The 57,671-nt window shown below is 56.4% G+C and carries 45 protein-coding genes, 3 tRNA genes and 1 pseudogene (1 of these 49 running past the window's edge); 20 read left to right on the forward strand and 29 right to left on the reverse strand.

The genetic code is table 11. The features are described from left to right. Both Tam1G_RS11870 and Tam1G_RS02715 read right to left on the reverse strand, forming a co-directional pair. Positions 1-185, reverse strand: a 185-nt coding sequence (locus Tam1G_RS11870; RefSeq protein ID WP_423734937.1) for a transposase-like zinc-binding domain-containing protein, incomplete at its 3' end; no start/stop codon positions are given. Between the two features lie 920 nt (positions 186-1,105). Next, on the reverse strand, positions 1,106-1,879 hold the full coding sequence (locus Tam1G_RS02715) for a hypothetical protein (protein ID WP_101625377.1): 774 nt from the start codon (positions 1,877-1,879) through the stop codon (positions 1,106-1,108). Positions 1,880-1,929: 50 nt separating this feature from the next. On the opposite strand from Tam1G_RS02715, the gene rpmB reads away from it, so the two are divergent. The 10 genes and pseudogenes from rpmB to Tam1G_RS02760 all read left to right on the forward strand — a co-directional run bounded on the left by rpmB (position 1,930) and on the right by Tam1G_RS02760 (position 7,376). Next, positions 1,930-2,166, forward strand: coding sequence for a 50S ribosomal protein L28 (gene rpmB / locus Tam1G_RS02720; protein WP_101625378.1), 237 nt, complete (start codon positions 1,930-1,932; stop codon positions 2,164-2,166). A gap of 57 nt (positions 2,167-2,223) precedes the next feature. Continuing rightward, on the forward strand, positions 2,224-2,394 hold the full coding sequence (rpmG, locus tag Tam1G_RS02725; RefSeq protein ID WP_101625379.1) for a 50S ribosomal protein L33: 171 nt from the start codon (positions 2,224-2,226) through the stop codon (positions 2,392-2,394). A gap of 13 nt (positions 2,395-2,407) precedes the next feature. Continuing rightward, complete coding sequence (rpsN, locus tag Tam1G_RS02730) at positions 2,408-2,713, forward strand: 30S ribosomal protein S14 (RefSeq protein WP_101625380.1); 306 nt, start codon at positions 2,408-2,410, stop codon at positions 2,711-2,713. A 57-nt stretch (positions 2,714-2,770) separates the two neighbouring features. Further along, positions 2,771-3,028 carry a type B 50S ribosomal protein L31 gene (locus tag Tam1G_RS02735; protein ID WP_101625381.1) on the forward strand — a complete coding sequence of 86 codons (258 nt, stop codon included), beginning with the start codon at positions 2,771-2,773 and terminating at the stop codon, positions 3,026-3,028. A gap of 38 nt (positions 3,029-3,066) precedes the next feature. Continuing rightward, positions 3,067-3,189: a 50S ribosomal protein L36 gene (gene rpmJ, locus Tam1G_RS02740; protein ID WP_012578244.1), complete on the forward strand. Its 123-nt coding sequence runs from the start codon at positions 3,067-3,069 to the stop codon at positions 3,187-3,189. After that, the gene (rpmF, locus tag Tam1G_RS02745) at positions 3,189-3,356 is read left to right on the forward strand and encodes a 50S ribosomal protein L32 (RefSeq protein WP_101625382.1); all 168 of its coding nucleotides are present in this window, start codon (positions 3,189-3,191) and stop codon (positions 3,354-3,356) included. The genes rpmJ and rpmF overlap by 1 nt, the downstream gene beginning before the upstream one ends. 207 nt (positions 3,357-3,563) lie before the next feature. Next, positions 3,564-5,261, forward strand: a complete 1,698-nt coding sequence (locus Tam1G_RS02750; protein WP_101625383.1) for a metal ABC transporter substrate-binding protein — start codon at positions 3,564-3,566, stop codon at positions 5,259-5,261. A gap of 224 nt (positions 5,262-5,485) precedes the next feature. Beyond that, positions 5,486-5,617 (forward strand): annotated as a pseudogene (locus Tam1G_RS11610) (IS3-like element ISBlo9 family transposase); the annotation flags it as partial. 520 nt (positions 5,618-6,137) lie between these two features. Then, a tRNA-Thr gene (locus Tam1G_RS02755) sits at positions 6,138-6,209 on the forward strand. A gap of 345 nt (positions 6,210-6,554) precedes the next feature. Then, entirely contained in the window at positions 6,555-7,376 is an 822-nt protein-coding gene (locus tag Tam1G_RS02760; protein ID WP_165781881.1) for a YoaK family protein, read from the forward strand. A 96-nt stretch (positions 7,377-7,472) separates the two neighbouring features. Here the strand turns inward: Tam1G_RS02760 and Tam1G_RS02765 are convergent, their stop codons facing one another. From Tam1G_RS02765 to Tam1G_RS02785, 4 genes are all read right to left on the reverse strand, one after another. Next, positions 7,473-13,373 carry an endo-alpha-N-acetylgalactosaminidase family protein gene (locus Tam1G_RS02765; RefSeq protein ID WP_101625385.1) on the reverse strand — a complete coding sequence of 1,967 codons (5,901 nt, stop codon included), beginning with the start codon at positions 13,371-13,373 and terminating at the stop codon, positions 7,473-7,475. Positions 13,374-13,769: 396 nt separating this feature from the next. Further along, complete coding sequence (locus tag Tam1G_RS02775) at positions 13,770-14,255, reverse strand: hypothetical protein (RefSeq protein ID WP_101625387.1); 486 nt, start codon at positions 14,253-14,255, stop codon at positions 13,770-13,772. A 91-nt stretch (positions 14,256-14,346) separates the two neighbouring features. Continuing rightward, a tRNA-Gln gene (locus Tam1G_RS02780) sits at positions 14,347-14,421 on the reverse strand. Positions 14,422-14,460: 39 nt separating this feature from the next. Beyond that, positions 14,461-14,533 (reverse strand) — tRNA-Glu (locus Tam1G_RS02785). A 422-nt stretch (positions 14,534-14,955) separates the two neighbouring features. Here Tam1G_RS02785 and Tam1G_RS02790 point away from each other — a divergent pair. Continuing rightward, a complete protein-coding gene (locus tag Tam1G_RS02790; RefSeq protein ID WP_101625388.1) occupies positions 14,956-16,122 on the forward strand; it encodes an ATP-binding protein in 1,167 nt (388 codons plus the stop codon). 263 nt (positions 16,123-16,385) lie between these two features. Here the strand turns inward: Tam1G_RS02790 and gltX are convergent, their stop codons facing one another. Next, the gene (gene gltX, locus Tam1G_RS02795) at positions 16,386-17,906 is read right to left on the reverse strand and encodes a glutamate--tRNA ligase (RefSeq protein ID WP_101625389.1); all 1,521 of its coding nucleotides are present in this window, start codon (positions 17,904-17,906) and stop codon (positions 16,386-16,388) included. Positions 17,907-18,350: 444 nt separating this feature from the next. Between gltX and Tam1G_RS02800 the strand changes: the two genes are divergently transcribed. Next, positions 18,351-19,733 (forward strand): DUF805 domain-containing protein, encoded by a 1,383-nt coding sequence (locus Tam1G_RS02800; protein ID WP_165781882.1) that lies wholly within the window; start codon positions 18,351-18,353, stop codon positions 19,731-19,733. Between the two features lie 131 nt (positions 19,734-19,864). Here the strand turns inward: Tam1G_RS02800 and Tam1G_RS02805 are convergent, their stop codons facing one another. The 9 genes from Tam1G_RS02805 to Tam1G_RS02845 form a co-directional block, all read right to left on the reverse strand. Next, on the reverse strand, positions 19,865-21,577 hold the full coding sequence (locus Tam1G_RS02805; RefSeq protein WP_101625391.1) for a DUF4091 domain-containing protein: 1,713 nt from the start codon (positions 21,575-21,577) through the stop codon (positions 19,865-19,867). Positions 21,578-21,665: 88 nt separating this feature from the next. Continuing rightward, complete coding sequence (locus Tam1G_RS02810) at positions 21,666-22,790, reverse strand: acyltransferase domain-containing protein (protein ID WP_101625392.1); 1,125 nt, start codon at positions 22,788-22,790, stop codon at positions 21,666-21,668. A gap of 66 nt (positions 22,791-22,856) precedes the next feature. Continuing rightward, positions 22,857-23,732, reverse strand: coding sequence for a carbohydrate ABC transporter permease (locus Tam1G_RS02815; RefSeq protein ID WP_101625393.1), 876 nt, complete (start codon positions 23,730-23,732; stop codon positions 22,857-22,859). Then, entirely contained in the window at positions 23,729-24,649 is a 921-nt protein-coding gene (locus tag Tam1G_RS02820) for a carbohydrate ABC transporter permease (protein WP_101625394.1), read from the reverse strand. Before Tam1G_RS02820 ends, Tam1G_RS02815 begins: the two co-directional genes overlap by 4 nt. Beyond that, complete coding sequence (locus tag Tam1G_RS02825; protein WP_101625395.1) at positions 24,646-25,926, reverse strand: ABC transporter substrate-binding protein; 1,281 nt, start codon at positions 25,924-25,926, stop codon at positions 24,646-24,648. The genes Tam1G_RS02820 and Tam1G_RS02825 overlap by 4 nt, the downstream gene beginning before the upstream one ends. A gap of 282 nt (positions 25,927-26,208) precedes the next feature. Next, on the reverse strand, positions 26,209-27,231 hold the full coding sequence (locus Tam1G_RS02830; protein WP_101625396.1) for a LacI family DNA-binding transcriptional regulator: 1,023 nt from the start codon (positions 27,229-27,231) through the stop codon (positions 26,209-26,211). 190 nt (positions 27,232-27,421) lie between these two features. Then, positions 27,422-28,297, reverse strand: coding sequence for a D-hexose-6-phosphate mutarotase (locus Tam1G_RS02835; protein ID WP_101625397.1), 876 nt, complete (start codon positions 28,295-28,297; stop codon positions 27,422-27,424). Between the two features lie 99 nt (positions 28,298-28,396). Further along, a complete protein-coding gene (locus tag Tam1G_RS02840; protein WP_101625398.1) occupies positions 28,397-29,920 on the reverse strand; it encodes a UDP-glucose--hexose-1-phosphate uridylyltransferase in 1,524 nt (507 codons plus the stop codon). After that, entirely contained in the window at positions 29,920-31,002 is a 1,083-nt protein-coding gene (locus Tam1G_RS02845; RefSeq protein WP_101625399.1) for a phosphotransferase enzyme family protein, read from the reverse strand. The genes Tam1G_RS02840 and Tam1G_RS02845 overlap by 1 nt, the downstream gene beginning before the upstream one ends. 319 nt (positions 31,003-31,321) lie before the next feature. Between Tam1G_RS02845 and Tam1G_RS02850 the strand changes: the two genes are divergently transcribed. Then, complete coding sequence (locus tag Tam1G_RS02850; RefSeq protein WP_101625400.1) at positions 31,322-32,194, forward strand: AraC family transcriptional regulator; 873 nt, start codon at positions 31,322-31,324, stop codon at positions 32,192-32,194. Positions 32,195-32,227: 33 nt separating this feature from the next. On the opposite strand, the gene Tam1G_RS02855 is transcribed toward Tam1G_RS02850, so the two are convergent. The 3 genes from Tam1G_RS02855 to Tam1G_RS02865 form a co-directional block, all read right to left on the reverse strand. Next, complete coding sequence (locus Tam1G_RS02855) at positions 32,228-33,598, reverse strand: ATP-binding protein (RefSeq protein ID WP_101625401.1); 1,371 nt, start codon at positions 33,596-33,598, stop codon at positions 32,228-32,230. Positions 33,599-33,754: 156 nt separating this feature from the next. Next, the gene (locus Tam1G_RS02860; protein ID WP_101625402.1) at positions 33,755-34,684 is read right to left on the reverse strand and encodes a hypothetical protein; all 930 of its coding nucleotides are present in this window, start codon (positions 34,682-34,684) and stop codon (positions 33,755-33,757) included. A 157-nt stretch (positions 34,685-34,841) separates the two neighbouring features. Then, positions 34,842-35,501 carry a histidine phosphatase family protein gene (locus Tam1G_RS02865; protein ID WP_101625403.1) on the reverse strand — a complete coding sequence of 220 codons (660 nt, stop codon included), beginning with the start codon at positions 35,499-35,501 and terminating at the stop codon, positions 34,842-34,844. 346 nt (positions 35,502-35,847) lie between these two features. Between Tam1G_RS02865 and Tam1G_RS02870 the strand changes: the two genes are divergently transcribed. Next, complete coding sequence (locus tag Tam1G_RS02870) at positions 35,848-37,281, forward strand: MFS transporter (protein ID WP_101625404.1); 1,434 nt, start codon at positions 35,848-35,850, stop codon at positions 37,279-37,281. 129 nt (positions 37,282-37,410) lie between these two features. On the opposite strand, the gene Tam1G_RS02875 is transcribed toward Tam1G_RS02870, so the two are convergent. Continuing rightward, complete coding sequence (locus Tam1G_RS02875; protein ID WP_101625405.1) at positions 37,411-38,850, reverse strand: RNA-binding domain-containing protein; 1,440 nt, start codon at positions 38,848-38,850, stop codon at positions 37,411-37,413. Positions 38,851-38,978: 128 nt separating this feature from the next. Beyond that, the gene (locus Tam1G_RS02880; RefSeq protein ID WP_165781883.1) at positions 38,979-41,048 is read right to left on the reverse strand and encodes an acyltransferase family protein; all 2,070 of its coding nucleotides are present in this window, start codon (positions 41,046-41,048) and stop codon (positions 38,979-38,981) included. A gap of 289 nt (positions 41,049-41,337) precedes the next feature. Between Tam1G_RS02880 and Tam1G_RS02885 the strand changes: the two genes are divergently transcribed. The 5 genes from Tam1G_RS02885 to Tam1G_RS02905 all read left to right on the forward strand — a co-directional run bounded on the left by Tam1G_RS02885 (position 41,338) and on the right by Tam1G_RS02905 (position 45,773). Next, positions 41,338-41,892: a carboxymuconolactone decarboxylase family protein gene (locus Tam1G_RS02885; protein ID WP_033890717.1), complete on the forward strand. Its 555-nt coding sequence runs from the start codon at positions 41,338-41,340 to the stop codon at positions 41,890-41,892. After that, a complete protein-coding gene (locus Tam1G_RS02890) occupies positions 41,889-43,055 on the forward strand; it encodes an iron-containing alcohol dehydrogenase (RefSeq protein ID WP_101625407.1) in 1,167 nt (388 codons plus the stop codon). Before Tam1G_RS02885 ends, Tam1G_RS02890 begins: the two co-directional genes overlap by 4 nt. A 63-nt stretch (positions 43,056-43,118) precedes the next feature. Further along, entirely contained in the window at positions 43,119-44,174 is a 1,056-nt protein-coding gene (locus tag Tam1G_RS02895; RefSeq protein ID WP_101625408.1) for a methionine ABC transporter ATP-binding protein, read from the forward strand. Beyond that, positions 44,171-44,851: a methionine ABC transporter permease gene (locus Tam1G_RS02900; protein ID WP_033890720.1), complete on the forward strand. Its 681-nt coding sequence runs from the start codon at positions 44,171-44,173 to the stop codon at positions 44,849-44,851. The genes Tam1G_RS02895 and Tam1G_RS02900 overlap by 4 nt, the downstream gene beginning before the upstream one ends. 52 nt (positions 44,852-44,903) lie before the next feature. After that, a complete protein-coding gene (locus tag Tam1G_RS02905) occupies positions 44,904-45,773 on the forward strand; it encodes a MetQ/NlpA family ABC transporter substrate-binding protein (protein WP_101625409.1) in 870 nt (289 codons plus the stop codon). Between the two features lie 85 nt (positions 45,774-45,858). On the opposite strand, the gene Tam1G_RS02910 is transcribed toward Tam1G_RS02905, so the two are convergent. Further along, positions 45,859-46,395 (reverse strand): GtrA family protein, encoded by a 537-nt coding sequence (locus Tam1G_RS02910; protein ID WP_033890722.1) that lies wholly within the window; start codon positions 46,393-46,395, stop codon positions 45,859-45,861. A gap of 164 nt (positions 46,396-46,559) precedes the next feature. On the opposite strand from Tam1G_RS02910, the gene Tam1G_RS02915 reads away from it, so the two are divergent. Next, positions 46,560-46,907 (forward strand): phenylpyruvate tautomerase MIF-related protein, encoded by a 348-nt coding sequence (locus tag Tam1G_RS02915; protein WP_033890723.1) that lies wholly within the window; start codon positions 46,560-46,562, stop codon positions 46,905-46,907. A 50-nt stretch (positions 46,908-46,957) separates the two neighbouring features. On the opposite strand, the gene Tam1G_RS02920 is transcribed toward Tam1G_RS02915, so the two are convergent. The 7 genes from Tam1G_RS02920 to topA form a co-directional block, all read right to left on the reverse strand. Next, positions 46,958-48,475, reverse strand: a complete 1,518-nt coding sequence (locus tag Tam1G_RS02920) for a formate--tetrahydrofolate ligase (protein ID WP_101625410.1) — start codon at positions 48,473-48,475, stop codon at positions 46,958-46,960. A 31-nt stretch (positions 48,476-48,506) separates the two neighbouring features. Beyond that, complete coding sequence (locus Tam1G_RS02925; protein ID WP_101625411.1) at positions 48,507-50,108, reverse strand: C69 family dipeptidase; 1,602 nt, start codon at positions 50,106-50,108, stop codon at positions 48,507-48,509. A gap of 152 nt (positions 50,109-50,260) precedes the next feature. Continuing rightward, a complete protein-coding gene (locus Tam1G_RS02930) occupies positions 50,261-50,815 on the reverse strand; it encodes a YbhB/YbcL family Raf kinase inhibitor-like protein (protein ID WP_033890810.1) in 555 nt (184 codons plus the stop codon). Positions 50,816-50,945: 130 nt separating this feature from the next. Then, positions 50,946-52,799: a hypothetical protein gene (locus Tam1G_RS02935; RefSeq protein ID WP_101625412.1), complete on the reverse strand. Its 1,854-nt coding sequence runs from the start codon at positions 52,797-52,799 to the stop codon at positions 50,946-50,948. 117 nt (positions 52,800-52,916) lie between these two features. Further along, positions 52,917-54,068: a DNA polymerase III subunit delta' gene (locus Tam1G_RS02940; RefSeq protein ID WP_101625413.1), complete on the reverse strand. Its 1,152-nt coding sequence runs from the start codon at positions 54,066-54,068 to the stop codon at positions 52,917-52,919. Beyond that, the gene (gene tmk, locus Tam1G_RS02945; RefSeq protein ID WP_101625414.1) at positions 54,065-54,709 is read right to left on the reverse strand and encodes a dTMP kinase; all 645 of its coding nucleotides are present in this window, start codon (positions 54,707-54,709) and stop codon (positions 54,065-54,067) included. Before tmk ends, Tam1G_RS02940 begins: the two co-directional genes overlap by 4 nt. Positions 54,710-54,779: 70 nt before the next feature. Continuing rightward, on the reverse strand, positions 54,780-57,671 hold the 3' portion of the coding sequence (gene topA, locus Tam1G_RS02950) for a type I DNA topoisomerase (RefSeq protein WP_101625415.1). Its footprint extends 117 nt past the window's final position; 2,892 of the gene's 3,009 nt are visible here — the last part of the coding sequence; the start codon falls outside the window, past its right edge; it ends in the stop codon at positions 54,780-54,782.

The following is a 57,671-nucleotide window of genomic DNA, read 5'->3' on the forward strand; positions in this document are numbered from 1 at the left end:
GCCTGGGATCGCTTCGAAAACAACCAATCCAATCCGCAGCGCAGGCCACGGGCCTTCACGTCATAGACGCGCGACGTCGATGAACCACATCCCGGGTCCTTGCACCTCCAGCGGGTTCGCCCCGCCGAGGTGGTGCCGTTCCTTTTCATCTCGCCGCCGCAGGCCGCGCATCCGGGTGTCCTCATGCACCCAGTCAAACAGAAGACATTCAAACACCCGCCAGGCCTTGCGGTGCAAGGCCTGACAGCCTATTCCGGACACACATTCTGGCCGGCCCTGAAAGTCCCGGCAACCACATTCAAACCAACGAAACACCAATCATTCCAAGGCCTCACAAGCCAAAACAGACACACATTTTGGCCTATAACCCCGTTCTGGGAGCGCCGTAGTCCGTCACCATGTCATGCTCCCTCTGCACGGCTCACTCACCGAGCCGGTCATCCCCTTGCTGGGTTATTCCGCAGGGGCACCGCAGCGCCCCAAGACCCTCAACCGCAAACGACAATCAAACCGGGCGCATCTCCCGAAGAACCTACGGAGCAATCACAAATAGCCTCACCGCAGGAAACCACTCCGAATTGTCGATTTTTGGTGAATTGTCCACAGCCTGAACGCCTCGGGACAGCCATAACGGCACAGTTATCCACGGAAATGCGACACATCGTCGCATTCGATTAACGGAAAAGCGGTTTCCCGTAGCCGATTACCTCCTGCCAAGCAGGGCCCCTCTACATCCGTACATCCATCCGTGACAGGTTGGAGTCCGCAGGCCAATGCTCAACCCCAACGCCGACGACCACATTCAACCACTTGCAACCGGCGTCCAGCAGTTGCTCGCCGTCAACCGGAATACATCGAGCCCCACCTCCCGCACAACCTTGGGATTTTATGATTATGTGCGATTCTTTACTGTTCTCTGACTCCCTTCCAGAGTAATGCAGAGGGTGCCTCGGCATGAACCGAAGCACCCTTGAATACCAGGAGCCTTCCCCGATAGCGCGAGTCCACTCCCCTTGGCACAATGTCGCGCCGCACCATCCGAACAGCCTATCCGATTGCGCACCATCGCGCGCTGCCGCACAGTGCCGTTTCCTGACACGTCACTTCACAGCAGCGGCGAAACAACGCCGGACGGCTCCCTCACCACATCAGCAAGCCCCACGGTGTGGGCATCCTCACAAATCAGCGCATCGGCCGAGGCGATCGCCCGGATGATGTCGCGGCATTTGCATTCGCCGTCCGCGTCCAGATGGCGAGCCAGGCAACCGGCACCGACCACCGGCAATTCGAGCACGCACGAGGCCTCACGAATCAAACGGGAAACCACCGCGCCGGTGGATCGCTCGTCATAGACGCCATCCGCCTCGCCCATGCCGTAGAGGCACAGCCGGTCGTCGTCAAAGAAGCGCTCCTCGAATTCGTCAAGACCCACGGCATTGGCGATGGCACCCACGAACATCGACTCGCCCCACTCATTGATGCGGAAGGAATCGGCCAGGTACTGCGCGATCGGCGCCGCTTCAAGACCCACCGGCAACGAGACCAGGAATACGCCCGCCTGCCCGCACAGCGACTCCAGCACTCGCTCGAGATCATGCTTGACGGTGCAGCTCAGGCAACACTCCTCAAGCCCGAATGAGTCGGACTCGCCGAACGCCACCCCGCCCGCCTGCGGACGCACGATGTTGCGGATGATGTCGAGCCCCGACTCCACGGCACCATTCGGACGCACGTCATAGGAAATCGAACACACAGATGGGCATGAGTCGACAAGCGAGAACGCCACCGAGTCGGCGCTGAGCCGATCGGCGCCAGTAAGCAGCACCACGGGAGTGCTCCCCTCCGCGTTTCCCTGTGATTGCAATGCCGGATGAATCATGACAGCCTTTCTGATTTGATAATGATTATCATTATGCTATAGTCGCAGGCATGTCCAAAACATGTCAAATTCTGGGAACGCGCGCCGGGGTCGGCAACAGCGTCTCCCACTCGCACAGGAAAACACGCCGAACGTTCGCCCCGAACCTGCAATCCAAGCGGTATTGGGTGCCGTCCCTGCAGCGCCACGTCACCCTTACCGTGAGCGCCCGGGGCATAAAGACCATCGACCGCATCGGCATCGAGGCGGCCCTCGCGCGCATTCAGCGCAATCAGGAACTCAACTGACGCACGCAAGATGCGATCCGCACTCCATACCCTGACACCCGATAGAAAGCACCAATCATGGCAAGCAAATCCGCCGCAGTGCGTCCGGTCATCACTTTGCGATCCACCGCAGGCACCGGCTTCACCTACACCACCACCAAGAATCGCCGCAACACACCGGATCGCCTCGAACTCATCAAGTTCGACCCGGTGGTCCGCAAACGGGTGCCGTTCCGGGAAACCCGCTGAGAAGGAGCCAGACATGGCCAAAACCAGTAAGATCAACCGGCAATTGCAGCGCGAACGCATGGTCGCCAAATACGCTGAACGCCGCGCCGAGTACAAGCGCGACAGCGTCAACCCGCATCTGAGTGCCGAAGAACGCGCCGAGGCGATGCGCAAACTGCAGGCACTCCCCCGCGACGCCAGTCCCACCCGCCTGCGCAACCGCGATTCCATCGACGGCCGCCCGCGTGCCTACAACCGCAAGTTTGGACTCTCGCGCATCAACCTGCGTGAGAAGGCGCACAAGGGCGAGCTGCCCGGCGTGGTGAAGTCCAGCTGGTGATTTCACCGGCGCGGCCGCAATCCAATAACCATCAATCACAACCAAAGGTCCATAACCATGCAAGAAGGCATCCACCCCGAATACGGCCCCGTGGTCTTCTATGACCGCTCCGCCGACAAGTACTTCCTGACCAAATCCACACTGGTTTCCAAGACCAACAGTCTGCCGACCATCGACTGGGAGGACGGCAACACCTACCCGCTCGTCAACGTGGAGGTGTCCAGTTACAGCCACCCGTTCTATACCGGCAAGAACGTGGTGCTCGACACCGCCGGCCAGGTGCAGAAGTTCAACGCCCGATACGGCAGGAAGTAGTCCGAACCCACCCCATCCGCAACAAGAAAGGAACGGATATGAAAGTCAAAGCATCAGTCCGCTCACTGGCTCGCAAAGACGGTTCCTATGTTGTCCGTCGGCGCGGCCACCTGTACGTGATCAACAAGAAGAATCCCCACTGGAAGGCAAGGCAAGGCTAATGGCACTGCCCAAATACAAGACGTCCCGAGCCAACACGCATTCTCGCCGAGCCAATTGGAAGGCCAAAGTACCCCAGTTGGCCACGGTCAGAACGCCCGAAGGCGAAGTGGCTCAGGTTCCGCAGAATCTGGCCGCCGCCGTACGAAAGGGGTATATGAAACCATAACCACCATCGATGGATTCCACATCCATCAAGTCTCGCAACAACATGACAGCGGCGGTTCCGCCCCGAATAGTCACGGCACGTGTTCTTCTCCTATTTCCTCCACATGCCGCCGTTCATGGGCACGAACCGCCGCTACCATATCGACCGACCATCCGCATATATCCACACGTATTTTCGAGAGAAAAACATTAGGTAGAAAGTCAGAGCATGACTGATCCAAATACCAGCCAGCCCTCAACCAACCACTCCAAGAACCATCAGACCGACAGTCCGATTGGCGGCAGTGCATCCGATAGCACCGCGCGCAGCAGCAATGCATCCGCTGTCATAACCACCGTCTCCAAACGCAACACCATCATCGGCATTGTCGTCGCTTTCGTTATCGGCGCCGTACTAGGCGTCTTGATTCTCGGCGCATTCACCTCCCTCAAGCCAAACGGCTCGACTTCATCAACCGTAGGCAACACCGCGAGCCCAGCCGCAGACGCCACCAATGACTCCTGCGACACCACCTTCACCGTGGTCGCCTCAGTCAACCAATGGGGATCCTTGGCCCAGCAGCTCGGCGGCTCCTGCGCCACAGTGACTTCGCTCATCAACTCGACCTCCGCCGACCCACACGATTACGAGGCCACCGCATCCGACCTGGCCAAACTCGCCAAGGCGGACATCGTGGTGCTCAACGGCGCAGGCTATGACAGCTGGGCTGAGAAAGCACAGCTTGATACCAAGCGACAGGCCGTTGTGAACGTGGGCGATCTCATGGGCATCACCGCCACTGAGGAGCACGAGCATGATCACGACCACGCCGACGGCGAGGAAGGACATCATCATCACCACGGTTCCACGAACCCGCACCTGTGGTTCAGCCCCGAAGCCGTGCTGAAAGCCGCCGAGGCCATCAACGCCGCCTATACGGACAAGGCCGGCGCGAGTTCCGCCACCGCCGCCACCGCTCAGCGTCACTTCAACGAGTGGAATGGCGAGTACGCCGACTTCGTGACCCTAGTGAACAAGGCCCGCTCCACCGACGTGCAGCGCCGCTATGTGGCCACCGAATCCATCATCAGCTATCTGCTGGAATACATCGGTGCAATCGACAAGACTCCCGCAACTTACACGAACGCGATGAACAGCGAAGCCGAGCCCTCCGCGGCGGACCTCAAGAACGCCATGAACATCGTCTCCGGCAATGACATGGACCTGCTCGTCGTCAATCCGCAGGAAATGAACGGCTTCGCCAAGAAACTCAACGAGGCCGCGCAATCCAGCAACAAGACGATCATCTCCGTAACCGAACAGCTGCCGGAGAACCAGAAGACGCTGCTTGGCTGGCTCACGCTGATCGCCAACCAGGCTCTGGCTGCCGACACCACCAACGGTTACTTCCTGACCCAGGACGTCAAGGACCGCAGCCTGTCCGACTACGAGGGCGAGTGGCAGTCCGTCTACCCGCTGCTCCAGGACGGCACACTCGACAAGGTGATGGAGGCCAAGGCCAAGAAGGGCGACATGACCGCAGCCGAATACACGAAGTACTACGACGTCGGCTATAAGACCGATGTGGAGAGAATCGCCATCAAGGGCGATCAGATGAGCTTCACCCGAGGCGGCAAGACGGCCACCGCCACCTATGAGTACAGCGGCTTCAAAATCCTCGACTACGCCAAGGGCAATCGCGGCGTGCGCTATCTGTTCACCGCCACCGGCGACGCGCCCGAAGGTGCACCGAAGATCGTGCAGTTCTCGGATCACGGCATCGCGCCAACCAAGGCCGCGCACTTCCACATCTTCATGGGCAATGATTCCCAAGAAGAGACCTTGAAGGAAATGGACAACTGGCCCACGTATTACCCGGCGTCCATGAGCAAGGAGGAAGTAGCCACCGAGATGCTGGCTCACTGATTCCTTCCCTGACCCGCGATGCCACCTTCTGCCCCGGCAGATACCGGTATCGCACCATGCAATACGGGGATACTTGCGTATGCGCAGGTATCCCCGTTGCCATATTCATCCCGCCTCCAGCATTGGACCCTCAAAGTACATGCTCACACGAAGTACCAGATTGGATTGGCTACAAGGTATTGGACGGTTTTGTGAGGGACCGGGCAACGAAGGAGTTGATGGTCATGGCCGATCCGAGGCATCCGCGCAGGTTCACGGAGGAGTTCAAGAGACAGATAGTGCAGTTGTGCGAGAACGGCAAACCTCCTGTGGAGATCGAGCGTACCGGTTCGGACACGCGGCACATGGCACATTCTCACCCCATCGCAACCACCCCGTGAATGACGTGAGGGCCCGTCACGACGCGCCGCGGACGCGGTAACAGAGGTGGTACGGCGAGCGCGCGAATCCCCCAAACCCCAAGCAGCAGTAAGGCTGAGCCGACCTGAAGGTCGGTGTCTCGTATCCTCCGCCATCAGGGTTTTGGCTTTCACCAAAACCTTTTTTGTTATCCGCGCCCACATGCATATACGCAACGGTTCAAATATGTGCACAATCGTGCACATTCACTGTTTTTGCAGTGGCGTGGCATGACACATATTCCGAGATGACCGAATTCCCACAATTTTCGTGCCACAACAGCGCATAAAAACACGAAAATGCGATTACGTGGCACATCCGAATGCCACATGAGCGCAAAATAGCCAATATTGCGCTCATGTGTACAACTTAGAGCACCCGAATACTTCCTCGCACACCCGTCGATTTGCGTAATACGCGATTGCGTGTATTGTTGTGCAAGTTGCCTGATGGCCTTCAAGCCGTGCGCACATTATCGCCCCGATAGCTCAGTGGTAGAGCACTTCCTTGGTAAGGAAGAGGTCGTGAGTCCAATTCTCACTCGGGGCTCTCAATCACCACTCGATGCCGTACTCGGCATACATGTACACATCGTATTGGTAGTCGTTGCCGTGGCTCATATCGTTGTGATGCGATTCATGATGGTTGTTGTCAGACTGCATAATCATTCCTTTTCCTAGCCTCATCGGTATTACGACCAGATATAGCGAAATCGCGTTACCGAACTATGCGCGTTCAGCGAATCGCAAGTGAACTCATAGCAAACTGTTGCACACACTCCGCATGCGGGCGCAGACTCATTGACATATACCGTCCGGCACACACTTCATAATGTGCAAGGCCGCGCGCCAGCTATTGAATACCACCAAACAGCGAAGGAAAGCCTCTCACACCATGACCTCACACCTTGCCGAAGCAGGACGCACACTGATTCCCCGCAAGGATGATCGCTATGGTCTGCTTTCACCTGCGTTGGTCATCCTCACGTTTGTCGCCGGACTGGTGGATGCGTTAAGTTACTTGGCACTCGGTCATGTATTTGTGGCCAATGTGACCGGCAACATTGTGTTCCTTGGTTTTGCATTTGCCCACGCGCAGGGCTTCGTCTGGTGGACTTCGGCGCTGACGTTGGCCACGTTCATGATTGGTGCGTTCATCGGCGGGCGCATTATTCATTACTTTGGAGCCAATCGTGCACGTCATCTGCTGGTGTCCACATCGATCCAGCTGGCTTTTGTGGCAGCCGCGCTCGTAGGCATTTATCTGCTCAATCAGTTTGCGCCTGAACCCTCGATGGGTGGCACTGATGCTTCAGCCATCGCCCGCGCGGCACAGCCCAGTCTGAACTTCCCTACTGCTCGGCATATTGATTTGCATATTATTCTGCTGATTGTGCTGCTCGCTCCCGCTATGGGCATTCAGAATTCCACTGCTCGTAAGCTTTCGGTGCCGGATTTGCCCACGACTGTGTTGACGATGACGTTAACTGGGATTATCGCTGACACTTCGGCGCATGGTCATGAGCAGTCCAAACTTGGCCGGCGCGCGATTGTGATGCTGGCTTTGGCGCTTGGCGCTTTGACTGGAGCCACGCTGCAGACGCGCGGTCATGAAGACGTTATTTTGATGGTGATGATTGTTTGTCTGATTGCGGTCATTGTGATGATGATTCCGCATGTGCATTCCGATGCCCGCTGGGTGACCGGAAAACACTGATTTATATACAAATCGGCCGGCGCTGGGCATTGCTGCCCGGCACCGGCCGAGATAAGGAGTGCTCCTTATGTGGTCGCGAACCTTACGGTTTCACGATCACATCTCCTCGCGATTGCGGCGGTAGGCGATTGCGGCGCCGGCACCAGCCAGCAGCAATCCAGCCACAGCAATCGTGGCGACATTGGCACCCGTGTTGGAGACGACATTGCCATCACCCTTGGCAGCGGTACGCTTCACCAAGCCGGCAATTGCCTTCTCGAGAGCCTCGCGAGCCGCGTCGACCTGCTTCTGCGTGGCGTTGCTGTTGTCGGAGACCTCACGGGCCTTCTTCAGCGCAGCGCGCAGAGCGTTGGCGGAGTCATCGGTGTAGAGACCCAGGTTGATGGCGGCGGCCTTGTTGATGGTCGCGTTCAGAGCAGCCTTGTCAACCACACCCGGTTCCGGATCCGGCTTCGGCTCGGTGGCGGCTTCCAGCTTGGAGATGGCGTCCTGAAGAGCGCTCAGGGCGGTATCCACATCCTGCTGGGTGGCGTCATCGTTGTCGAGCACCTGCTGTGCAGCCTTCAGTGCCTTGGCGAAAGCTTCCCACGAGTTGGTCGTGTAATCGGCCTTCTCAAGCTTGCTTGCCTTGTTCACTGCAGCCTGCAGGTCGGTCTTGTTCACCTCAACCGGGCCAGGGCCAGGCTCCTCACCGGTCTTCTCGAGACCAGCGATAGCGGATTCGAGGTTCGTCAGAGCCAGAGCCACATCGTAAGCGGCGGCCTTATCGTTATCCGCCACGGTTTGTGCGGCTTCGCGGGCCTTGACCAGCGCAGTCCAGCTTTCGGCCGTGTAGTCGGATTCCTTAAGACCGTTAGCCTTGGCGATGGTGTCGTTGAGGTCGGTCTTGTCCGGAGCGACGGTCTCTTCCTTGACCTCGCGGTCGGTGGTGAGACGAAGTTCAGCCGCGGAGGCGAACTTGTTGGCCTGGGAGTCGCTCTGGCCTGCGGAAGACAGGACGGTCAGGCGCACGGCGGTCACGTTCTCGACGGCGTCGAAGCTGGCCTTCTGCCACATGGTGGTGGTGGAGAACTCAGCATCGGTGACGACATCCTTGGTGGTGCCATCCGCCAGGGTCAGCGTGATCTTGTAGCCCTTGATCTTGCCGTTGGCGTTCATGCCTCCGGAGCGCGGCAGGTAGCGCAGGCCGTTGATGGTGGTCGGTTTGTTGAGGTTGAACTGATACCACGCGGTGCCGTTGCCGACTGCGTTCTCGCTCCAGCTGGTGTGCCAGTGGGTGCTGTCGTTGCCATCCTGTGCCAGATCGGCCGGGCCTTCGCTCGGCAGGCCTGCGGTAGGCTCTTCGCTGCCCGTGGCCACGGTGTAGCCGCCCAGCTCGTCGGAGCCGTCAGCTGCCACGTCGTACTTGTCGCTGCTCTCGTTGCCGGGAGCAGTCTTCATGTACTCGTCGAGGGCCACGAGAATGTCGTACGCCTTGGTGAAGTCCTCAGCGGTTGCGCCATTCTTGTCGATGAGCACGCGAGCCTTGACCAAGGTGTCCTGGTACTGCTGCCATGCGGCATCGGAGAGCTCAGCACGCTTGGAATCGTACTTGCCGCGGATTTCCTTGACCTTGTCCTGCACTTCGGCCTTGGTGCGGGTCTGGGACTCGATGCGCTCGATCTTCAGGTTGTCGAGCACGAAGTCCTTGTATCCGCCGAAGTCCTGTGCATTGCCGGTGGAACCCTGCAGATCAGGTGCGGTTGCGGTCGAGTAGATGCCGAACCAGGAATCGCCGTTGACGCCACCGGTCAGCTCGAACTCGGCCTTGCCGGTCTTGCCCAGAGCCTGCTTCAGGTTGGTCAGCTTCACACTGCCGGCAGAGTATTCACCCTGACCCACAGCGATGGCGTAGATGTCATCGGAACCGGACTGGTAGTCGAAGCTCACCTTGTACTTGGCGCCCGCCTCGAACTTCACGTTCTGCGGGATCGTCTGGTAGACCAGCGTGCCCTTCTGGGTCAGGCCGTTAACCTTCACAGACCAAGTGCCATCGAGCACATCGTCCATCTTCTTGACATCCCAACCGGCCTGCGTGAACGGAGCATGCAGCTCGGAGAGGTGGATGCGGTTGTCCTCAACGCCTTCGGAACCGGAGACCACGAACGGCCAGATGCCCTGGGCGTTGTTTTCGAATCCGTTGGTGAGGGACTTCAGCGTGCCGTCCTTCTCATAGGTGATGCCGGAGTACTGGTTCTCCACGATGCGCACGTCGTCGAAGTAGGTGTGTGCTCCGTCAGTGCTCTTGTGAGACAGGGTTACCGTGGCATCGCCGTTCTCAGGCGCGGTGAAGAACACGTACATGTTCTGGAAGTAGCTGGAGCCATTTTCCGTATCGCTGTTCGTGTTGTGGCCGTATGCCTTGATGTAGTTCTTGGCGATGGACTTGCCGGTGGAGTTGGTGGCCAGCACCTTGCCGCCGCTGGTTACGGTGACGGATGCGTCACCGGTGCTGCGGTTGTCAACGCCGACATACAGTGCGTACTTCTGGCCAGCCTTGAGGTCGGTCAGGCGCTGGGAGACGTCAACCTTGCCGGTGAGGCGCAGCATGGCGTTGTTATCGCCTTCGACTTCAGCCTTGCCGGAGCCGCTAACGGTCCAGTTGTCGGTGAGGGTGTTGGAGCCGCCGTTGAAGCCAGCATCCACAACGTGCATGCCTTCGCTCCAGTTGACCTGAATCTGCTTGGCCTCGCCCTTGTACACCACGTACGGGGTTTCGGCATCAGCGGTGAGCGTCACCTTGCCGCCGGAGACGGCCACGGTCTGCTCGTTGGTCTTGCCCTGATCGGTGAGCTGGTACACCTTCACGCTGGAGAGGTTCTTCCAGCTGTCCGGCAGGGTCCAGGTGGTGGTGCCACCCTTGGTGTTCCAGTGGTAGAGCTTCTGCTCGGAATCCTTGACCAACTCGCCGGTGGAGGAATCCCACATCCACGGCAGCAGGTAGGACTCGTCGCCGGTAGCCTTACCGTCACCCCTAGAAACCTCGCCGGAGGCGACCGTCACACCATTGAAGGTGATGGTGCGCTGGCGGTAAGCCGCACTGGAGGAATCATTGGAACCACGGGAGAGCACCACAACGTTACCGTTGGAATCCTTCAGGGTAATCTGCTCGTTGCCGTTGTTCGTGTTCGGATCGGACACGGCAGTGGCATTGCCATTGTCGGCGGTCAGCAGCGGGTTGTTGACCCAGCGGGTCACCTTGAAGTGCTGAATGAACTTGGTGGATACATCATGGGTGTACAGGTTCTTGATGTAGGCGGCATAGTCGTTGCGGCCCTGCCAGCCTTCGAAGTCCTTCATGTTGTAGCCGCCGAGCAGCGGAGCGTTGGCAGCGCCACCGTATTGTGGGTAGTCGCCAACCCAGCTGTCCTTCTGGTGGTTACGCAGGAAGCGCATCACTTCGGAGTTCTCGCCCTTGGAGGTGTAGCCGCCGTAGGTCAGATCGGCTGCCCAGTGCTGGAAGGTGGAGTCGTACTCGTTGCCGGAACCCCATTCGGTGGTCATACGCCAGCCGTTGTCGTTGATCATCTTGCTCATCTTGCGGGTTTCCCAAGAATCTTCCGAACCGGAAGAAGTCAAGTTGCCCCACACATCGAGGTAGATGAAGTCCATATTGTCGCCGACTTCCTTGCTGAGGTCAGCGAAACGGCTTACGCGGGAGCCGGATGCCAGATCGTAGATGCCGTCGATACCGACACCCTGATCAAGCCAGTTCCAGCCGTAGCTCAGGCCACCTTTGGAGTTGCGGCGCACCATGTCCTCGCTGAAGGCCTTGGCTTCCGGATACATTTCGGAGGCGTTGACGTGCACACCGAAGCGAGCGCCATACTTGGAGCCCTCTTCCATCATGGTGTTCATGTCGTCGGCACCGCCGAGACGCTGGCCGATATCGCCGTAGTCCGGGTGGCCGGAGTCGTGGCCTTCATTGCCGTAGCCCTTGAGCAGCACGGACTGGCCGAGGCCATCGGTGTTCAAGGCCACCTTCTTGACGTTGTCAAGCGTGGTGAGGAACGGGTTCTGCGCCTGGGAGCCGAAGTTCATGGCGATACGCCATGCCACCAGTTCGGGCACTTCCTCGGACTTGTACGGGTTGTTCATGATGTCGCGGTAGGCGATTGCGCCATCCTGCCAATTGACGGCACCGTCTTCGTTCTCGTCACCGGCGATGGCCACGGCCATCTGCGGCAGAGCGGTTTCGGCCACGGTGTACTTCTTGCCCTTGGAATCGGTAACCGTGCGGTGGTAGTACCACGGAGCGCTGGCCAGGCCCAGAGAAGTGGCGTCACCAGTCTGCTGGGTGGTGGCGTAGACACGCGTGTTCTGGCTGCCGCCGCGCACAGGAGCCGCCACATAGGTGCCATCATGCTCGGAGTTGCTCCACAGGCCGGCACTCAGGCCAGCACCGGAGATGAAGCCGTAGGTGTAGTCACTATCAGTGACGTTAGTATCTTCGGTCACTGCGAAGTTGGTATCGCCAGGCTTCTGCGTGTTGGAAGACATACGAGCACCAGTGAACTGGGCATTTTCCTGGCTGGAGCGCACGGAAACGAGGCTCTGGTTCGGGAAGGACAGCGTCTGGATGGCGTTCTTCTCCACACCGTTGCCTTCAGGAATGCCTTCGGACAGGTTGTTTTTGATCTTGGTGACGTTGAGGTGCAGCTGGTTGGCCTTGACCGTGATCTGAACGGTGATCACCGCGTCGATCTTCTTGGCCTCGTCCTTGACCTTCAGCGTGTAGGTGGCTTCGGTATCGGATACCTTCTTGAAGGTCACGTCATCGTCGGTCAGTTCGATGTTGGTGCCGTTGATTTCAACAGTGCGCACATCCTTGGTCTGGCCGTACATCACCTTGCCGTTGGTCAGAGTGTACTGAAGCACGGAGGGGAAGCTCTTCTTGATCTGAACTTCCATCTTCTTGGTCTTCAGCGTTTCGGAGGCAACCGGAACGGTCTTGTTGAGGGTGATCGGATCAATGGCGAGATCGGCATCGCCCACGGTCACCTGCTGGGAGACGTCTTCATAGCCTTCCTTGGCAATCGACAGCGTGTATTCGCCGGCTTCGATATCGGCGAAGGAGAAGGTGCCATCAGCTGCGGTCTTGGCCTTGGTCTTGCCCAGGCGAACAGCAGCGCCTGCGATGGCGGCGCCTTCAGCATCAACAACCTTGCCGGAAACCGCGTGCTTGGCGACTTCGGTAACCTCCGGGAAGTCCTTGATGTAAACGTCGGTGACCTGGCTCAACGACTTCCAGGAGCCGGCCTTGATGGCGAGCTTGTTGGAGAGGTTCGTCATGGCGGAGTAGTCGACGTCGAATGCCTTCTGGCCGTCCACGGTCAGCGTGGCGACCTTGGCGTCGGTCCAGGAGACTTGAATGTCGTGCTCGTCGTTGGCGCTCGGAGCAGCGATACGAGTACCGCTGTAATAGCCGCCGCTACCGCCACCGGTGTAGGTCTGCCAGAACCAGCCTTGTGCATCGTAGCCGATGAACAGGCCGCTGCCCGGATCGTTGTAGCCCAGGTAGAAGCCGAAACGGTTCGCTTCGCCTTCCTGCGGGGACTTGATGGTGGCATGGAAGGAGCCGGCCTTGGAGAAGTCGTAATCCGTGCCCCACACGGCTACTGCCGGCCAGTTGTTGCTGGAGCTGGGGTCCGCTGCCGCATTACCGTTAGAGGCAGTGGACTTGAGGTGCAGCCAACCGTTTGCCATCTCCAGGATTTCGCCGCCCTGAGCGATGTTGGAATCAATGGTCCAGCCTTCAACCGCATCGGCTTGTGCGGAAGGAGTCTCGGAAGCAGTTGCAGAATCAGAAGTATCGTTGATTTGCTGAATCTGACTTGCCAAAGTCTGCAAGTCAGCATCAGACAGGGGTACTGCGAACGCAGTACCCCCCCCGCTGCCCATGCAGGTTAAGGCTAACGCTGTTGCCAGCGCAGCTGATATAGTCTTCTTCTTTTTCATTAACTATATTTTCCTTAATCTCTTCTTCGAGGTGAAGCAAATGCCTTCTTCATTGAAAAATACGCATTCGCAATTACGATAAGACACTTTACAAGAAGCTATTCTTAAGAGCAATCTCAGCAAATACGAAGAATCGCCGCATATTTGACACCGAATTACAACGTGAGTGAAATCACAAAACCCAATAAACGACTACGTTGTTAACCTTCACATCTATATTCGCATCATCGCGACACGCGCAGGGGAAAAACTGCGCAAAAAAGTAAGACGAATTTACCTGCATTCGACGCAATCAATGCAGCAGCATTACAGCAGCAAGCCGATTAAGCAAAATAGCAAAAGCCGCCTTGCGCAACCGCAAGACGGCTTTGACGACAATGGTGAAGAGATGCCCGCCTACTTCTTGGAATCGTTCACGGCATCCACAGCCTTCTGCAGCGACTGAGTATGAGCCTTGTACCAATCAGCCTGCTCGTTGAGCTTCGCAGTAGCGGACTTGAAGCCGGCAGTGTCGTCAGCCACGCAGCCTTCGTATACCGGCAGCTCCACGCTCAGTTCCTTGTTGAGGGCGTCCAGCGTGGAGGCATCCTTTACATCTTTCTTGGTGAGCGCAGCAGCCTCAGAAGCATCGCCATTGACCAAGTTGTTGTAGTCATTAGTGGCGTTGCGCACATTTTCGGAAGCGGTGGCGCAAGCGGCAACCGCATTGTTGTACTGGGCGTCAGAGTAAGCACGGAAGCCAAACACGCCAGCCACAATCACGATGGCGACAATCACCACGGCAATAATGGCGATGGCCACCTTAGAAACGTGCTTCTTCTGAGCACCGTCATTGGTTGCGTTGGTGTTGTTTGCTGGTGCAGTCTGCTGCTCAGCGGACATACTTCGATCTCCTTTGCTCTTGTGCACATTACGGGTCCCATCGTGAGCCCGTCCGAAAAAACAAAAAACCCTCGCATTCCGCGAGGGTCATTGGCTGGGATGCCTGGACTCGAACCAAGAATGGCTGAACCAGAATCAGCTGTGTTGCCAATTACACCACATCCCAATTTGGCTTGGCGTAGCAACTCCGAAGAGTTGTTCGTCGTACCCCCAACCGGATTTGAACCGGTGTTGGCGCCGTGAGAGGGCGTAGTCCTAGACCGCTAGACGATGGGGGCATATTCAGTTTTTCAACCGGCTGCTCGGTGAACCGCGCAACGAGTGATAAATATACGCAACTATTCACCCGTACGCAACTTACGGCGTGTCGCGTGGAATTTCAACGTTTTGCTCATTGCACGATCGCGTTGTGCACATCTACCACCGAGCCGACTGATCCGAATCGTCAACCAACGAATCCGGCCCCCGCAAGGTAAGCCCCGGAGCAAGAGCCATAGAGGTCATTGCTTGGCAACAGCACTGCGGCAAAACCCTTTGATTTCAAAGGCTCATCTACTCTACTGATGAATTATCATAAATCCTACTGATGAATTTGCATACACTCTACTGATGAATTATCATAAATCCTACTGATGAATTTGCATACACTCTACTGATGAATCATCCGATACTGTATTGATGGAAGCGCAAAAGAGGCAACATGATTCCAAGAACTATTGCACAAGAGCTTGCTCCCATGCTGTCATGGTTCCCCGTTGTTTCCGTGACAGGTCCGCGGCAAAGCGGCAAGTCCACGCTTATCAAAAATGCGCTTCCGGATTACGAATATGTCAATCTTGAGGATGAGACCACACGACTTAGCGCCATCGACGACCCGGTAGGATTCATCCATTCGCATGGCGACAAGCTCATCATTGACGAGGCACAATACGCCCCTAGCCTGTTCTCGCAAATACAAGTTGTGGCTGACGAACGTAAATCTATGGGTCAATACGTGTTGTCCGGTTCGCAGAACTTCCTGATGGAAAAAAGAATCGGGCAATCATTAGCGGGCCGAGTCGGCATGCTCCAGCTGCTGCCTCTCTCTTATGAGGAAGCATTGGAATCAGAACATAATCTGACCGTGGATGAATTCATGTTCCGCGGCGGATACCCGCACCTGTATGACGTACCAACACCAACAGATGTCTACTTCCGGAACTATACGGCCACTTATATAAGCCGTGACGTGGCGGAATACCTCGATGTCCGTAATCTCACCGACTTCAATACCTTCCTGCGGCTCTGCGCGGAGAACGCCGGCGGCTTACTCAACCTCACCGCTTTGGCAAAAGACGCGAACATATCCTTCAACACCGCCAAGGAATGGCTGTCAATTCTGGAGGCGAGTTTCATCGTATTCAGGCTGGCCCCCTACTCCACAAATACCCGCAAACGACTCATCAAGACACCCAAGCTCTACTTCTACGACAACGGTTTACTCAACTATCTCTTGGGTATCCATTCACCGCAAGAACTTGCTGATGACCCCAAACGTGGCGACGTGTTCGAAAATCTCATTATTTCGGAAACGGTGAAACGCTACCGCAATCGCAATAAAGACTGCGAGCTCTGCTTCTACCGTGATTCAAACCAGCGAGAAATCGACTTGGTGGACGCCACGCAGCGCCGCAATCCCACTCTGTTAGAAATCAAATCGGGTATGACAGCACGACCTGACTTTTTCAAACATCTCGCCACAGTCGGAGAAGATCTAGGAGTGCCCGTTGATCGCAGAACGGTTATCTATCGAGGCACCGAGAGCTTCACCAGCAAGAATGGCAAATTCATTACCGCCAAAGATTATCTTTGCACCGCTCAAGCGTAGAGCAGAGACATTCTGTTCCACGTCTCACTTCATAAATCATTTATGAAGTGAGACCCGTATCTTCATAAATGATTTATGCAATAAGCGACCAGGAATCAGTACAGCGAGTATGTAAACGAACACTACAGTTCACTAGATGACTGATCAAGACAGATCGGAATTATGCGAAAGGCGGGCATCTGCGATGAACAGATGCCCGCCTTCTCTCCTTCCATCACGCTTTGCGCGCCACCTCCTTCATCAGAAGGAGGTTCGCAAAAGAATCACAGGTGCTCGCGCAGACCCTTCAGACGTGCGATGGAAACCGGCTTGCCGACGATTTCCATGGACTCGAACAACGGCGGGGAAACGCGGCGGCCGGACATGGCCACGCGCACCGGGCCGAAGGCCAGACGCGGCTTGTATCCACCGTCTTCCACCAGAGCCTTGTTCAGGGTCTCGTGCAGGTTATCGGTCTTCCAATCAGCTTCATCAACGCCTTCGAGGGCGGCGATGGCGGCGTCGAGTACTTCGCCGGCGGAATCCTTGAGCTGCTTGCGAGCATCGGCAGCCGGCTCAATGTATTCCTCGCCGGAGAGCAGGGAGCCCACCATGCCAGCAACTTCACCGAGCAGACGCACACGCGGCTGAACCAGCGGAGCGGCAGCAGTCAGAATCTCCTGCTCACGGGCGGTCAGAGCGTCCCAGTTGTCGGCAGAGACCACACCGTCGCGGTGGAGGTACGGCACGGAACGCTTCAGGAAGTCAGCCGGGTCGAGCATACGAATGTGCTCGGCGTTGATGGAGATGGCCTTGTCCAAGTCGAAGCGGGCCGGGTTGGCCTTCACGTCGCGCACGTCGAACTTGGCGATCATCTCGTCCATAGAGAACACATCACGATCGGGGGCGATGGACCAGCCAAGCAGGGCCAGGTAGTTGAGCAGGCCTTCACGGATGAAGCCGGCGTCACGGTGGTTGAACAGGTTGGATTCCGGATCGCGCTTGGAAAGCTTCTTGTTGCCTTGGCCCATCACGTACGGCATGTGGCCGAACAGCGGGGTGGTCTTGGCGATGCCCAACTCTTCGAGGTAGCGGTAGAGCACGATCTGGCGCGGGGTGGAGCTCAGCAGATCCTCGCCACGCAGCACCACGTTGATGTCCATCATGGCGTCATCCACCGGGTTGGTGAGCGTGTACAGCGGGTCACCGTTCGGGCGCACGATCACGTAATCCGGCACGGAACCGGCCTTGAATTCGATGGTGCCACGAATCAGATCGTCGAAGGCAATGTCTTCGTCAGGCATGCGAATGCGCAGAGCCGGCTTGCGGCCTTCAGCGCGGAAGGCGGCCTTCTGCTCTTCGGTGAGGTTGCGATCATAGCCGTCGTAACCAAATTCAGCCGGGCGGCCGGCAGCAAGATTGCGCTCCTTGATTTCATCAGGAGTGGAGAAGGATTCGTAGGCGTAGCCTGCTTCGAGTAGCTTGGCGGCGACGTCCTTGTAGATGTCAGTGCGCTCGGACTGGCGGTACGGGCCGTGGGGGCCGCCCACATCGATGCCCTCATCCCAGTCGATGCCCAGCCAACGCAGGGCTTCAAGAATCTGGTTGTAGCTTTCCTCGGAGTCGCGGGCGGCATCGGTATCTTCGATACGGAAGATCAGCTTGCCACCGGTGGCACGAGCTTCAGCCCAGTTGAACAGGGCGGTGCGTACCATGCCGACGTGCGGGGTGCCGGTCGGGGACGGGCAGAAGCGAACACGAACGTTCGCAGGGAGTTCAGGTTTGGTGTTTTCAGCATCAGTCATAATCCCCTATTGTGCCGCGCGCGCCGGACGCGCAGGGATCTAACTGAAGCAGGCTCTAGCAAGCGAGCCCGCTGAACAGATCAGCCCAATCCTGAGAATCGTCTTCACGAATCTCATGGAAATCAGTATTCGTGTTGTTCACCGTTATGGTCATGTAGTCGTTGTTCATTGTCATTCCCCTTATTGACGCACCGGAAGCACTCGTTGCTCCCTGACTCCGTCGCCGCAGTCGTGTGCAAAACTGGTTTAACGATAACAAATCACACTAAAGCGCACATCTTTGTTTGATATCGATTTCATAACAATCCACTGCACTGCCCTCACAGCCTTTCCCGGGCAGGCAACACACAGAATTCAGACAATGTTCCGCTGATTTGCTTGGTTTTCCCAAAAAAGCTGGAAGAATAGTGAAGGACGACATCGTCCTTGATGAAAGGGGAATCAATGACCGATCCCAACAATACACCGCTGCCACAAACGCCACCGTCTGGCAACGCTAACAACTCAGCTCCACAACAGCAGAATCCGTATAACACGGGTGCGCCTGCAACGCCGCAGTACAGCCAGCCGCAGTATGCACAACCGCAACAGTATGGCCAACCCCAACAATATGGTCAGCCACAGTACACTCAACCGCAGTACAGCCAGCCGCAGTACGAGCAGTATGGGCAGCAGTCTCAGCCCACGAACCAGCAGTACAGTGCTCCGAATCCATTTGAGCAGTCGCCTGTGAATCAACAGCCTCCGGCCTACGGCCAGCCACAACAGCCGCAGTACGAGCAGCCACAGTACGCTCAGCCGAGCTATACGAGCCCCTATGGTGATAACCCATACGCCAATCCATATGGCAACCAGTACGGTAACGCTCCCTATGGCGCTCCGCAATCCGCTCCCGTATACTCCACATCCAGCGCTGCCGCGGTTCCGCTCGATAAGCCGTACTATGGATGCTCTTTCCCGGAAGCCTTCCTACGCTTCTGGAAGAAGTACGCCGTGTTCTCCGGCCGCGCTTCCCGTAGCGAGTTCTGGTGGTGGACGTTGGCACAGACTGGCATCACGTTTGTGCTCGAAGTTCTTGCTGATATCACGGATGACAAGCTCGCATTCCTAGGTGGCTTGTGGAGCCTCGCCGTCATTGTGCCAGGCATCGCTCTTGCAGTCCGTCGTCTGCACGACACTAACCGTCCCGGCTGGTGGGTTGCCGTCTACTACGGCGCATGGCTGGTCAGCATCATTCTTCTGATTGCCGGCGGCGCAGGCGCGCTCTTCGGCGGCATTGGCGGCATGGCCTACGGTGGCACGTACAGCAAGGGCTACGGCACTATTGCTGCAGGCAGCATTGGATTGCTCGTGGTAGGCTTGCTCATTCTTCTCGCCGCCACCATCGTGTACATCGTGTTCATGGCGCAGGCCAGCAAGCCTGAAGGTGCTCGTTTCGATAAGGATGCCGACCCTGCGGGTTACGCCGCCCCAGGTGCAGCGCCATATGGTCAGCCATACGATCCGCAGTATGGTGCTCCGGTCCCGCCAGCTCCCGGATTCAATGGCCCAGTACCAACTCCGGAATATGGTGCCCCAGCTCCGCAGCCGCAGACTTATGCTCCAGCCCCCGCTGGCGATTCGTCTGCAGCACCTGAACCGGCAGCTCCTGCATGGCAGCAGCCGGTTCCGACAGCACCGGCTTACGGTCAGCCAGCTGCAGCCAGCTCCGAAGCTCCGGCAGCAGATACTCCCGCTTACGGTTCTCCTGAAACCCCGTCCGCTTCCTCTGACTCCTCTGACACTGCCGAGAACGACAATGCTCAGAAGCCTTGGCAAGGTCAGTGATACGGTAACTTCGCAGTAATCCACACATAGATAATCCCCGCTCGACAATCATCGGGCGGGGATTATCTGTATTGGGAAGTGATGGGTCAAAACGAATTGACTGCAGCAGTCAAACGACTGCGCATACACCATTAGAGCGCGCGTTCAATTGCCTGATCGATAGCGGCACGGCGACCAAGCAACCAATCGGCGTTATGCGGGTAGCGCTCAAACGTCAATGGGCTATCCAGTCCTTCATGAATCAGCGACAGCACCTCCTCTCGGCCAATTAACGATTCCAATAAACGACATGCACGCAAATCATTCAGCGCTTCCTCCATCACCATCATGCGAATGGACTCTTCCGGCACTCCGCCAGGGCCCGGATAGAGCAGGAATGCGTCACCTGCGGCGAACCCTTCTGCCGTACCGGCCTCGGTATACGGATTAATTGGGCGCATGGAGAACTGCGAATTGTAGAAATTCAATCCCCAGTGCAGGAATCCGGCCAAATCATAGGTATACAGCAGGAAACCAAGCACACGATTCCGGTAGGAGGGCATGGCCATGAACCGGTTGGGCACATTCGTGGTTTGCGCGCAGCAGTAGTACACCCACAAATCCTTAGCACCAGCCTGAACAAACGGCTCAATCGCATCATCCGCCGGGATCGGATGCTCGCATGCGCCGCTCTTATAGAATTCCACATGACTCAACGCATCCATGATGCGATAGTCCTTCAGATACGGCTGCACTATGCGTTTGGCCGCCAGATAGGAGTCGAGATTATCCGTAATCGGTTCGTCGGATACATGGAACACCGTATTGTGCGCAATACCCAACTGGTGGAGTTCGCGATCCAATGCCGGCAGGAACGCACCCAGGAATTCTGGATACCCGTCTGCCGGGTCAGTTGCGCTGGCCGACCAGCCAAAAAGCTTCTGTTCCACGCCATCAATGGTTGCGATGACTTTCGGACAATGCGCCGCACCCCATTGGGTAAAGAGATGACTCATTTCGAACTGGTGGATACCAGCCGACTGGCACATGGCCACCCAGCGTTCGAACAGTACGAAGTCAAAGGACCATTCGCCATTCGTGCGGCTCACACCAACAAGCTGCGTAGTGAGTCGCTCACCGCCGACCACCGTATCGAGCGGCGGAGTAAACAGCGGCGTATAAATCATCGTCATGCCGCGCTTGGCTGCAAGTCGCACGAATCGCTCTATGATCGCCCAATGCTCTTCGCTCCACACTGGTACGCCATACCATTGAGCCAGGCAATCGGCATACAGCCATTCCGTATGCTGCAATGTCAAGGCTGGAAGCTGGGCTGGAATGCAGTGCACAGCCACGGATGCGCGTGCCACCTCGTCGCCGTTGCGCGTAGAAAACACGAATTCCAATAAGCTATCTTCGCTGTGCTCGAGTTGCGCAGACGCCACATCATCGGCAGGCAAATCGATATCCACCCACAAGGCACGCCACTGGTTCGGCATGAATGCCACCCAGCCATCGGTATCCTGCAGCAAATCCGGGTACAGGCCTGGCTCCTCGGAGAGATACGCGTCATCAGTAGTGCCTGGATAGGCAGGGAAATCCACATACACGGATTGCACGGTTCGCACATGCGCTCGATCGGCGAATTTCCCGGAAACCTTGAGATGCGTCACGAATTCGTTGACGCATCGTTGCGATAACGGCTGCTCATCAGCATCGCCGCCCGATTCGACACGATAGGCGAGCTGGAATGAGACCGTCTCCCCCGCAAGACCGGTGACCCGACTGATACGCGAGTCATCAGGATCGTTCTGCGGAAACAGTTTCTCAAGTGCATGTATAGGCGTAACAACGTAGGAGACCACGATGTCTGCATCCTTTCCAGTGTCTTATGCAATGTGCTTATGCGATATGTTGCAATGTGCCTATGCGCCGCTCCAATGGGCGCACGGGTTAGCGGGCGAACAGCATGACTCCGCTGACATCGCGCACGATGCCGTCAGCCAGAAGGTACTGTTTGAGGTTACGTTGCAAACTGGTGCGTTCCGGCAGCTCGTCAACCGGCAGTCGATTGGCTCCCCACCCGCACACGCGCTCGACGATGGCGGATCCCGGTGTGGGATTGGGGAATTTGGCGAATCGGCGCATGAAGTGGCAAATGTTGCTTTCGGGGCGGCTGATGCGCTCCAGTGCCGGGTCCAGTAGCCAGCTTTCGCATACCCCAACCGGCGTATACCTGCCAAGCCGCTTCAGCACAGGCACCGCTTGAGTGATGGATTCATCCACCAATTCAGGGGTAAGCGGGCCATCCGCAGGAATATGCATATTGGTGGCCGGCATGCCGGGAGCCAGCAGTAATTCGTAACCAGCCAGCGCAAGGCTTGCCCGCTCCCGATGAATCGTGCCAGCGGTGGTGTCTACCAAGTTTCCGGTCACGGTAACGCCGTCCGAATGCAATTGCGTAACATACTGCGCCTGCGAATCCGGCACTGTGCTCACCAACGGCATGCCTTCCGCACTGATGCGCACACCAGAGGCCGCAAGCACCACGAAATCGTCGCTGTAGAGGCTGCGATATATGTAATACGGTTCAAGGAAAGTGAATGATTCATATTGCAAGCGCCCGATGCGCAGGATTTGCCCGGTGAGGAACAGCAGATTCCATTCGGTTTCGTTGATTCCCTCACGGCCGGTCTTCTCCCGGTAGGCATCTGCCCAAATCGCAAAATCACGCAACGTGTTTTGCAGAATCGTTTCAGGAATGCCCATACCGCGCAATGAGGCGACAGCATCCGGTAGCAAATCAATCATTACTGCTGCGAGCGCCATATCCGCGCCCTGCTGCGGATCCGGCCGGTAGAACGTGCCGGCATGTGCACGTAGCCTTTCGGCCAGCATTGCGGCGGCCGGCACGTTATTGCGACGAATCACCAAATCGGCAAGCTGCGTCAATGCCACTGAACCCACCTGATCAGCGCGCAACCATTCGAGCACGTTCACCGCGGAGTCATACATGCTCCGTGTCATGCCGAAATACTGCTTGCATAATGCGTAATCACAGATGTTGCTCATTGCCATTGGCTTTCCTTGTGGTCTGGTTTGTTGGTTTTCGGCGTACATGGTTGATGGCCTCTGGGGCAATCATCACACCTTCACTGCACCTGCCGATAGGCCGGTCTTCCAGTAGCGCTGAGAAATCACAAAGATGATAATCAGCGGCAGGATGGAAACGAACGCACCAACCAGCGTCACAGTGCCGAGGTCCGGCAACGCCACGCTTTGCTTGTTCCATCCGGCAAGCCCCACGGTGACCGGGTAGAGCTTCGGATCGTTAAACAGCATGAGTGGCAGCATGTAGTTGTTCCAGCTGCCCATGAAGGCGAAAAGGAACACAGTGGTCAGACCCACCGGCATCATCGGCAGCACAATCTGGAAGAAGATTCTCCACTCGCCTGCGCCATCCACACGGGCGGCTTCGATGATTTCATATGGCACGGCGGCTCGTTCGGCAACCCAGCACAGCACTACGCCAAACGGGTAGACCAGGGCGGGCAGCAGCAGACCAAGCATGTTGCGATTGAGTCCCAGCTTGACGAGCAGCAGATATTGTGGCTGGGTCAACGCCGTACCGGGAATCATGAAGCTTGCCGTCACCACGCCCAGAATAATGCCGCGGCCCGGGAAGCGATAGACGGCGAGCGCGTGGCCGCATAATGCGCTGACCAGCACCGTGAGAACCGAGCCGAGGCCCGAGTAGATTACGGAATTCAACAGCCAACGGGCATAAATGCCGTTGTCGTATTGGAAGGTAGCGGCAATGTTCTGGAACAGGTGGAAGTTCGCGAACTCGAAGCTCGGTGTGTTATACAGGTCTCCTGAGGTTTTTGTGGCTGCGATGAACAGCCAAATTACCGGCAGAATGAAGTAACAGAATCCTGCTACGAAGAATAGGATAACGACCAGTCGAACCCAAGGATTAACGGCTATGGCTTTACTGCGGTTGCGATTGAGGATGTTCATAGGACTTCCTTCTTCCTATCCATAAGTGAGACCAGTGCCGAAAGTACGAATGCCACCACGGCTACCACGATGGACATTGCCGCACCCTTGTATTGGTTGTTCTGAGTTACTGTGGTGTTCACCACGTCCATCATTGGCGTGAAGCTGTCGGGCACATTGCTGGTAATGGTGGCCAAAATGGTCGGTTCATTAAACAGCTGGACAGTACCGATGATTGAAGTGAACAACGTGAGCGCGATGGATGGAAGCACCATCGGGATCTTGATGGACCACGCGATGCGCAGTTCGTTCGCACCATCAATACGCGCCGCTTCATAGATCTCGTTGGGAATGGCTTGCAAGCCGGAATAGATGATGACCATATTCACGCCGACCCAGCACCATGTGGTGATGTTTGCGGCGGACCACAGCACGGATTCAGGAGCCAGGAAGTCCACCGGGATGCCCATCTGCTGCAGACCTTTGACTATCGGACTCACGCCGGGCTGGTACATGAAGCCCCATAGCATGGCGGCCACAACGGTCGGCACAGCATATGGCAGGAAGATGATGATCTGATCGAGTTTCTTGAATCGAACCAAACTCGAGTCAATCAGCAATGCGAAGACGAGCGAGAGGAACATCATCAGCGGAACCTGCACGATGCCAAACAGGAATACGCGCACGAAGCCGTACATGAAGTCGGAATCCTGCAGAATCGCCGCATAGTTGGAGAAGCCCACGAAGCTCGGATGCGGGCCGCCGAAGCCCAGTCCCTCGTATTTTGCAGTAAACAGGCTTTTATATACTGCCTCCACAAGCGGAATAAGCAGGAACACGGCGAAGGATATGACGAATGGCGCTACGAATAGATACGGCGTAACGGAATTCTTACGGCGAGCGCCATGAACGGCTTGCACTGATTGCTTACTCATCATTCCACTTCCATTCCCTTGTTGCGCAGTGCTTCGCGCAAAGCATTGGCGGCATTGCTACCGGCCTGCAACATGGTTTCCTTGTTGTTGGAGACTTTGGCCAGCTCATCAGACAGCGCCGCACGCCCTTGAGAGATCATTGGGCCGACCATGAAATCGGACGACACGTTTTCGGCAGCGTTCTTGTATACATCGGCGATGACCTGATCACCGAAGTACTTCTTCTTTTCATTCAGCGCGGGATTATTGAAACCAGACAATGCCGCGGGGAACAGACCGCCCTCGGAAATCAGGATTTTCAAGGAATCGGGATTCGTATTGAGCCACAGCATGAATTCTGAGGCTTCCTTCGGGTACTTGCAGGTCTTGGACACCACGTTCATCGAACCGCCGACGTCCGCGTATGGGCCGTTGCCGGTATCGGAGGGGCTTGGTGCCACCGCCCATTTGCCGGACTGCTTGGTCATGCTGGTTTCGAATTGTGCGGTGAACCATGAGGCGAAGTTAACGGAGGCAATTTCGTCATGGTTCATGGCGGAGAGGAAGTCCGGCGTCCACATGTCCACACGCTTCAACAGTCCTTCATCCAACAGGGTCTGGTAGCGCTTAGCTACCTTTTGGAAGGCGGGACCGTCGAGTGTGATCTTCCAGTGCCCGCTGGCGGTGCCATACCATGAACCACCTTCCTGGAAGAATTGCGCGTCAAACAGCTGAATCTCATCAGGCGAAAACTGGCCTATGTATAGGTTCGGATCAGCAGCATGAAGCTTACGGGCCGCATCGATATATTCATCCCATGTCTTGGGAATTGCGACGCCATATTTCTCGAACAGGTCTTTGCGGTAAATCAGTGCGATGGGCGAGGAATCCTGCGGGACACCGTACACCGTGTTGTTCATAGCCACGGTTTTCCAAGAGCTTTTGGTGAATTCCTTCTCATGGGAGCCAACGTATTGACCGATATCGTAGACGTTGCCGTCAATAGCCAAATCGGTTAGATAGGAGGCATCGAGCTGCAGTATGTCGGCTGCGGTGCCAGCCATGATTTGTGTGGCGTAATTATTCTGCGCATCAGAGGAGATACGGGTGTATTGCACATGGATCTTCGGATGAGTTTTGTTCCACAAATCGACTGCCTTGTCGATTCCCGGCACCCAAGCGGAGAAAGTGAGATTCACTACACCATCTCCCGCCGGACCTGTTCCGCATCCGGCGACCAACACCATTGAGAGCACGGCTGCTGCCGCGGCAGCCAACCGTGAATATGTTTGCCTGCCCATAGACTTTCCTCCCTGCTATGGCAAGTCCAGCTATGGCGTATTCGTTGAGCTGACTTGAATGGTGACGTCATCATCACCTGACGTCATTTAGAGTATCACCCCTTTATGTTAACGTCAACATTTCTCGAATATTACGGAATATCGCATGTCGCCCATATCAGTAACCCGACGATATTCCACCGGGGTATATGTCCACCGGGGTATATGAAAGTTCATACGGCCCGCTCGCCTATGCCCCCGGCACCGAAGTTGCACAGTTCCACGCCTGCGCGATCTTCACAACTATGCGATGGCACAGGTGGAGGAACGCACCACCAACTGCGGCGGTACAGCAGCACGATGGGCTCCGCTTTCGTGGTCCTTAATCATGTTCATCAACAGTTCGACTGTGACGGCACCGGCTTTGATGTAATCCCGCTTGACCGAGGTCAGTACGTTGTTCGGCACAAAGTCTCCGAGCACATCATCCACGCCGACCACGCTCACATCACGACCAACCGCAAGGCCACGACTCCGGCAGGCGGCAATGACACCATTGGCGATGGCGTCATCCGAAGCATAGATGGCCGTGCAATCCGGGTAACGATCCAACAACTTGTCTGCGGCACGGAAGCCGTCATCCGGCATCCAATCATCCGCCTGCACGTAGTCGGGAACCGGGGCTCCATGATCTTCGAGGGCCTTGCACCATGCATTCACACGGGTCTGCGCTGCAGGGAATGAAAGCGGACCGCTGACATGCCATACCGTGCGGTGACCAAGATCCAGCAAATGTTCAACGGCCAGTTCGCTGATGCGCGATTCCTGCATGTCCACAAACGACCATTCCGGCGGGAAGGATTGCAGCGCCCCCAACACAACCGCAGGAATGCGGCCAATGGCGTCCGCGGCTTCCTTAGGGATATCGTCATCAGAAAATACAACCAGCCCATCAAGATTCAGGCTTTGCACATATTCGGCGTCACGCTGCAGCGTCGCGGAAACATCATCAGCCACAGGAATCATGATGATGCTGTAACCCAGCCGTGCGGTCACCGCGGACATACCTTCCAGCAAGTCGCCTAGCGCATTGTTGCGGTAGTAGCGCACAGCGAGACCGATCATCTTCGAACGGCCGATGCGCAACGCTCGGGCTTGCCGGTTCGGCGTGTAGCCGAGTTCTTTCATGGCGGCATGCACTTTGCGACGTGTTGATTCCCGGACCTTCTCACTACCGTTGGCCACGCGTGAGACGGTTTGCTGTGAGACTCCTGCGGCCTTTGCCACATCGATAATGGATACCGATTTCCCTCTGCCTGCAGTCATCGCTTCAGCCCTTCATTTCACCGGCCATGAGGCCGGCACATCCTTGTTCTGCCGTTTGCACCCTGAACCCAGCCTTGCACAACCCCGCTACTACATGGTTCAGCATCTAACAGTCATAAGCAAAAAAGCCATTTGGCTGAGTACATGCGCGCACTCAGCCAAATGGCTGGCATCGAAATCAACTAGGAACTCACGCCACGCTCAGGCTCTGAGAGAGTGCGTGGGATTCGCCGGGAGCCAGCGTCACCGCGTGCTCACGGCAGTTAGCAGCCTCGGCGCACACGAATCCTCGCCATTCACCAGCCACAACATCATTGACCAACGTGCCGTATGGCTTGCCGGGATTCCACACCACGGTTTGCGCAGAACCGGACTTGGCAATGCGGATCGTGCGCTGCAATCCGGCATCATGCAGTTCAAGGATGCCATCAGACTCATAGACGCGGTCCACAGTGCCGTTGAAGGTCACATCAGGGTCGGACTGCACGCACGGCTTGAAGCCATCGGTGGCATCGGCATAGTGCGCGCCGCCCAAACCAGCAAGACGCACATTAGCAACATCGCTCACATGGAAGTAAGTGTGCAGTGCTGCCTCGTAGGAGAAAGCAGCAGTTCCCGTGTTCGCCACAGTCAGCGTCACAGTCAGCGTATCGGTGGCATGAACTTCGAAATCAGCATGGAATTGCGGAGCTGGGGCACCTTCTTCTGCCGGCTCAAGCCACGGCACATCGCCGGGCTCAAGATCAGCGGAATCCAGCGTGTAATGCGCATACTCATGGCTGAAGGACTCGGCATCCAACTGCCAGGTGCGAATACGGCCAAACCCATGATTCGGCTTCTTACCGAGACCGTGACCGTCGGCGAAGCCCGGACCAAACCACGGGAACACAATCGGCACACCGCCAACAATCGCCTTGTTGTCAGCCAAAGTCATTGAAGAGGGGCTCCACACCACGTCTTCATTCTGGCCGGCTGGACGCCAACGCAGTACGTGTGCGCCATAGTCGCTCACGGCAGCACTGCCGAGGCTGTTATTCAGATTGCGAAGAGCAAAACCACTGCTCATATTGCCTCCTAAGAACATGATCTGAATAGGAAAGTTCCAATATCATAAGCCCGGCTCTCCCGAGGAAGGAACAGAGAGCCGGGCTTATGAGGTTCTGGTTCAGGCTTCGTTGAAGCCAAGGTTGGCAAGGAACGCGCGCGTCTGTTCCTTGGTCTTGAACACGGCGGTGTTGCCGAGGATTCGCTCGCATACGCTGCCAAGCTCATCCTGCACCGCAGCATGAATGGCATCGCGATCGCGGCTGCCGTTCAATGCGGCGGTCAGCTCATCCCATTCCAGCGAGAATTCGCTCACCGATTCCGGCAGTGATTCGCCAGCTGCGAGCGCATCTTCAATCACACCCAGCTGATCGACCAGTCGGCCCGGCAAAATGAACAGACCTTGAGCCTCAATCAGACCAACCGGTTCCTGCTTAATCGGCCAGAATTCGGGGTGCGCATGGAAGATGCCCTCCGGGTATTCCTCACTGACTGCATTGTTGCGGAAGATGAGGCTCATCTCATAGCCGCGCTCGGTGATGATGGCGCTCGGCGAGACTGCGGACTGGCGGTTGCCATCTGCATCATGGCTGGCGATGTTGGCGGCTGCATCATCGAACTGCTGCCAAGCCAGGCGGATCTTGTCGCTGACTTCCACGATCGACTCGCGGTTCTTGGAGACCACGCGTACGGCAGTGCCGGGCCAGTCCAAAATCTCAACCGTGGCATCCGGGTATTCCGGCACGGTGAACGAAGCCCAAGTGGCCGCCTTGTGCATGGGTAGCAGTTCACCGCCACCCTGATAGTGGTCGTGTGCGAGTACAGAGCCGCCGATGCGCGGCAGTGCGGCATTGCATCCGAGGAAGTAGCCGGGGAAACGGTCCACAAAGTCGAGCAGATGGCCAAACGTGTCACGGTCCACATGCATAGGCGTGTGCTCCATATTCACGCAGATGCCATGCTGGTGGAAGTAGCCGTATGGGGAGAACTGCCAGAACCACTGCTCACCGCCGAGCGTGACCGGAATCGTGCGCAGCGTGCGCTTGTTGCGGCCGGCGAAGCCTTCGTTCTCATGGCAGATCGTGCACTTCGGGTAGCCGCCTGCCACCGAATTGCCGGCTGCGGCCTTCTTCATGTTCTTGAATTCCGGCTTGGCCAGGTTGATGGTGACCACCAGACCGTGGGAGTCGAAGCGCGGGTTCTTGTCGAGCACGGCCTTCTTGACGTAGTTGTTGGCCACGCAGTAACGGTAGAACCAATGCATGGCTTCCATACCGCCGTCCGTTTCCTCTTCCTCTTCGAAGCTGTCTTCGATGGAGGACGGCGTGCCGGAGAGCAGACCCATGATGATGTCGGCGTATACCGGGCCTTCTTCCGGCTCGAACAGGCCGGCTGCAACGGCAGCTGCACGGAAGTCTGCAATCAGGGCATCCGGGTAGGCGAAGGAGGCTTCGGCGTCAGACGCTTCATCAGAGGGAGCCGGAGTGGCGGACACATCGTAGGAATCGAGCCCGAACAAGGCGAAAATGTTGTTGCGCGTCCAGTCGGCGTCACGCTCATCCAAACCTAGGTTGCGCTCAGCGAATGCAACCAATGAGTCGATGGAGGCGTACACCTCGGTGAGGTTTTCGGTAGCGGCAGTCATCAGCGGGCCTCGCCTTCCAGCACATCAGCCACGATGGCCTTGATTTCGCCGGCCTTGGCTTCCATCTCCTGCACCAGCTTGATCTGCGTGCGAGCGCGGACCAGGTTGTGCTCCGGGTACTTGGTGGCGAAGTAGGTGTCGCCGGCCAGGTAGTCAGCGAGGAAGCGCATGCCGCATTCCATAGTCAGCAGGTTGCCGGCGAATGCGAACAGCTCGCCTTCACGCGGGGTGACGCTCTCGCGTACAGCGCCCACGAAGCCCTCCGTGTAGGCGCGGAAGTACTCAGTGCTGAAGTGCACCTTGTCGAGATCCTGCTCATCTTCGAGAGCAGTGGATGCGCCGAATCGAATCGAGTCGCCGAAGTCGAAGAGCATGGAGCCCGGCATGATGGTGTCAAGGTCGATGATGGCGCGAGCCTTACCGGTTTCGGCATCCATCAGAATGTTGTTGAGCTTGGTGTCATTGTGGGTTACGCGCAGCGGAATGGAACCGTCTGCGAGACCGTCCATAACCACCGAGTACTGGCTCTCATGGTTCAGGAAGAATTCGATTTCCGGCTGGCAGGTGGCGACGCGGCCGAGCTTATCCTCAGCGAGCGCGGCCTTGAAGTCAGCGAAACGATGCGGGGTGTCATGGAAGTGAGCGATCGGCTCGGTGAGCTGAGAGGCATCGAATTGTGCCAGCATCTGCTGGAATTCACCGAATGCGCGGCCGGACTCACGGAACACGTCTGCATTCGGTACGAGGCTGTAGGACTTGGTGTTCTCGATGAAGGCGTATACCCTCCACGCACCGGACTCACGAGTCACATAGGTTTCGCCGCTCTTGGTGAGGATGATGTCGAGCGTTTCCTGGCCGCGCTCCTTCAGGAAGCTGGTAACCAGTTCGATGTTGCGCATCAGTCCGGCGGTGTCCGGGAAAACGTCAGTGTTCATCTTCTGCAGAATGTAGCGACGCTCGCTGGTAACGATGAGGTAGGTCACGTTGATGTGGCCGTCACCGTACGGCTTGATGCTTTGCACATCGCCTTCCAACTGGAACAGGTCTGCAACGGCGGTGATTTCGGCGTCGATGTCTGCCATGATGTTGTCTTCCCTTCGCATTCGCTGATTTACATGCAGTGGCTCGTGGAGTGCACGAACTTCGTTGCCAGCACAATCCACATATATCGTTGATTACTATTGAAACATAGTTAACAAATTCCATACCGCGCGCCAAAAGTGCAGAAAACCTTGAAATCACAATGTTTTCTCACCTATATATGATTGTTGCCTCTGATTACAGCAGTACAATTTTCATGAGTACCAGAACAATTTTTTGATACATTGCGGAGCTTCCCTCAGTCGACTCCGCCAGTGACTCCCCTCACAAAGACGAGCCGATACCATCGGAAGGACGCGTATGACTCCGGTTGAACATCATGTTGACACGGCGGTTTCGCACTACTTTGTATACGTCCCCAGCCGCAATGCCCTGCGCATGTTCCTATACCCCACGCGTATCGGCCTGTACCGATATCTCAAAGGCTACTGGCTCAACCGCAGCTCGTTCGGCAGTTTCATTCTGATGGCCGTCTACAGCGGCACATTCGTATTCACCGTGAACGGCAAACGTTCGATCGCCAGAACCGGTGATCTCGTACTACTGGACTGCCACGACCCGAACGTGTACCAGGCTCAAGCCGAAACAGACAGCACTCTGCTATGGATGCATTTCGACGGGCGATTGGCGCACGATTATTTCGAAGCCATCCACGCCGAACTCGGCAACGTCATTACCTTGAAGCGCGCCACGTATGCCATCAGCCGCTTCCGCATGATCTACGACACATTCGCCGAAGAACGCAAAATGAGCGAAGCGCGCATGAATCTGGCCATCACGGAAATTCTCACCGAGTGTTTGACCGCCGGAGAAGATGCCGAACGCAGCGGCACCCCATACAATCAGCACGCCATCGAGGAAACGCTCTCCTACATCACCACGCATCTGAATGAACCATTGCCGCTGCGCCAGCTCGCGGATATGGCGCTGATGAGTGAATACTATTACATTCGCGTCTTTAAACAGGTCACTGGATACACACCGCACACCTATATCATCAACGCGCGCATGCACGCGGCGAAATATCTGCTGCTCACGGGCGAAGCCACGTTAAAGGAAATCTGCGCCGAATGTGGCTTCGCCTCCACCAGCGCCTTCTGCGCCGCCTTCAAAAAGAACTTCGGGGTAACCCCTCTAGAGTTCCGCGCCGCTTCCCGAGCCACGAATCAATGATCAGGTGGATAACTTCCTTCTTCGCGAGTCAAATCATCCGCGCAAAAACCACTTCCACGCTGGGATTTGATGAATCACAGAACCATTGTGCTCATAATCACGCTCTGCACCATCGCCCACGATGATAATGCCCTCATTGAGATCACGCTCTGACATCATCTCCCACAACGCACGCGTCTCACGCTTAACTGTCATCTCATCATCCATGCTTGCTGTGACCTGATACAGCTCATAAGTTTCACTTTCCAGCGCATCGCCAACTACGAAATCAATCTCATACGCATGTTCACGCGTATGGAATGAAGCGATGCCATCCCGACGCAAGCCAATGTTGCGGCGACGCAACTCCAGATACACCGCCTCTTCCAACCGTTGACCATCTTCGCGAGTAGCAGCACTGGATACAGCTGCAGCAAGCCCTGGATCAATAGCATATATCTTGGGTAACGAAGTGGTTCTTTCGCTTAAGGACATCGACAATTCGCGCACGCGAAACAGCAAATATGCATCCTCAAAATATCCGAGAAGATCCCCCAGCAATTCACGACTGGTCGACAAACCAACCGAACGTAAATCATTTTCCACCTTGCGCAACGACAACTGTTTACCGTTGGAGCCCAAAGCACGGCGAGCCAATGCGGATGCAACTCGCGGACGAGCGATGTTATGCCGCTCAACCACATCACGCAATACCACGCGTTGCGCATACGACTGCAATAAAGCAATTCTTTGAGGAATGGGCAGGCCCTGAACCGCAGGGAAGCCGCCAATGGTCAGATAATCCTTCATGGCCTGCTGCAATGCAAGCCGCTCTTCCAATGAGTAATCATCGCCGGTACGATTACCGATGCCAATACGCCCGGAATCAATGACGTTATACGACCGAACAAATTCGCGGAACGAATACGGCAACAACTCGAAATCCAACGCACGACCACGAAATTCCGTGGCAATTTCACTCGACAGCATCTTGGACGAAGAGCCGCTGACATAAATCGTGGCCTTCACACTATCGACCACGCGACGCAGCCATGCACCCCAACCATGCATTTCCTGTAATTCATCAAAGAATAGATAAGAACCTTCGCGCAGAGCTTCAGGATGCGCAGCAAAGAACGTTTCCAGAACCTCGTCTCCAACAGACGACGTAATCGACCCCAAACGATCATCTTCGAAATTGAAATAGCAGATGCGATTCCATGAAATACCCGATTGGTGCAACCTCTCCATTTCCTGGAACAGACGATAACTTTTACCGCTTCGCCTCATACCAGTTACGACTTTGACTAAGTTGCCAGCCTTTGGCACTAAAGGGGCGCCTAAATCCAGGTCTCGCTTCACAATCGGCTGAAAATCCTCGATATTGAAGCTCGCCAGTTTCTCTGCTATCACCGGATTCGCCATGACTCCCCTATCTCGCCAAATACCGTAACTGGTAACTTTATTTTACCAATTTTCTCTAAACTGGCAAAGTAAAGTTACCAGTTTGGGGAAAATTGGCAAAGTAAAATTACCAGTTCCGCGTTAGCGATGTAGAAAAGCCGGCGAAAAGGGCGCGTATTACAGCTCCACAGTCTCCTTGTTATCGTTCTTGACATGTGCGAACTTGGCGGCGAGGGCTTCCTTGTTGCGCTTTTCGTCTTCCTCCTTGGCCTTCTTCTTGGCCTCGGCAGGATTCCACAGCACATCTTCGTGATGCTTATTCCACTCGGCTTCGGCCAGCGGAGCAATCAGCTTCGCGGTCACCTCCAGCGTCTCGCCGGCGGAAGCCGCAGCGCGAGCCTTGACCAACGCGATAATCTTGTCGTCGGTCAGGCAGATGCGCGGAATCGAGCACTGTTCACGCAGCTCATTGACATACAGCAAAATCGGCAGCGACTGCGCGGCAATACGGCGAGCAACGGCATCATCCAATTCGCCGGCTCCAGCCGAAGCAGTACCGGCAGCCACCGCCCCCAGCAATGCATCGCACACAATAAGCGCTGCCGCAAATCGGCTCGCTACTGCGGCAGCATCTGCAGCGCCTTCTCCCTCGGCTGCAGCATCAACCTGCACATGCGATTCAGCGGCAGCGATGATATTGCGAATCGCAGTCTGCGTAGCCACATTCCATTCGACGCCTAAAGCCTCGGCCGCGGTAAACACCAGCGCCGCGTTGCCGGTTTCGGAATAGTCGAGCATCGTATCGTAGGCATCATTGGCTGCGAGCAGCGTATCAACGATATCCTGCGGGCGGCCTGGGATCGCATCGGCACCCTCATAGACAAACTCAGCATCCGGAACCGTCACATCTTCACCAGTAAGAACGCGCGCGAACGCGCGGGTGACGCGGACCTGCAGATTCTCTGCATACTTGGCATCGTTATCCATGTGCATGGCTTGAGTAAGCGGCCACAGAGCAATCAACGATGCCCCAGCTTCGGCAGCTTGCTCGACTTCCGGCAGCGCAGCCACGCGCGCGATAGCATCACGATTCAAATCAACGGTCATTGCATGCTCCTTTGCTTGAGCGCCCTCACCCCTCAGTGGGCCGGTCGTGTCTACCAATCGATTGTAGTGTTCATGCAGCGCGAGCCTTAGTCGGCTTTGTCAGCAGTTCCATTCGGGGAGAAGAGCCGAAAAAGTCTGCAATCACAACGTTTCCCAGCTACTTGACATCTGCAGCCGGGTCCACATACGTGATGGACATCACACGACCGGTCTCATTGTCGTAAGTCACAGAAGTCACGGATGCGAGCGCCGTATGACGCAGGAACATCCAATGTTCCGGGTGGCCGGTCTCAAGATAGTGACGATACGACCAAATCGGCGATTCATGGCTAACCACCACAATCTGCTTGCCGGGATGCTGCGCCACCTTCTCACGCGCGAACTCATCCATACGTTGAGCAATATGCTGGTAAGACTCGCCCCAGCTGGGCTTGTACAGGTTCAGCACCAGCTTCCAGTTGCCGTTCTTCCACAGCGCACCCTCACCATGACCAATGCGCTTGCCACGGAATTCATTGCCCGCTTCAATCACACGCTCATCCGTAGTGAGTTCGAGCGGCGCTTCGCCACGCTTTTCGCGCACGCCATTGAGCGCGTCGAGAATCGCACCTGCGGTTTCACGCGTGCGGTCGAGCGGCGAGGAATACACCGCCGCAATCGTATTGGTTTGCGGATTGCTGGCCAGATAGGATGCCGTAGCCCGAGCCATGCGGCGGCCCACATCGGATAGATGGAAGTCCGGCAGACGTTCGTACAGCAGATGATCGGGATTGTAGACCTTACCGTGGCGGACGAAGTGGATAGTGGTGACGGGCATCAGAATCTCCTTTACGAACAATCACAAATCAGCATCAATCTTAGTGAAACAGACCCCAGTGCAGAACGCTGGCATAAAGCAAGTGAACTTGATGAATAACTATCGTAAATTACCGCGTGTCAATCTAGCTCACCGCATAGAGTAGCCGTGACGCAAATATGCGGGCTGGGGTTCGGTTTACGAGCGGTTCGGCAATGGACCGTAAAGATCTTCGCACAAGCCAGTTCAATCCACGCAAACTTTGCGCGACCCTGGACAAACACATCATTCGATGAGGGCTTCGCCACCCAACGCCACGGGCAGCGAGGGACATCCAATCGGGAGCGGAAAGGAGCGTAGTGCTGTTATGTCCAATACGAACACCGTTACGGCCGCCATTAAGGAAGTAACTCATAAGGTTTTTGGCGGGTATGCCGAGCTGCTGCGCATTCCGCATACCGCCCGCTACTCTATCGGCGGCGTGATCGCCTGCATGCCGTTCCCGATGGTGGGTATGACCATCACCATTTCCGTGCAGCATTACTACGGCAATTATTCGCTGGCCGGTATGCTCACCGCCATTCAAGCGATTGCATTGGCCGTCACCACGCCATTGCTGGGCAAGCTCACGGATAAGTTTGGTCAGCGCCAGGTTTCGATTCCAACCATCATCGTGTGGATTGTGGCCGCCATCGCGCTGACCACGTCGATTACCAACCGTGCGCCGGAATGGGTGCTGTATTGCTTGACTCCGTTCCTTGCTGCGATCCCGCCGTGGGGTGCGATGAGCCGCGCGCGCTGGACCAAGATTTTGAAGGGCGACCACGAGCGCACGAATCGCGCGCTTTCCCTGTGCGGCGTGCTCGATGAGTGCATGTGGGTGGTCGGCAATCCGTTGGCCTCCACTCTGGCCGTAATTTCCGGCCTGCTGGCGTTCTCGTTCACTGGCGTGTGCGTGGTGGTGGGCGCGCTAATGTTCCTGACCGAGCTCACTACCGAGCCGCCGTCGCAGTCTGCCCTGGCTCGCGCGGAGGGCATCACCCGCAAGGAATACCGCGAACGCGAGGCCGCTCGTGCCGAAGCATTGAAGGCAGAGACTGCCGTGGAAGAGACCCGTCATCGTCTGGAGCGTGAAGGCGTTACTGATGAGGCTCAAATCAGGGCTGCCATTGATACTGCGGTGGCTGAGGCCCGCAGCGGCAAGAAGGCTTCCATCTGGGGCCCGGGTCTGATTGCCGTGTGCGTCACCTGGTTCGGCCTTGGTGCATTCCAATCGGCTGCCGGCATTTCGATTATTGCGTTCGCCACCGAGTCGAATATGAAGCAGTACACCGGCTTCGTGTTCGCATGCTTCTCCATCAGCTCCCTGATGGGTGCGCTGGTGTATGGCGCGAAGAACTGGTCAATCGCCCTGTGGAAGCGCTTCTACTTCTGCTTGGCTGTGGTGAACCTTGGCATCGGTACGTTCATGTTCGCCAAGCATCTGTGGGTGATTATGATCATCTATTTGCTGATTGGCGTGTGCCAGGCACCGACCTGGATTAACGGCAATCAGCTGATGTTGCACTTGGTGCCGCCGTCTCGCCTGACCGAGGGTATGGCGTGGATGGGTGCGATGAACTCCATCGGCTCCTCCGCCGGTTCGGCTATCGCCGGACAGTTCATCGACCGTATGGGCTCACACGGCGGCTTCATGGTGGTCACCACTTTGGCTATCGCCTCGCTGGTGATTGCATTGGTCGGCTTCAAGCAGATCAAGAGCTCCACTGAGCAGCCCACGCTCACCGAAGTCACGGTGTGAGAAAGCGCTAAATATGTCCCTCGTGGGATGCAACTGCAAAACCGCATAACGCTCACCATTGCAGTTGCATCCCACATCACTGGCCACACAGCAGTGGTCTTTCGCGCAAGTATGAAACTTAAATCATAATTATGCTGAGCGGTACCTTCTATTACGGTTTTCACCCTCCGCAATGATTTTCCCAGATTGCATCAATTTGGTTAAATGCCGTAATACCGTGCGTGAAGTAACCTGCGCTTCCTGAGCTATTTCAGAACTAGAAACCAATCCATGTTTTGACAGTAATCTTTCAATCACGGCATCAACATCATCACCGCCCGATGCATCATCGTTTTCATGGATTTTTCCGTCGCGTTGCTTCGTGTATGGTAGCACCCTACCATCATCTGACTTGAACGTCTCATGCGGCACCGGAACAAAAGCCTTGAATACATCTCCGTCTTCCAACATAGGTTCTTGGCCGGAATATAAGTGCGAGTATCGATATATGTTGCGCGTTCCACTACCTAAGTCATCGGCACGGCCAATTTGAGTAAAGAACCCAGCAATCACAGGATTCTTAGGCATTGGATTAAAATCGTCCAACGTAACACGCCCTTCAAATAGGGCACGACTTGCATTTTCAGTATGGATACCCGCATTATCAATCACAACGCGCGCGATAAAAGGGTTGGTGTATTCACGATGAATAAGTAGATTGGAAATCAACTCACGGCATATTATGTTACGGGCACTTATTCGAACACCGTCTTCCAATACAAATGCATCTGGCGTTCGGGCTTGAACAAAAGCCATAAGTTGATCATATGCATCGAGCAAATTGGTGGACACAGTAAGCCTGTCATCATATCGGTCCAAATTCCGACGACGGACAATCGCGTCAGTTTTATACGCAGGGCAAACATCACCGATAACTTCATCATTCCCAAGCAACAGCACAGAAGCTAAGGTCAATCCTTGTTCTCCGGTTTGCCGGTCGCGGCTATACAGTTTCGCCGCACGAAGCATCTGTTCACGACTCAATGAAAGCCACGGATGATTAGGATCGCGCAGTCGAATGAGGTCATAGGTCCGTTCAATTAGATCCGGGCGTAAATCTTCAATCGTCACATATGGATAGATACGACGTTCAGAATAAATGCTCTGCTTCCGCAAATACATCAACGAAATCTGCGAGTCGTCACACACACGAACGTCGGCATCAGCCCGTCGATCATAAATCATGTTTTTATACCGGTAAACTGACGGGCCAGCCGGTACCCATATTCTAAGAATCAGGCCTTCATCTGTGCTAATACGCTCAGTTTCAAATGCCGGCGCTGGATTGAACGAATTCGGGTTACAAGTCACGTTCGCGATATTGCGCTCAATATCGCGAACCAGTTTGGGATTAATACCCAAAATGTTACCTTTATCATCGATCCCCAAGAAAATACTGCCACCCTGACGATTAGCGAAGGAGCATATCGTTTCAAAGGTATCCGGCTCCGGCATTGAGCCACATCGCTTAAATTCTTGAGCGATACCTTCGCCTTGGGCAATTTTTATTTTCAGTTCGTGTGGAGTCAACGCTGCCCTCACTTACAACATTGCGGACATGTTATCGGACATGTTATCGGACATGTCCGATAACATGTCCGCAAATTTAGCTCACGGCAAACAACATCGGCCATCAAGTCGCCGTATAGTCATCACCACTACCGCTGACCACACAGGGCACTGACAATCATCTTGGCGTAGGCTTCGTCACCCAGTCCGGCACCATTGGTCAGATGCGTTCCATCATCATAGAAGTATTCACTATGGCCTTCGCTCACCCCATGCCAATCAATCACGCCGACATTCGCATGATTAGCAGCCACCGAGCGTAGGTTCTGATTCACCCAATCCTGAGCGATGCCCGGATCGCGAACCGTGACAAAATACACCGGTTTGCCATTGACCGCCGACACCACAGCTTCAAACGCCTCCGGACGGCTCGTACTGGCAACGTTCGCGCCTAGGGCCGCAATCACCACGCTCTTATCGTCACCTGCGGCGAGATGCTGCTGATATAGGGCAGGGAATTCGGTGATTGGGCGACCCACCTTATTGTCTTCAACGGCATTCGGCAACGTGACATCCAGCACACTTCTGGCGCCCATCGCCACCGAATCAGTGATGATCAGCGGATCGGCACTGCAAACACCGGTGGAGGCATCGTACGTCCAGCTAGACGTGTCGAGATTCTCCGGCACCTTTTCCGCCACCGGTTTCAACTTGCCATCATCCTCCTGCTGCACCTGTTGGTTAGCGGCATCAGGTTCCGATGGGTCGTCGACTGCAGACTTCCTATCAGGCTTGGCCTGGCGCTTCACCGTAGAGGTCTGCGCCACTACCGGACGCAACTGCGCGGAGCGTGCCTGCGCAATGTCATTCCAGTCAAGCGGCAGCACGCACAGCAGCACAGTCGCCGCCGCACATATGGCGACAATCACACGGCGGCAGATGACACGCGCTCGCTCAATACCAGCACGCTTAGCCACCGCAGCTTTAGCTTGACGGTTTTGCGCACGAGTCGCCGCCACCGGCTGCACAGCCTCGGCAAGAGCGCGTGGCGCATGCTCGACCAGCTGATAGAACGCTTCCGCGGTGAACCACAATACCAGCGCCTGCACAATCCACTCCCACCATGCCAAATCGGTGGTTCTGGTGGCCGGGTTCATCATTTCCAGCAGAGGATAATGCACCAAATAAAGCGAGAACGAACGCGAACCGATATACCGCAGCGGGCGAACCGAAAGCACACGACCCACCATGCTTGCAGGGTTCATTGCCACGGCCAGCAGAACCGCGGTCAGCAATGCTGCAACCAAATAACCACCGCGGTAGAGAATCGTCATATCCGAGCGGATGGCAATGAATCCAATAATTAGCAGGAGCAGCACCACACCGCCAATAGCATCGGCAATAGTCGAGTGCTTCGGCTGTGTTGTTTGATCAGCATCAGCGCACTTAGCGCGGCCGTTCGGCAGCAGCACAGCCAACAGCGCACCGGCCAACAATTCCGCAAGGCGCGTATCCAGTCCGTAGTACACACGGCTTCCTGCTGCGTTCGGATCGAACAGCACTGCCATCAGCACAGTGGACGCAATCATCAACGCTGCGACTACTGCCGCGCGCATCTTGCGCGACGAGCACAGGCGACATAGCACGAACAACACTATCGGCCACAGAATATAGAACTGCATTAGCAGGCCGAGGAACCACAGGTGCGTGAGTGGCGAGGGCAAGCCTGCTGCAGCGAAATAAGAAACATGGCGGAAAATGTATGCCCAATTGCTTACAAAGAACAACGATGGTAACGCATCGGACTGTGCTTTGGGCAGCAGGCTCGGCGAAACCAGATAACCGCCCAGTGCAGCGAGCGCAATGATCACCACCACAGGTGGCACGAGTCGCTTGGCACGCTTGTGCAGATATGTGCCGTAGGAGATGGTGCCCGTGCGGCTGATTTCCGCAGTAATACTGCGGGTGATAAGAAAACCGCTGATAACGAAGAACATGGTGACGCCCAGGAATCCGCCTTGCAACAGTGAGGGACGGGTATGGTAGGCGACAACGCCGAGGATGGCAAGTGCACGAAGTCCGTCGATGGCTCCTATATGCCGACGAACTTTCACTGGTTTAGTTATGTTGATTGCTGTCGCACCGCCGACATTGTTCTCACGGTGTTGGCGTGAGGATGCGACACGTCCGACATACTGCTCACTGCTAGGAAACGCCATGATTTGCATGGTATTGCGCAGTGCTAACAAAAAGTAAGCATATCGAGTCGCCGGCCGCCGCCTTGCGCATATTTTCACACCACAATCGTCTCACTATGTGAGTGGGAACATCATTTTCTTGAATTTACGATCTCTTTGAACAGTTTCTTAGACAACGGCTTGATACACCACTATCGATTCCACATATAGCCACGCCGCCGCTCCCCCCACCGCATGGCTTCTAGCATGGAGCCCACGAATGCAACCGAACAACAAGCATCGCTAAAGAGCCACACAGAAGGGGCATTTCATGGCACGAGTCGCCGCTACCGATCCTCAGGAGATTTCCGCCGAGGCCCACGCAGCATGGGATGAGTTGAAAGCCAACAATGGGCTGACCAACATGCAGCAGGTCCTGCTGCGCGATTACGGAACTTTCCTCGCCTATCGCGCATGGCATCACTCGTGGGACAGCCTGAACGCCACGGTTGGCAGCACGGATGCCACCATCTTCGCGCACGCCATTTCCCGTACTGGCAGCTGTCTGCTCTGCTCGCTGTTCTTCGTCAGCGACTTGCGAGACCTCGGCATCGACCCCAATGAATTCGAGCCTAACGAGCGCCAGCAACTCTTGATTGACTTCGCCGAAGCCATCGTCAAGAACCCAACCGCAGTGCCGGACGAACTGTTCACCCGTCTGCGCACGTACTTCAACGACAACGACATCGTGGTGCTGGTTGGCTTCGCCGGCCAAATGATCGCCGGAAACACCTTTAATTCCGTGCTGCACGTCGACGTTGATGGCCGTCTCAAGCCACTGGAGCACACTTTCGTACCACAGACCTGGAGAGATTCAATCCAATGAGCTTCACGTATTACAGCGATAACCGCCTCGTCTTCGGCACTGATGCGCAGCAGCACCTCCAAGAGCTGCTGGCTCCATATCATCCGACTTCCATCCTGCTGGTGTACAGCGGCGATTACGTCTTCGACCTCGGTATCCATGACACAGTAATCGCAGCAGCGGATGCTCTCGGCGCCAAGGTTCTTGAGAACGGCAGCGTGGTGCCGAATCCGCGCATTGAGCTCGTCCGCGAGCTGGTAGACACCGCGCGAGCCAATAATGTTGACTTCATTCTGGCCGCAGGTGGTGCAAGCTCATTCGACACTGCTAAAGCCGTTGGCGTAGGCGTGCCTTATGCCGGCGATGTATGGGATTTGTTCGATGGCACCCACGAGCCCACTGAGACATTGCCGGTTGGCGTTATCAGCACGATTCCAGGCTCGGGTTCCGAGGTGTCCGATTGCGCAGTGCTGCAGCAGGGCAAGGATAAGCGCGCATTGGAAACGCGACTGATTATTCCGAAGTTTGCCATTGTCAACCCTGAATATTCGCGCACCACGCCGTACCGTTATCAGGCAGCTGCTGTGGCTGATCTGGCCGTAGGATTCCTGGAGCCATACTTCACCTCCGGAGCTCATATCGAAGCTGCAGATCGACTGCTCGAAGGCGGATTCATCGCAGCGCTGACCGCTGGCCGACGATTCGCCGCCGACCCTCAGGATCTTGCCACCCGCACGGAACTGCATTGGCTTTCCGCCACCATGTTCAATCACTGCTGGCTGGCCACCGGCAGTGTGAACGATTGGACCACGCACCGCCTCGAGCATGAGCTGGGCGGTGAATACGATGTGATTCACGGCGAAGGCATTGCAGCCATCCTGCCTTCCATCATTCGCTACGTGGGCCGGCGTGCTCCAGAGCGATATGCGCAGCTGGCGGCACGCGTGTTCGGAGCCGACCCGTACGACTACACGCCGCAGCAGGCGGCCAATCTGCTGGCCGACCGGCTCGAAGAACACTTCCGCGCGCTCGGCTTGGCGGTCAGTCTGCACGAGTTGGATATTCCGCGTTCAGGCATCGAACATGTTGCCGATGTGCTCACCGGCAACGGCACTAAGACCGTGGGCAATTACTCGCCGCTTAATCGCGACGATGTGATCGCCATACTCGAGCTCGCCTATTAGCACTGTTACTGCTCACGCGGGTTCTTTCCACGTACCGCATACCGTCACAAGAGAGGATTCAAGATGGCGGAAACACCACATTCCCCAGCGGTCGCCATACGCGACCTCAAGAAGATCTACCACACTGAAGAAGGCAGCAAAACCGCACTGCAGGATATCAATCTGACCATTGAGAAGGGCGATATCTACGGCATTATGGGCTTAAGCGGTGCCGGCAAAAGCACCTTGGTCCGCTGTATCAACGGACTCGAACAATTCGATGAGGGTTCGCTACTCGTCAACGGCAACAGCATCAGTGATTTAAAGCCTAAGGAATTGCGCGGTCTCAGGCGGCGCATCGGCATGATCTTCCAGTCATTCAACCTCATGCCATCCAGAACCGTAGCCGGCAATGTGGAGTTGCCGTTGCTGAATACCGGGCTCGATAAGGAAGCGCGCGCCAAGCGCGTGGCCGAACTGCTGGAACTCGTGGAGTTGGCGGATAAAGCCGAGAACTACCCCAATGAACTATCCGGCGGCCAAAAGCAGCGCGTGGCCATTGCACGCGCGCTAGCCAACGAGCCCGATATTCTACTCTCCGATGAGGCGACCAGTGCGTTGGACCCCAACACCACCAAATCCATTCTGGCTTTGTTGCGTCAACTGCATGACTCGCTCGGGCTCACCATTGTGGTGATCACCCATCAGATGTCCGTGATCAAGCAGATTTGCAACAAAGTGGCTGTGCTCGACCACGGCACCATTGTGGAGCAGGGACGCGTATTCGATATCTTCGCCAACCCGCAAGCGCCGCTCACCCAATCGTTCGTGGCCACCACCTCCAACCTCGATAAGGTCAACGATCTTATCGCAGAACATTCGCCGCTTATCGATACCGGCAAGAACGGCATCCTGCTGCGCATGAAGTACGTGTCCAAGGAGGTTTCCGAGCCGCTCGTCTCCCATATCTCCCGCCAATTCAACATCGACGCGAACATCGTGTTCGGCGATATCGACGTGGTCGACGGCTCCCCGCTGGGCGGACTCGTCGTGGTGTTGAACGGGCAGCGCGACGACATTCTTGCAGCTATTGACTATCTGAAAAACCGCAATATCGGAATCGAGGTACTGGCATCATGACCGGACTGCTTTCCACATGGTTCCCCAACGTGGTTACCCGACTGCCGGAATTCTTCGACAGTTTCGTACAAACGCTGATTATGCTCGGCGTCACCGGATTCATCTCCTTCATCGCGGCAACATTCCTCGGCGTCATCTTGACCATTACGCAAAAGGGCGGGCTTACGCCGAATCCGGTGGTGTTCAACGTTATCGACAAGATAGTGAACCTGTTCCGTTCCATCCCGTTCATTATTCTTGCCGCCGCACTTGTGCCGGTCACCCGCGCTTTGGTAGGCACCGCCATTGGCACCAAAGGTGCCATCTTCCCGCTGATTGTAGGTATTACGCCATTCTTCACTCGCCAGATTCAGTCCGCGTTAAGTGGCGTGGATCCGGGCTTCATTGAAGCGGCCGTATCTATGGGCATGAGCACGCCAGAGATCATTTTCCGTGTTTATCTGCGTGAAGGTATCCCGGCGATCATTCGAGTCACCACCATCACGATGGTCAGCCTTATCGGTCTTACCGCCATCGTCGGCATCGTTGGAGGCGGCGGCTTGGGTGACTTCGCTATCCGCTACGGCTACCAGCGTTACATGCTGGACGCAACCTACGCCACCATTATTGTGCTCGTGCTGCTTATCGGACTCATCGAGTTCGTTGGCCGCCTGCTGGTGGAAATCACCGAGCACTGATCAATCAACACACGTCTCTCGCAACAATCATCAATAGAGAAGGGAAAATATCATGGCCACCACTAACACGAAGAAGAAGGCGAAAATACAGCTCTTTGCCGTGCTTATCGCCGCAGTTGTTGTAATCCTCGTCATTGCAGGTTTCACGTTCGCGCAGAAAGCTTCCGCGAAGAACGAGACCGTGGTGACGGTAGGCGTTGTTGGCAATTCCGATGATCTCATCTGGGATGCCGTACAGAAGAAACTCGACTCAGAGAACGCCAACATCAAGATCAGCCTGAAGACATTCCAGGACGGCATCTACACCAACCAGGCGCTGGCCAACAAGGAGCTCGACCTTACCGCATTCCAGCACTACGCTTTCCTTGAGCAGGAGGAAAAGGAAAAGGGCTACGACTTCACCGTTATTGGCGACTCCTACATTTCGCCGCTGAACCTGTACTCCAAGAAGTACAAGAGCGTGGATGAGTTCAAGCCGGGAGACAAGATCGCCATTCCGAGCAACGCCTCCAACACCGGCCGCGCACTCAAGGTGCTGGACAGCGCCGGCCTAATCAAGCTCAAGGATCCCAATGCCGCCAGCCCAACCGTTGATGATATTGCGGAAAACCCCAGCGGCGTGCAGATTGAGCTGAACGACGCTGCCGCCATCATCAACCTGCTGCCTGATTATGCGGGCGGCATCACCAACACCAACTTCATCATCGACGCCGGCATGAAGACCTCTGATGCCATCTACCAGGTGCCTGACGCACTGAACAACAAGGCATTCAAGGAATACATCAACGTTATCGTGGCTCGCACCGCCGATAAAGACAACGCCACTTATAAGAAGATCGTGGACGCCTACCATTCCAAGGAAGTGGCCAAGGCCATCAACGACAACTACAAGGGTGAGGTTGAACCTGCATTCAAGTACTGATTTGCTTGGGCGAACAGCTAGCCTGGTATGAAAAATCGGGGTTCCGTTGCAGTAAATGGAACCCCGATTTTTCATATCAGCTTTATTACTTCGGCCAGCCCTTTGGCGTGTGCTCGATGGACCAGACACCCAGCTTATGAGAGAAGCTGCTCTGCCACTTGGCCTCCAGCTCCTCAGCAGTGAGGCGATTCTCCTTGGACTTCAAACGGTTCATCGCGTTGGTGTGCGTATCGTCAAGCAGCCACTTACGGATGAGGAAGTTCCACACCATCACCACGGCGGTGGCCACCAGCTTACCCACGTTCGTGCGCAGCAGATACTCGGCATGCTGCGAAACGAAGGCGTCATGGTTCATGCCATAGGTGGAAATCCAGATAATTGCGTCATTCATGAACAAGCCAACAACTGCGCCAGCCACGAAGATAACGATTTCCATCCAACGGGCCATGTCGTCGCGGTGCTTGAACACGAACTTCATGCTCGCCAGATAGTTGAAAATCAGGGAGATGATGAAGGAGATGGTGGCGGCAATCACATTGTGCATGTGGAATACGCCAACCAGAAGGTTCAGAATACCCCAGTCAATGATGAAGGCGATGACGCCCACAATGCCGAACTTCATAAGCTGTGCAATCAGTTTTCTCACAGTGGGTATTCAACACTATTGGGCTGACCGTTGGGCGGTATTTTGGCTGTTCTAGCCAATAATCTCCTCAATTCACGCCTCAGGAATTACTACACTGGCAGGTGTACGCCATTATGTAAGGATTTCATAAGGAGGAATCCATGCCCGTTATTCACACTCACGTTTCCGTGTCCACTACTCCTGAGCAGCGCGAGGCTTTGAAGGCCGCTTACGGCAAGGCCATCACCGCCGTGCCCGGCAAGTCCGAAGGCTGGCTGATGTGCCCGTTCGAAGACAATATGCCGATTTACTTCGGCGGCTCCGACGATAAGCCAGCCGCCTACGTTGAGGTCAACGTGTTCGGCCGTTCCGTGCCGGGCTCCGCATGGGAGAAGCTGACCGAATCCATTATGGCCGCACTGAACTCCACGCTGGGCATTCCTGAGGACCGCACGTACATCCGCTACACCGCCACCACCGACTGGGGCTGGAATGGCGGCAACTTCTAGTTGCAATAAAAAAGCTCCCTCATCAGAGGGAGCTTTTTAGTTGTGATAGGTCACACGATCTTCGGCATCGGAGTGGTCAGGCTCGTGGTCAGGTTGACGTGAGCCAAGCCTGCACCGGCGTGCACTTCGACCTTCTTCAGGGTCACAGTGCGTTCCTCTTCCGGTGCGCGGTCGTTGTCGGTCATGGTAGCCGGGGACTTGACGGCCACGAAGGCGAGATCATCCAGCGAGATGCCAGCGGACTGGCACAGCTTGTTGGCTTCAGCCAAGGAATCCAGGAAGCCGTCCTTAAGCAGCACGCGCTCAGCCGGCACACCGTAGGCATGCTCAGCAACCCACTTGGCATTGTCGATGATCGGCATACCCTTGTGGCTGTGCTGGGCCGGCGGCATGGAGCCGTTGGTCAGCACGTCCACGAAAGCGTCAATCTGGTCGGCGAGACCATCGCCGCCATCACGGTACAGGTTGCCGATAATCGGGTCACGGAACTCCAGCTTGGCAGCGGTTTCACGCAGTTCAGGAATCTGATCGTCCTCGCCTTCCCACAGGTTGATGAGCGGGAATGCCGGAATATCGAGCTTCTCCAAGCGATCAACATGGAACGGGTAGCGCCATGCGAGTTCTTCGTCGTCACGCCAAGTGGAGGCGCGGGTCACCACGATGGCGGCGGACGGCCACTGAGCGCCGTATTCACGGCAGGCGATATCCAACCACTTCTGGGCGCCAGCGTCGGTGCCGTAACCGGCTTCGACGATGACCACATCGTGCAGGGCGCACGCCATTTCCACGGCGATCAAGGTCGGAATGCCGATGGACACGTTGGCGAACGGGCCGCCGTGCACGTAGACCGGGGAGCCGTTCACGGTTTCGGTCAGGGCCGGCTTGACGGCATCGGCCAGGATGCCGGTGATGCGCCACAGATCCACGAATTCACCGAAGGTCACGGCCTTGCCATCCTTGGTGCCGGCGATCATCTTGGAGACACGATCGGCGATCTCATCCATAGAGCGGGAGAGCACCACAATCTGCATGAGCTCGCAGGTCGGGGTGAGCACCATCTTCTCCTTGACGTTGCCCTTGCCGTAATCCACGGCGATGGAGCGCAGGGAGCGGCTCGGCACTTCGGAAACGCGCGGCACGAGAATATCGTCCAGCTTGCCTTCGTCCACAGCCTTCTCAGCGAAGGAGACGAGCAGGTTCTGGGCGGCCTCAATAGAGCCCATTTCACCGCACAGACCCCAGTCGATGAGTTCCGGGTGAGTCAGGGATGCCTTGCCGCCACCGGAGGCACCGCCCTTGGAACCAGCTGCGGTGATGCCCATGCTCGGCTGGCGCAGCACTGCGGTTGCGTCAATGCCGCGCTTGTTCAGAGCGTCAATCAGGGCAATGGTGGTGGTGGTCTTGCCCTCGCCACGGGATGCCTTGAGCGGCGTATCGGCGGTGACAAGCACCACCTTGCCGTGCTTGCGCGGGGCATCCGGGTTTTCGGCCAGGTATTTCATGTAGCCGAAGGCGTCGATCTTCTTGACCAGACCGTACTGGCTGGTGAAGTCTTCAATAGTGGTCATTGATAGGCCTTTCTATTTGATCTGATGCGGATTAAAAATCGGACATGTGGAAGCCGTTCTTCATCTCCATGCTGCGAGTGTAGAGCACGGAGTCAAGCAGCTTCTCAGTTTCTTCCTTGAGCTGGTCAGCCATCGTCTGGTTGGCGGCGGCGAGAATACCGCGCACCTCAGTGTTGCGAGTGGCTTCAATAATCTCGTCCGGAGTCATCGGCTGCACGTCACCGTCCACGTTGTCTGCCTCGAACTCCTCTTCGGCAGCCGACTGTGCGGCTTCCTCAGCGGCGGTCAGACCAAGACGAGCCACCTGCTCATCGGTGGCGGCCACCAGACGGTGACCCATTGCGCCGGTCTTCTCCTGGTAACGCTCGACCGCGTTGGCGGTGGAGCGGAATGCGCCATCGCACAGGGCGGCGATGATGCGGTTGGCCCAGTAGAAGTTCTCGGAGGTCACACGGGTGGTGGTGTCTTCGAGGTAGGCGGGCGTGGTGTCCACGTTCGGGAAGAACGGCACCAGCGTGTTGAACGGGTTGGAGCCGTAAGCCATCCACTGCACAGCACGGGATGCCTGCGGGCGGTATGGGCGAATCTGCAGCACGGCAAGCTGGCTCTGACGGTTGATGCCAATCGGACGGTACATGTGGCGAGTGCGCTCATCGCCCAGCTGCCCGTACGGGTCAAACGGAGTGCCCTGGTAGTGGGAGCTCAGCACGTACTTAATGTCTTCGATGGTCACCTTGCGCTCAGGCTGGCGAGCCCACGGAATGTCGTTGGATTCCGGCTTGTGGTCGGCATCCGGGCCGTCCCAGACCTCGTCGTACGGGTTGAGGAAGCGCTGCATGGACCATGCGCGCGGGGTGTTGTAGACGTGGTCGGAATCGGAGTGGGAGCCGAAGGCATCACGCGGGTTAAACGGCGTGGTGTTCTCCACAGACAGATCAAGGTGGTTCGCCTCGATGAACTCAGCCAAATCAGCGGAGCACATGTGGTCTTCCTGGTCGCCCAGTGCATCATTCAAGTCGAATTCGTCGATGCCGAGCTGGTTCGGCATGGTCACGTATGCCTCATCCGGCACACGCTTGGCGATCCAATGATGACCGCCCACGGTTTCCAGCCACCAAATCTCATCGACATCGGAGAAGGCGACACCGTTCATCTCATAGGTGCCGTACTCCTCGAGCAGAGCGCCGAGGCGCTCCACGCCTTCACGTGCGGTCTTCACATACGGCAGCACGATGGTCAGGAAGTCCTCTTCGCCGATGCCGCCAGGCACTTCAGGCTCATCGCCCTTGGCCGGAACGTATTCCACAAACGGGTCAGCGCCGAGCACACGCTCATTGGTGGTCAGCGTTTCGGTGGCGCTCATGGCTACGTTCGCTTCGTTCACGCCAGCCTCGCCCCAAATGCCTTCCTTGAGGTCGGCGTTCGGCACTGCTGTGTACTGCAGTGGGTTGTCCGGCAGATTGATGGTCAGGTGAGAGATGACTGACTTGTATTCGCGCGGCTGTTCTTCCGGCTTCACTACGATGAAGCGCTTCGGGTTGAACTCGCCGTTCGCGGAATCCTCATTACGAGCGATGATGGTGGAACCGTCATAGCTCGCGTCCTTGCCTACCAAAATGGTGGTGCAGGCCATGTGCTGTTATGTCCTTTCTAATCTCGACTTCCCCTCTAGAACCTTGGCTCCCCTTGTCAGGGGAGCTGGCGCCGAAGGCGACTGAGGGGTAGTTCTATAGCAGGCGAAAGCCTGCAGAAAAACTATCGGCTAAAGCCGATTCCTTATAAAAATCACGCCTTGCCGGTGACGAACATGCCGCCCTGGTCAGGGGCTTCGCCGCATTCGCGCAGCTTGTGCAGCAGCTCGTTCATCCAGAATCCCTGATTCAAGCCAGGCAGTGGTTCCTTTGTGGCCCAAACGTGCAGGTAGTAATCATGATCCTTGTCTGGCGGCTGCGGGCCGTTGTACCGCATAATCACGGCCGGGTCATTATCACGCCCCACGAACTTGGATGCCGAGGAATTACGCCCCTGCACCGCTTCCGGAATCATGGCCGGCATCTGACGGGAGAAGTCCGGCGGAATGGCGAGTGCATGCGAATCATTGAAATCGAACATCAATGCGTCGATGGGCAGGTTTGCCACGGTCCAGTGAATCCATTCGAAGCCGCATACCGGAATCGAATCAGGATCGGTGAACGTCCAGTGCAGATAACGCGCTTCCGGATTCACCTCGTCCACGTAGAACGGGAAGGAGATAACTGGCACACCGCCAGCCCTGTATTCAGGCGCGGCGGCCTTGGCGAAATCGTCAGGCACAACCGTGAAATCAGCGGAAATCTTCATACGCTCCAGTGTATCGCGGGGCATGTTACTGCCAAGAGCGTCACGATAACGGTTGCGTATCAATACGCAACGAGGGTCTCCTCGTAATGAAGAGACCCTCGTGAGCTATTAGCTGATGAAATTATCAGAATCAGGCTTGGCGACGGCGGTACACCACCACGCTCACGCCAGCCACCAGCAGAGCGATTGCAGCGAATGCAATCACCAGAACGCTGCTACCGGTATCGGTCAGCTTCTGCGGCTTGGTGGCAGTGTTGTTCTTGTTGGAATTCGGCTTAGTAGCAGAACCAGTGTTGTTCTGGTTGGTATTGGAACCGCCATTGTTCTGGTTGTTGCCGGAATTCTGACCTGCAGCAACGGTTACCGGAGCCCAGCCGAGCAGGTTGCCGTCGTTGTCGTAAAGGGCAATCTTGTGGTCGCCGTTCACGGTGTCGGATGGAATCTGGTACTCGACGTAGGCCTTGCCATCCTTGTCCACACGGACTGCGGAAGCCTTGCCATCAGCAGAATCCAGCTGCTTTGGAGTGGAGTAAATGTAGCCAGTCCAGTAGCAGTACTGATTAGATTCCACAGCAGCCTTGCATGCTGCAGTGTCCTTCAGGCTGTCCACGTACAGGCGGTAGGTGGAGCCGGCAGTGGCCTTGCCGTCGTTAGCGCCCACGATGCCACCCTTATTGGCGTCAGTGAGTTGCTCGGAAGCAACCGGGCCGTTAGCAGCGGCCTTGGTAGTGAAGTCCTGGACATTCTTCAATCCAGCAGCATTACCGGATGGGGCATAAATCACACCATCGCCGAACTCCAGCACAATGCCGGAGTACATCATCGAAGCCGGATCACGATTCGTGTTGTTGGAATCAAGAACATCTGACAGCATCATGTAATCAGGCGTCGTATTGTCACTGTAGCCCCAATTGCCGTACTTGGTACCAGACAGCAAGCCTGGAATCACACTGGTGAGTTCGCCGGAAGAAGCAATGGCAGGGTCTCCCGCATCACGAGTCTTGTAGGCCGCTCGAGAAAACCACTGGCCTGTCAGCACTGCCGTTGAAGAATCGGCATTGAAACTAGACGCCAGATTCGTCACTCGATAAGCATCACCAGTGGTATCGTCCTTGTCATCGACAAAACCAGTCTTGCAGTCCCACGCAATACGATCAAGACCGCCTATACCTTTGGGCACATACTTGCCGCTCAGTTGATATGCGCGAGCCACAGTAGTCGAGAGGCAAATCTTGGTTACATCATTGGCGATTCGGGAATCGAACGTGTAATGAGCCTTCAAGCCTGCAGTGTGCTGGCCAACATCTTCCACAGTCAGGCTATCAAGTTTGACTGCCTTGTCAAGGTTTACTACGGATACAGTCACGCCGCCATACACGCTTACTACAGGACCATACACGAAGTCGGAATACTCGCCACTGTCCTGAACCAGTGCAAACCACGCTGAAGTAATATCAGCGCCTCCATAGGAGACTTCCACCGTCTTAGTGGTTGAATCCGCAGTGAACCCCGAACCGTATTCACCATAGGTTTCTGAACCTACTGCAGGTTCTTCACCGCCGCCAGAAATATTGCTGGCGATACCATATTTCTGGCCAATGGTCAGGCCAGTTACTGTCACCTTGAACTTCTCCGCACTGGAAAGGTAGACACTTGTCTTCAGCACACCCTGCGGAGCCTCAACGTTGTTAATGGTCGCTCCAGCGGCAGCAGCCTTGGCTTGAGCCTTCGGAGTGGCCTGCTTAGTAGCCGGAGCCGGGGTCTTGGCAGCATCTTTATCGGACTGGTCGGACTGAGCCTGAGCGGCATCAGCCTGTGCCTGCTGAGTTTGCGTAGCTTGGCCGCTAACCGTAGCCTGCTGAGACTGCGTTGTTTGCGGCGAGGTGTCAGTGCCGGCAGTATCGTCGGCGTATGCCGTGCCAGCGCCTGCGAGCATCATGCTCAAGCCCGCAAGGATGGCGGCAACTTTGCCCATCTTCTTCATAGGTTTCCCTTCAATAGTGCGCAATCATGATAATTACGCTCCTACTGCGGAACGCTACCCCCCCCGTGGTCAAAACCGTTTCAGCAGATGGGCATCTGTTGCATGCATGGACACCCTCTACGGAATCAGGGCGCAGAAGAGGGCTTCGAACGTGAGCAGGGGGTTGCCGTTACCGGCCAGGCGCTTGCGAGCATGAGCTACTTCATCGAGCCGAGCCACAGCACCCGCACGATTCAACCGAACCGAAAGCTCAGTAATTGCAGTCCGATTCTCGAGGTTAATCAACCCAACAGAATCCTCAGCATTGTTCTGCAACACAGCCACATCACGGTAAATGGAGGCCACGGAGTTCAGCGCACGGTCCAGAACATCGCGCGTGCGACGAGTGGAATACCGCTTCACGTCATCCTTCTTGGCCACCTGATTGAACGCGCCACGCAGTTTCGGGGGGATACGCTCCCCCTCCGCCAAACCGTTGATGCGGCGGAATTCCGCTTCCTGCTTGCCGGCCCATTCATTGGCGTCCGCCTCGGCCTGTCCCTTGGCATTGTCAATCAGATTGCCGGCGAGCAGCACAGCATCCGAAGCTCGGGCGAGGTTCAATACACCGACGATCAACTCGTCGCGGTCAGACATGACGCGTTCATTCGTGGCGTACAGGCGCGCAATGCCAATATGGCCTTCGGACAAGCGGGCCGCGCGCTGGGCAATCTTTGGCTCAGCGCCGGTATTCGACACCAGGAAATCAGCAACCGCCGCCGTGGACGGCACAGCCAGATTGACCACGCGGCAGCGTGAACGAATCGTCGGCAGCACATCCTGGGCACTTGGCGCGCACAACAGCCAAATGCAGCGCTCGGATGGCTCCTCAATCTCTTTCAGCAGCACGTTGGTGGTGCGCTCGAGCATACGATCAACGTCTTCGATAATGATGATGCGCCACGGTGCGGTGGCCGGCATCTGCTCGGAGGTGGCGATAATGTCACGCACTTGATCAATGCCGATGGTCACCTTGTTGGTAGTCAGTACGGTGACGTCCGGGTGTGTGCCGGCAAGCACCTGCTGTGTGACACGCGTAGGTTCGGCGCTCATGCCATGGTCCGGGCTTTCCAGCGCCGCGGCGAATGCGCGAGCCATATTCGAGCGCCCGGAGCCGGGAGGTCCGCAAATCAGCCATGACTGCGTAATCTGGCTCGGATCGCCTTGTGCGATGCGGCTAAACATATCTACGACGGGTTTTTGCCCGACCAGCGAATCCCATACACTCATGCGAGCTCCTTGGAATCCTCGGAGCCTAACAGCGTCTTGATATCCGCTTCGATTGCAGCCCACACCTGTTCGATGGATTGGCTGGCATCAATCACGCGGAAACGATCCGGTTCGGCGGCAGCCAAGTCAAGGAATGCTTGGCGGGTGCGGGATTGGAAGTCATCGCCCGCAGATTCCATACGGTCTTCGGCATGCTGGAGGCGATTATGAGACATCGCCGGATCCATATCCAGTAAATATGTGCGAGCAGGCAGCAGATTATTGGTGGCCCACATGCTTAAATCGCGGATTTCCTTGAGAGTCAGTTCGCGGCCACCGGCCTGGTAGGCCAAGGAGGAATCCAAGTACCGGTCGGTGATGACCACTTCGCCGCGTTCCAGCGCTGGGCGAATCGTTTCGGCTACATGTTGGGCTCGGTCTGCAGCGAAGAGCAGCGCTTCGGCGCGCGGAGCGATATCAGCTGAGCCGTTAACGCCGTGCAGCAGCATTTGGCGGATTGCCGCTCCCAGCGCCGTGCCGCCCGGTTCGCGCGTGACCACTACCGTGCGGCCATGAGCTTCCAAATATGCGCGCAGCCGCTCAACTTGCGTGGTTTTACCCACGCCATCAACGCCTTCAAACGAAATAAACAGACCGGTCATACGACCGACCTTAGCGTTAGGCACCGAGTTGCGTGTTGACTTGTTGAAGCAGAGCCAAGATGATGTGAGGCTATTTCTTCTTGGGCTTGGCGGCTACTACTGCCGGGCGGGTGAAGCCTTCGTTGGCGGTGAGCCAGTCGATATCGGCCTTCACTGTGGCAGCGGTGGAACCGAGCTTTTCCGCAATACGCGTATTGGCCCAGCCCTTATTCGCCAGCTTCTTGACTTCAGCACGGCGTTCAGCACGCTTGGCCTCAACAGCGCTCATCTTGGGAGCGGCTGCGGCTTTGCCCTTACCCTTGCCAGCGGCAGCGCCACGTCCGCGACCACGACCACGTGTGGACGGACCAGCTGCACGCTTTTCAGCAAGCAGGCGGAACGCATCATCCGGCGTAATGGATTCCGGCGTGTACTGACGCGGCACGGTGCGGTTGGTTTCACCATCCGTAATGTATGCGCCGAATCGGCCATCCTTGATGGTCACATTCTTGCCGGTAGCCGGGTCAGTGCCGAGCTCACGCAGCGGCGGTTTAGCAGCACCACGGCCACGTCCGCGGCCATACTTCGGCTGGGAGAACAGCTCCTTGGCCTTGTTCAGGTCAACGGTAAAAATCTCATCTTCGGAAGCGAGCGAACGCGTTTCGGACTTGCCATCCGCGCCGGTCTTGGTCAGGTACGGGCCGTAACGACCGTTATTAGCGGAAACCGTGCATTCGGAGACCTCGCCGGTTTCGGCATTGGTCTCCTCATACTTGCCCACTTCACGAGGCAAGCTCAGCAAACGCAGTGCGTCCTCCAAAGACAGCGATTCCGGGCTCATCGTTTTGAACAGCGAAGCCATCTTCGGGCGCGGCGCTTCCTTCGCACCCTCAGGGGTAGGCAGAATCAACGCCACGTACGGACCGAATCGACCATTGCGCACTTCCACCGTGCCACCCGTGGCCGGATCAGTACCGAGCTCGCGCGGACCACCGGAATGGTTGTCAATCAGGTCACGCGCCACAGCAACCGTCAGCTCATCTGGAGCGATAGTGTCCGGCAAGGAAGCACGCTTCGGATTGCCTTCGGCATCCATATGCTCCATGTCTTCCAAGTACGGACCGTAACGGCCGACACGCACATGAAGCCCCTCGCCAATATCGATGGTGTTGATGGCTCGTGCGTCAATCTCGCCAAGCTGAGCCACCTGCTGCTGCAAGCCTTCATGGGCTTCGTCGGCATTATGCGCAGCGCCCTCGCCAGAACCGAAGTAGAAACGGGTCAGCCAATCGCGGCCGGTTTCCTCACCGTGAGCAATACGATCAAGACCGTTTTCCATTTCTGCAGTGAACTGATAGTCCACCAGCTTCGGGAAGTTCTGTTCCAGAAGCTTGACTACAGAGAATGCCAGCCAGCTTGGAATCAGCGCACGTCCGCGCTCATAGACATAGCCACGATCCATGATGGTGGAGATGATGCTGGCGTACGTAGACGGGCGGCCGATTTCCTTGGCTTCCAGGGTCTTAACCAGCGTGGCCTCAGTGTAGCGAGCCGGCGGCTGGGTTTCGTGGCCATCCGGCTCCACGCTGGTGGCATCAACACGCTGGCCAACGGTCATCGGCGGCAAGGATGCGTTGGACTCAGAGGCATCGCCCTTGGTCTTAGCGGCAGCCTCAGCAGCACCAGCGGCAGCAGAACCCGAAGCGGCACCAGTCGCGGCCTTCTTACGCCCTTCACCGGTCGCCTTCATAAAGCCCGGGAATTCAATCACCGTGCCAGAAGCCTGGAATACAGCTTCACCCTCATTGGCACCAGCCGGAGCGGACAAGCGAACAGTAGCAGTAGAACCAGTGGCATCAGCCATCTGGCAGGCGAGCGTACGCTGCCAAATCAACGTGTACAGTCGCAGCTGATCAACCGGCAGCTTGGATGCCAACTCATCAGGATCATGGAAGCGCGAACCAGCTGGGCGAATACATTCGTGGGCCTCCTGCGCACCTGCAGTCTTGGTCGCATACTGCTTAGGTTCGGCGGAAAGGAACGCCTCGCCAAAGTGATAGCTCACCGCATTGCGGGCCGCTGCAATAGCTTCCTGAGACAGCGTCACCGAATCGGTTCGCATATACGTGATGTAACCGTTCTCATACAGGCTTTGTGCCGCGCGCATCACCGCGCGAGCGCCCATACCCAAACGATTGCCTGCGGTCTGCTGCAACGTCGAGGTGGTAAACGGCGGTTGCGGACGGCGACGGTATGGCTTGGTCTCCATAGACATCACCGTAAAATCAGCGTTTTTCAGCGTTTCAGCCACGGCCGTTGCGGAAGCCTCATCCAACTGGCGAACATTGGCCTTGAATCCGTCCGGCGTGAGCTGACCGTCAGCACCGAAGTCTTTGGAACCGGCGAGCCGCTTGCCGCCAAGGGAAATCATGCGAGCGCAGAATTCAGCAGTCTCCCCTTGCGCATCCGGCGCGGCAAGAGTCACCACAATATCCCAGTACGGTGCACGCTTGAACGCCATGCGCTCACGTTCGCGCTCCACAATCAGGCGAGTAGCCACAGACTGCACGCGGCCGGCCGACAATCCCGGTCCAACCTTGCGCCACAGCACCGGGGAAAGCTCATAGCCATACAGACGGTCGAGAATACGGCGGGTTTCCTGAGCGTCCACCATATTGCCATCAACATCACGCGTCTTGGTCAACGAATCATTGATAGCGTTCTTGGTGATCTCGTGGAACACCATGCGCTTCACCGGCACCTTAGGCTTCAGCGTCTGCACCAAATGCCATGCAATAGCCTCGCCTTCGCGATCCTCATCAGTTGCGAGGTAGAGTTCGTCGGCGTTCTTCAGGGCAGATTTCAGTTCGCTTACCGTACGCTTCTTATCGCCATCGACAATGTAATACGGCTTGAAACCGTCGTTCACGTCAACGCCGAACTTGCCGAACTTGGCTTTGTCCGCCGCGGGAACCTGGCTGGG

The organism is Bifidobacterium imperatoris, assembly GCF_002860405.1.
In the GTDB taxonomy this organism is placed as follows: Bacteria; Actinomycetota; Actinomycetes; order Actinomycetales; family Bifidobacteriaceae; genus Bifidobacterium; species Bifidobacterium imperatoris.

Excerpts from the sequence above, each read along its gene's own strand:
- Tam1G_RS02895 (WP_101625408.1), top strand. The coding sequence starts at position 43,119 with ATGGCGGAAACACCACATTCCCCAGCGGTCGCCATACGCGACCTCAAG.
- Tam1G_RS02750 (WP_101625383.1), top strand. The coding sequence starts at position 3,564 with ATGACTGATCCAAATACCAGCCAGCCCTCAACCAACCACTCCAAGAAC.
- Tam1G_RS02840 (WP_101625398.1), bottom strand. The coding sequence starts at position 29,920 with ATGACTGCCGCTACCGAAAACCTCACCGAGGTGTACGCCTCCATCGAC.
- rpmB (WP_101625378.1), top strand. The coding sequence starts at position 1,930 with ATGTCCAAAACATGTCAAATTCTGGGAACGCGCGCCGGGGTCGGCAAC.
- Tam1G_RS02885 (WP_033890717.1), top strand. The coding sequence starts at position 41,338 with ATGGCACGAGTCGCCGCTACCGATCCTCAGGAGATTTCCGCCGAGGCC.
- Tam1G_RS02835 (WP_101625397.1), bottom strand. The coding sequence starts at position 28,297 with ATGAGCAGTGGTTTTGCTCTTCGCAATCTGAATAACAGCCTCGGCAGT.
- Tam1G_RS02860 (WP_101625402.1), bottom strand. The coding sequence starts at position 34,684 with ATGACCGTTGATTTGAATCGTGATGCTATCGCGCGCGTGGCTGCGCTG.
- Tam1G_RS02765 (WP_101625385.1), bottom strand. The coding sequence starts at position 13,373 with ATGAAAAAGAAGAAGACTATATCAGCTGCGCTGGCAACAGCGTTAGCC.
- Tam1G_RS02790 (WP_101625388.1), top strand. The coding sequence starts at position 14,956 with ATGATTCCAAGAACTATTGCACAAGAGCTTGCTCCCATGCTGTCATGG.
- Tam1G_RS02815 (WP_101625393.1), bottom strand. The coding sequence starts at position 23,732 with ATGAACATCCTCAATCGCAACCGCAGTAAAGCCATAGCCGTTAATCCT.
- Tam1G_RS02850 (WP_101625400.1), top strand. The coding sequence starts at position 31,322 with ATGACTCCGGTTGAACATCATGTTGACACGGCGGTTTCGCACTACTTT.
- Tam1G_RS02800 (WP_165781882.1), top strand. The coding sequence starts at position 18,351 with ATGACCGATCCCAACAATACACCGCTGCCACAAACGCCACCGTCTGGC.
- Tam1G_RS02930 (WP_033890810.1), bottom strand. The coding sequence starts at position 50,815 with ATGAAGATTTCCGCTGATTTCACGGTTGTGCCTGACGATTTCGCCAAG.
- Tam1G_RS02925 (WP_101625411.1), bottom strand. The coding sequence starts at position 50,108 with ATGGCCTGCACCACCATTTTGGTAGGCAAGGACGCGAGCTATGACGGT.
- rpsN (WP_101625380.1), top strand. The coding sequence starts at position 2,408 with ATGGCCAAAACCAGTAAGATCAACCGGCAATTGCAGCGCGAACGCATG.
- Tam1G_RS02890 (WP_101625407.1), top strand. The coding sequence starts at position 41,889 with ATGAGCTTCACGTATTACAGCGATAACCGCCTCGTCTTCGGCACTGAT.
- Tam1G_RS02830 (WP_101625396.1), bottom strand. The coding sequence starts at position 27,231 with ATGACTGCAGGCAGAGGGAAATCGGTATCCATTATCGATGTGGCAAAG.
- tmk (WP_101625414.1), bottom strand. The coding sequence starts at position 54,709 with ATGACCGGTCTGTTTATTTCGTTTGAAGGCGTTGATGGCGTGGGTAAA.
- rpmG (WP_101625379.1), top strand. The coding sequence starts at position 2,224 with ATGGCAAGCAAATCCGCCGCAGTGCGTCCGGTCATCACTTTGCGATCC.
- rpmF (WP_101625382.1), top strand. The coding sequence starts at position 3,189 with ATGGCACTGCCCAAATACAAGACGTCCCGAGCCAACACGCATTCTCGC.
- Tam1G_RS02910 (WP_033890722.1), bottom strand. The coding sequence starts at position 46,395 with ATGAAGTTCGGCATTGTGGGCGTCATCGCCTTCATCATTGACTGGGGT.
- Tam1G_RS02715 (WP_101625377.1), bottom strand. The coding sequence starts at position 1,879 with ATGATTCATCCGGCATTGCAATCACAGGGAAACGCGGAGGGGAGCACT.
- Tam1G_RS02775 (WP_101625387.1), bottom strand. The coding sequence starts at position 14,255 with ATGTCCGCTGAGCAGCAGACTGCACCAGCAAACAACACCAACGCAACC.
- Tam1G_RS02915 (WP_033890723.1), top strand. The coding sequence starts at position 46,560 with ATGCCCGTTATTCACACTCACGTTTCCGTGTCCACTACTCCTGAGCAG.
- Tam1G_RS02880 (WP_165781883.1), bottom strand. The coding sequence starts at position 41,048 with ATGGCGTTTCCTAGCAGTGAGCAGTATGTCGGACGTGTCGCATCCTCA.
- Tam1G_RS02905 (WP_101625409.1), top strand. The coding sequence starts at position 44,904 with ATGGCCACCACTAACACGAAGAAGAAGGCGAAAATACAGCTCTTTGCC.
- Tam1G_RS02810 (WP_101625392.1), bottom strand. The coding sequence starts at position 22,790 with ATGGCAATGAGCAACATCTGTGATTACGCATTATGCAAGCAGTATTTC.
- Tam1G_RS02820 (WP_101625394.1), bottom strand. The coding sequence starts at position 24,649 with ATGATGAGTAAGCAATCAGTGCAAGCCGTTCATGGCGCTCGCCGTAAG.
- Tam1G_RS02865 (WP_101625403.1), bottom strand. The coding sequence starts at position 35,501 with ATGCCCGTCACCACTATCCACTTCGTCCGCCACGGTAAGGTCTACAAT.
- Tam1G_RS02825 (WP_101625395.1), bottom strand. The coding sequence starts at position 25,926 with ATGGGCAGGCAAACATATTCACGGTTGGCTGCCGCGGCAGCAGCCGTG.
- Tam1G_RS02940 (WP_101625413.1), bottom strand. The coding sequence starts at position 54,068 with ATGAGTGTATGGGATTCGCTGGTCGGGCAAAAACCCGTCGTAGATATG.
- Tam1G_RS02935 (WP_101625412.1), bottom strand. The coding sequence starts at position 52,799 with ATGAAGAAGATGGGCAAAGTTGCCGCCATCCTTGCGGGCTTGAGCATG.
- Tam1G_RS02920 (WP_101625410.1), bottom strand. The coding sequence starts at position 48,475 with ATGACCACTATTGAAGACTTCACCAGCCAGTACGGTCTGGTCAAGAAG.
- Tam1G_RS02845 (WP_101625399.1), bottom strand. The coding sequence starts at position 31,002 with ATGGCAGACATCGACGCCGAAATCACCGCCGTTGCAGACCTGTTCCAG.
- rpmJ (WP_012578244.1), top strand. The coding sequence starts at position 3,067 with ATGAAAGTCAAAGCATCAGTCCGCTCACTGGCTCGCAAAGACGGTTCC.
- gltX (WP_101625389.1), bottom strand. The coding sequence starts at position 17,906 with ATGACTGATGCTGAAAACACCAAACCTGAACTCCCTGCGAACGTTCGT.
- Tam1G_RS02760 (WP_165781881.1), top strand. The coding sequence starts at position 6,555 with ATGACCTCACACCTTGCCGAAGCAGGACGCACACTGATTCCCCGCAAG.
- Tam1G_RS02735 (WP_101625381.1), top strand. The coding sequence starts at position 2,771 with ATGCAAGAAGGCATCCACCCCGAATACGGCCCCGTGGTCTTCTATGAC.
- Tam1G_RS02870 (WP_101625404.1), top strand. The coding sequence starts at position 35,848 with ATGTCCAATACGAACACCGTTACGGCCGCCATTAAGGAAGTAACTCAT.
- Tam1G_RS02900 (WP_033890720.1), top strand. The coding sequence starts at position 44,171 with ATGACCGGACTGCTTTCCACATGGTTCCCCAACGTGGTTACCCGACTG.
- Tam1G_RS02855 (WP_101625401.1), bottom strand. The coding sequence starts at position 33,598 with ATGGCGAATCCGGTGATAGCAGAGAAACTGGCGAGCTTCAATATCGAG.